Genomic DNA, 57,671 nt, shown 5'->3' on the forward strand with positions numbered 1-57,671 from the left:
GAATCGGCGCTGTATCCGGGCACTGCAGTGGCGATCCTGCACGCCAGTGCCGATGGCCAGTGGCTGTTCGTGCTGGCGAACAACTACGCTGCCTGGATCGCCCGCGACCGCGTGGCCGAGAGCGACCGCGCCAGCGTGCTGGCGTACGCGCAGCGCACGCCGCGGCTACTGGTCACCGGTGCGCGCGTGGCCACCGTGTTCACCCCGGACCTGCCGGCCGCCTCGCAGGTGGCCCTGGACATGGGCAGCGCGCTGCCGTTGCTGCGCGACTGGCCGCCGCAGAACGTGGTCAACGGCCAGTCGCCGCTGGCCGCCTACGTGGTGCAGCTGCCGCTGCGCGACCGTGACGGACGCCTGCAACTGGCGCCCGCCCTGGTGCCGCGCAGCGCCGACGTCGCCGAGGCGCCGCTGCCGCCCACGCCGCAGATGCTGCTGCAGCAGGCGTTCAAGTTTCTCGGCGAGCGCTACGGCTGGGGCAACAGTTACGACGCGCGCGATTGCAGCGGCTTCGTGGTCGACCTGCACCGCAGCCTCGGCATCGAGCTGCCGCGCAACACCGGCGACCAGGCGCGCAGCCCGGGGCTTGCGTCCGTACCCTACACCGCCAGCGACCCGCTGCCGCAGCGGCGGCAGGCATTGGCGCAACTGCGCGTCGGCGACCTGGTCTATATCCCCGGCCACGTGATGCTGGTGATCGGCCACGAAGACGGCCAGACCTGGGTAATCCACGACGTGGCCGGCGCCAGCTACCGCAACGCCGCCGGCCAGCTGCAGCGCGTGCGCCTCAACGGCGTGTCGGTGACGCCGCTGGAACCGCTGCTGCTCGGCGACGGCACGCCGTTCATCGACCGCATCACCCGCATCCAGCGCCTGCACGCGCCGACCGCCGAATGAAGATCACCGAGATCCGCCTGGGCATGCTGCGCGTGCCGCTGAAGACCCCGTTCAAGACCGCGCTGCGCACCGTGCAGGCGATCGAGGACGTGGTGGTCATGGTCCACACCGACGATGGCCGGATCGGGCATGGCAGCGCCCCGGCCACGCCGCCGATCACCGGCGACACCCATGGAGCGATCATCGCGGCGATCGAGAGCTGCCTGGCACCGCGCCTGATCGGCGAGGACATCGCCGACCTGCAGCGCCTGCGCGGCCTGATCCAGGGCGCGCTGGAACACAACAGCAGCGCCAAGGCGGCGCTGGAGATCGCCGTGCACGACCTGTGGGCGCAGCAGCACGGCGCACCGCTGTACCGCCTGCTCGGCGGCGGCACGCCGCACCTGACCACCGACCTGACCATCAGCGTGAATGCCGTGGACACGATGGTGGCCGACGCGCTGTCGGCGCTGGCGCGCGGCTTCGTGGCGCTGAAGATCAAGATCGGCACCGATCTGGCCGAGGACATCGCACGGGTCAAGGCGATCCATGCCGCGGTCGGTGATCGCGCGCAACTGCGGCTGGACGCCAACCAGGGCTGGACGCCGAAGCAGGCGGTGCAGGCGATGCACGCGCTGGAGCGCGCCGGGGTGACGCTGGAACTGCTGGAGCAGCCGGTCAAGGCCGGCGACGTGGACGGCCTGCAGTACGTGACCGAGCGCGTGCAGACTCCGGTGATGGCTGATGAGAGCGTGTTCTCGCCGGCGCAGGCGATCGCGCTGCTGCAGCGGCGCGCGGCGGACATCGTCAACATCAAGCTGGTCAAGGCCGGCGGCCTGTCCAACGCGCTGCGCATCGCCGACATTGCCGCGGTGTATGGGGTGCCATGCATGATCGGCTGCATGCTCGAATCGAGCATCGGTGTGGCCGCGGCGGCGCACCTGGCGGTGGCGCGCGCGGACGTCATCACCAAGGTGGATTTGGATGGACCGTCGCTGGGGGCGTTCGAGCCGGTGGTGGGCGGGGTGCAGTTCGACGAGGCGCAGATCCGCATCGGCGATGCGCCGGGACTGGGGATTCGCGAGATCCAGGGGTTGGAGCTGTTGCCGCGGTCGGTCTAATGGCGCCGCGCATGGCTGGCTATCGCAATTCTGGGAGGGACTTCATTCCCGACTGCTGTCGCAATCGGTCATTGGATGGCTTCACTCGTCGCGACTGAAGTCGCTCCCACAGGGGCTTGCGGGGAACCCATCGAGTGCACGGTGGGAGGGACTTCAGTCCCGACTGCTGTCGCAATCGGTTATTGGATGGCTTCACTGGTCGCGACTGAAGGGCACCTCTAAAAACCCCGCCTTTGGCATCATTGGTTTGGAGAACACGCCGAGGACGCCACGATGATCAGCCTGTTTGCCGGCCACGAACGCGAAGCCAAGCGGCAGCAGATCGGCGATCCTCTGGCTCTGCTGTCACGGCATATCGACTTTGCCGGGATTGCTCACGCCGTAGACGCGAAGCTGTGCTTGGGTACTGGCAAGCGCGGTGGCCGTCCGGCTTGGCCGACGCAGGTGATGATCAAGCTGCTGCTGTTGCAGCAGTTGTACAATCTCTCCGACGATGCGCTGGAGTACCAGGTGCTGGATCGGCGCAGCTTCCAGCAATTCCTCGGACTGGAACACAGCGGCAAGGTGCCCGACGCCAAGACGATCTGGGTGTGGCGCGAACGGCTCAAGACCAAGGATCTGATGGGCGACATCAGCGCGGCGATCGGTGAGCAATTGCAACGTGCCGGGTTCATTGCCCGCGGCGGTCAGATCATCGACGCCAGCATCGTCAGCGCTCCGATCCAGCGCAACACGCGCGAAGAGAACGCGCAGATCAAGCAGGGCGATGACGTCGGCCAGGACTGGAGCGATGCCAAACGTGCGCAGAAGGATATGCAGGCACGTTGGACCAGGAAGCATGGGGTGGCGTTCTACGGCTACAAGCTGCACGCCAGCACGGACCGTCGCTGGGGCTTCATCCGCCGCTACGACGTGAGCGCGGCCAACGTGCACGACAGCCGTCACTTCGAGCAGGTGCTGGACCCGGGCCGCACGGTATGGGCCGATAGCGGGTATGCCGATGCAGCGCGGGAAGCAGACCTGAAAAGGCGTGGTTACCGCCCCGCGATCCAACATCAAGGGCATGCGCGCAAGCCCTTGAGCGAGGCAGCAAAGCGCCGGAACCGTCGAATTGCCAAGGATCGGGTGTTCGGCGAGCACCCGTTTGCACGCTTGGCCCAACAAGGCGGCAAGTTCGTACGCTGCATCGGCTTGGCGCGGGCAAAGGTGGTGATCGGGCTGAAGGTCGCCAGCCATAACGTGATGCGGCTGGCACGGCTACAGGAGCGGGCCATGGTGCCAGCGTGATCGGCTGAGGTAGCCCAGCGGCCACCTCAGCCTCCCAACCACCACGATCAGGCGCCGCTCTGGTGCCGTTGCGACAGATGCTACCCCTGGCTCCAGGTCCTGGCAGGTTGTTCGAGGTGCCCTGAAGTCGCTCCCACAGGGGCTTCCGGGGAGCGTGCCGGGTGCACGGTGGGAGGGACTTCAGTCCCGACTGCTGTTGCAATCGGTGATTGGATGGCTTCACTCGTCGCGACCGAAGTCGCTCCCACAGGGGCTCGCGGGGAACCCATCGAGTGCACGGTGGGAGGGACTTCAGTCCCGACGCATTGCGCCATCGGAACGCATAGCACTTCGCTCGCCTTGGCTGCATGGCAGCCGACGCCTAGAGGAGGCCAATGCGCCGCCCGCCAACTCCGCAGGCGGCGCAGTGTCACTAGACCACGGCCTTTCAGCCACCATAGGGATCGACCGTGCGAATGCTCCCGTCCGGCTCGACGTGCAGCGGCGTGCACTTGGCCGAGCGCAGGTGGGTCACGCCGCCGGACAACAGGGCGTCGTGGTAGAACAGGTACCAGCGCCCCTGAAACGCGCAGATGGAGTGGTGCGTGGTCCAGCCCACTACCGGCTTCAACAGCACGCCGCGATAGGTGAACGGGCCATACGGACTGTCGCCGATGGCATAGCACAGCAGGTGCGTATCGCCGGTGGAATACGACAGGTAATACCGGCCCTGATCCTTGTGCAGCCACGGTCCCTCGAAGAAGCGGCGCGCGTGGTCGTCGGCACGCAGCGGCCGGCCGTGTTCGTCGAGGATGACGATTTCGCGTGTGGGCTCCGCCAGCTGCGTCATGCCGGGGTCGAGCCTGGCGATCCGCGGCCCCAGCGCCGGTTCGTCGCCGACAGGCTCGACGTGCGCCGCATCGAAGCGATCGTCGCGATATTTCTGCAACTGCCCGCCCCAGATGCCGCCGAAGCACAGGTAGTGCGCGCCGTCGTCGTCCTCGAACACGGCCGGGTCGATCGAATAGGTGCCGGCGATCGGCTCGGGTTCGGCGGCGAACGGGCCTTCCGGACGATCGGCCACCGCCGCGCCGATGCGGAACAGGCCGTGCGCGTCCTTGGCGGGGAAGTACAGGTAATAGCGACCGTCGCGGCTGGCCGCGTCCGGCGCCCACATCTGCCGGCTGGCCCAAGGCACGTCGCGCACATGCAGGGCGACGCCGCAGTCGGTGGCCGCTCCGTCGGGCGTGTCCATACGCAGCACGTGGTAGTCCTCCATGCCGAAGTGACCGCCGTCGTCGTCAAACGGCGCACCGCTGTCGATGTCGTGCGACGGATAGATGTACAGGCGTCCCTCGAACACATGGGCCGACGGATCGGCCGTGTAGATGTGGGTGACCAGCGGTTGCGAGACGGCGTGCGCCGCGAGATGGTCGAGGTCGCTGCCCTGGCGCCGCGCCTGCAGGTCGTGTTCGATGCGACGTTCCATGCGCTTGTCGATCCGGTAGAAGCACAGCAGCGCCACCGCGACCAGGAACGGAATGGCGCTGTAGACGCTCACGGTCAGGCGGATGCCGTCCACCACGGCCTGCGGCTGCTGCGGCGCGCCCGCCTGGTAGCCGTGGTGCGCGAGGATGCCGGCGACCAGCGCGCCGCCGATGCTGAGCCCGATCTTCAACCCGCACAGCATCGCCGAGAAGATGATCGCGGTGGCGCGGCGATGGTTCTTCCATTCGGAATAGTCGGCGACGTCGGCGATCATTGCCCACAGCAAGGGAATGGTGATGCCGTAGCAGAAGCCGTGCAGCATGAAGGCGCCGAAGGCCACGCCGATCGCAGTGGGCGGCAGGACGTAGAACACCAGCAGGAACAGAGTGGAGACCAGCAGCGCGCCGCCGAAGGCATCGCGCTTGCCGAAGCGGTCGGCCAGGCGCCGCGAGAAGCCGATGCCCAGGATCATGCACAGGATGCCGCAGGCGTTGAACAGGCTGAACGCCGAGGTCGCCGGATCGTGCGGCCAGGTGAAGCCGGACAGGCCCCATCCGCCGAGCACCGCGTTCACCCCGCCGATGAAACCGTTGAAGCCGGAGGCGTCGAGAAAGCCCGCCAGCGCGGCCTCGCTCAGGTAATACTGGAAGTAGTAGATGTAGGTGCCGCCCTTCAGCGCCAGGTTGACGAAGACCAGCACCGTCAGCGCCAGCATCACCTTCCACGGCCGGTTGTGCAGCAGGTCGATCAGGTCCTGCAGCACGCCGGCAGACTGTTCCTTGGCCGGGACGATGCGCTCGCGGGTGGTGGCGAAGGTGATCAGGAAGAACAGCGTGCCCACCACCGCGAACACCGTCATCAGGCGCTCGAAACCACGCACGTTGTCGCCGTCACCCAGGATCAGCACCAGCGGCAACAGCAGCACCTGGATGATGAACTGCGCGATCATCACCGCCACGAAGCGGTAGGCCGACAGGCTGTTGCGCTGAGCCATGTTGCCGGTGAGCACGCCGCTGAGCGCCGAGTACGGCAGGTTGTTGGCCGCGTACACCAGCATCAGCAGGCCATAGGTGGTCAACGCATAGACGACCTTGCCGCGCGCGCCCAGCTCCGGCGTGCTGAAGGCCAGCAGCGACAGCACGCCGAACGGGATCGCCGTCCACAGGATCCAGGGCCTGAACTTGCCCCAGCGGGTCGCCGTGCGGTCGGCGGCAATGCCGATCAGCGGGGTGAACACGAACGCGCCGAGCAGGCCGATCACGAAGATGATCGTCGCCGCCGTGGCGGCCGGCAATCGGTACACGTCGGTGTAGAAGAACGCCAGGTAGGTGATCAGCGTCTGGAAGATCAGGTTTGCCGCCAGGTCGCCCAGGCTGTAGCCCAGCTTCTCGCGCACCGACAGCGTGTGCGCGGCGGTCTCCGCACTGCGGGGCTCAGTCACGGCGCGCCTCCACGGTGAAGCCGGCGCGCACGCGGGCATCGGCGCTGGAGCCGCCGATCCGCACTTCGTAGCGTCCCGCCGGCACGACATACGCGCCGCGCGCCTCGTCGTACTGGCGCAGTGCCTGTTGCGCATCCAGCTCGAACGTCAGGGTCCGGCGTTCGCCCGGGGCGAGGTGCACGCGCTGGAAGCCGCGCAGCGTTTGCTGCGCATCGCCCGGCGCGGCCGCCAGCCGCCGCACGTACAGCTGCGCGACTTCGTCGCCGGCGTGCTTGCCGGTGTTGGCCATCTCCACCTGCACCTTGAGGCGTCCATCGTCGGCGATGCGCGGCGCATCCACGCGCAGCTTGCCGTAGTCGAAGCGCGTGTACGACAGGCCGTGGCCGAACGGATACAGCGGCGTGCCGCGGAAATAGCGGTAGGTGCGGCCTTCCATCGCGTAGTCGTCGAAGGCGGGCAGCGCCTGGTCCGCCCGGTAAAACGTCACCGGCAGGCGGCCGGCGGGGTTGACCTCGCCGAACAGCGCCTGGCCCACCGCGGTGCCGCCGCGCTGCCCCGGATACCAGCTCATCAGGATCGCTGGCAGATGCGCCTGCGCCCAGTCCACCGCCAGCGCCGAGCCGCCGGTCAGCACCATCACCACCGGCTTGCCGGTGGCGTGCAGCGCTTCCAGCAGAGCGCGCTGCGGTGCCGGCAGGCGCAGGTCGGTACGGTCGCCGCCGGCGAAGCCCGGGTAGTCCACCTTCATCTCTTCGCCCTCGACATCGCCGGTCAGCCCGCCGACGAACACCACCACGTCCGCGTTGCGCGCGGCATCGAGCGCCTCGTCGAACGGCGGCTTCGCCCCGGGCATGCGCCAGCCCAGGCGCACGCTCGCGTCGCGCTCGGCGTCGTAGTACTCCAGCTTCACCGCGTAGGCGCGGCCCGCCTGCAGGTCCAGGTCCACGCCGTCGGCGCGCATGCGCTCGCTGTCGGTCCAGTGATCCAGCACCAGCTTGCCGTCGACATAGAGGCGGAAGCCGTCGTCGGCGGCCGCCTCGATCCGGTAGCGGCCCGAGACCGGCGGCAGCAACTGACCGCTCCAGCGGATGCTGAAATGATCGTTGGGAATGCCCTGCCCCGGCCCCGCTTCGCCGCGGGCCAGCAGATTGTCGGTCGGCGAACCGCGGTCCCAGCGGAAGCCGATCTGCGCGTCGGTGCGCACCAGCGCCGGCGTCCCCGACAGATCGGGCGTGCGGAAGTATTCGCCGCGCAGGCCGCGTTCCGGCGAGTCCGCCGAGGGCCGAAGATAGGCTGCTTCGATCAGTGGCGTGGCGCTCGGATCGTCGCGCCCTTCGACCAGATCCACGCCGCGCGCATAGCGCACGTCGATGCCCTTGGCCGCGTCGCGGATGCCCTGCAGGATCGTCACCGGCGCCGCCGGCGTGCCGAAGTAGTTGCCGAGCAAGGCCATGGTGTCGTCGGCGGTCGGGCCGACCACGGCGATGCGCTTGAGCGTGCGCGACAGCGGCAGCACGCCATCGTTCTTCAACAGCACCAGCGATTCCTGCGCGGCCTGCAAGGCCAGCGCATCGTGCGCGGGTGCCTGGTTCACCGAGGCGGGGATCCGCGCCCAGCGCACGCGCTCGGGCGGGTCGAACATGCCCAGTCGCATCCGCGCGGCGAACAGGCGCGTCACCGCGTCGTCGATCTCCGCTTCGCCGATCAGCCCCTGGCGTACCGCCGCCGGCAGCGTGGCGTACTCCTGGCCGCACTCCAGTTCGGTGCCGTTCCTGACCGCGAGCGCCGCGGCGGCCTCGCGGCTGGGCGCGAGGTGGTGATGCTTCCAGATATCGACGATGGCCCAGCAATCCGACACCACGTAGCCGGTGAAGCCCCAGTCGCGGCGCAACACGTCGCGCAGCAGGAACTGGCTGGCGCTGGCGGACTCGCCGTACACGCGATTGTAGGCGCCCATCACCGCGTCCACCTGACCCTCCTTCACCAGCGCCTCGAATGCCGGCAGGTAGGTATCGTAGAGGTCGCGCTTGCTGGGGCGGGCGTCGAAGTGGTGGCGGTCGGCCTCCGGGCCGCTGTGCACGGCGAAATGCTTGGCGGTGGCATCGAGCTTGCGGTACACCGGGTCGTCGCCCTGCAGCCCCTGCACGAAGGCCACGCCCATGCGCGCGGTGAGGTAGGGATCCTCGCCGTAGGTTTCCTGGCCGCGGCCCCAGCGCGGGTCGCGGAAGATGTTGATGTTCGGCGACCAGAAGGTCAGCCCCTGGTAACGGCCATGCGCGCCTTCGCGCAGGAACTGGTGGTGCTTGGCGCGCGCCTCGTCGCTGATGGTGCTGGCCACCTGCCCCATCAACGGCACGTCGAAGGTGGCGGCCAGCCCGATGGCCTGCGGAAACACGGTGGCCCGCCCCGCTCGCGCCACACCGTGCAGCGCCTCGTTCCACCAGTCGTAGGCCGGCACGCCCAGGCGCTCGATCGCCGGCGCGGCGTTCTGCATCTGCGCCGCTTTTTCCTCCAGGGTCATCTGCGCGACCAGCGCCGCCGCGCGGGCTTCGAAGCTGGCCGAGGTGTCCTGCCACGGCTTGGCGTCTTCGGCGTGGCCGGCGCAAGCCAGTGTGGCAGCGACGCACAGCGCCAGCGTACGGAACAGGCGGCCGCGAACACCGCTGCGAAAGGAAGACCTGCGCGTCATCATCGTTTGCTCCTGGAGGCGCGCTCGTCGCGCGCGAAAGGACCGAGCAGGGCGCCCACGAAGCCGCCTGCACGATCCGTACTCAACACGGTTCCGTCGACGTCGTCGGCGAGGGTCTGCCAACCCTGCCCCGTGCCGGCGTCGAACGCGAACGCGTACGCTCCTTCGTCACCCGAGATCTTCAGGCGCAGCGACGTGGACGCGTCCAGTTCGCGGCCGGCCAGCGTTTTGGTCGCGCCTTTGCCCGCGCGCGCTTCGAGGAACACCGCCACGCGATCGCGGCCGAGACTGCGCACGCCGAGGAAATACCACCAGTCCTCGTTCTGGAACGCCGCCAGCCCCGCCGCCACGCCCGCTTCGGGGCGCGTCATTGCGGTGCTGGCCTCGAACCGTAAATGCTGTTGGCGACGCCCCAGGAACGCGGGGTTGCGCAAGGTGTCCAGGTTCTCCGGCAACGGATGCACGGCCAGGCTGCCCGGACGCGTGCGCAGGTCCGCCCAGTCCTGCCTGGGCACACGCACGCGCAACCAGCCGCGGCCAAGCGTCGGCGCATCGAACTCATCGCGCTCGACGAAGTTGCCGGTGGACGGCGCCTGCGACGCCTCGCCCTGCATCCACGACGGCACCTTGACCGCATACGGGATGGCCTGCCCGGCCGGCAGGATTACCGGCCAGCCGTCGCGCCACTGCACCGGCAGCAGGTAGGTCTCGCGCCCGGTGTTGTAGTGGCGCACGTCGTAGGTGCGGCTGGCCAGGAACACCGCCCACCAGGAACCGTCCGGCCCTTCCACAATATCCGCATGCCCGGCGTTGGCGATCGGCAGCGATCGGTCGTCGGGCAGGTCGCGCTGGGTGAGGATCGGATTGCCCGCATACGGCTGGTAAGGCCCCCACACGTCGCGGCTGCGCAGCACCACCTGCGAATGCTGCGGTCCGGTGCCGCCCTCGGCATCGGAGAGGTAGTACCAGCCGTCGCGTCGATACAGATGCGGCCCCTCGATCCAGATCGGATTCTTTGCCGGCTCGACGCCGCCGTCGATCAGCACCTTGCGCGGCCCCACCGGGGTGAAGGTCGCCAGGTCGAGTTGCTGCATCCAGATCGCGCGGTGGCCGTCGTAGCGCGGCGCGCCGGGCGGCACGTCGTTGTTGAGCAGGTAGACGCGGCCGTCGGCGTCGAAGAACAGCGACGGATCGATGCCGCCGATGCCCGGCAGCCAGTGCGGATCCGACCAGGGGCCAGCGGGATCGCGCGCGGTGGCGATGAAGTTGCCGCCGCTGTCCACGGCAGTGGTGACCACGTAGAACACCCCGTCGTGATAGGAGATGGCCGGCGCGAAGATGCCGCGCGACACGCTCAGGCCGTCGAAATCCAGTTGCGTCGGCCGCTCGATCACGTTGCCGATCTGTTTCCAGTGCACCAGGTCGACACTTTCGAATACCGGAATGCCCGGGAAGTAGGTGAAGCTGGAATTGACCAGATAGAACCGCCCGTTCGCGCGGACGATGCTCGGGTCGGCGTGGAAGCCGGCCAGGATCGGGTTGCGGTAATGCCCGGCCGGCAACGGCGCCTCGAGGGCTGCGTCGCTCCCGGCGTAGTCGAACCAGTCGAAATAGACCGGCGGCGCTGGCGCGGCCCACAGCGGTTGCAGCGCCGCGGACAACAGCAGGACGGCCGTGGCGAGCAACGGGCGCATCAGGGAACTCCTTCGGACAGTGCGAGTTCGAACGGTCCTGCCGGCGCACCGGAACGGTCGCGCAGCGTGCAGATCGGGCCATCGGCCCAGCAGTAGCGCACGCGCGCGGCGGCGACGGCCTGGGGACTGCGCAGGACGACGGCGCGCCCGTCCAGCGCGGCTTCGGCATAGGTACAGCGCTGCGCCTGGGCATCGCAGAGTTCGAAGCCGACGGGGCCGCTTGCCCCGGTCGTGACCAGGCTGCCGTCGACGTCGTCGAACACGATGCGCACTCCGCCCTGCGTGCGCGTTGCCGTGCGGGGGATCGGGCCGGACGGCGCCAGCGCGCGTTCGCCGTAGACCACGTGGCGCGCCGCCCGCGCCAGGCGCCGTCCCAGTTCCTGCTTGTTCGGCGGATGGATGTCGTAGGCATCGCCGATGTCGATGGCCACCGCGAGGCCGCTGTACGCGTCTTCCGCGGCCACGCGGCGCTGCGCCTCGCGCACCTGCGCCCAGCCGCTCTCCACCGGGGCCTGCGGCGGCAGGCCGTAGCCGGCGAGCTGCACCACCAGCAGCGGCATCTTTGCGCCGAACTGCCGGCGCCAGTCGTCGCGCAAGCCGCGCAACCGCATCGCATAGGCCGCGCCGTCGCCGGTGTTGGATTCGCCCTGGTACCACAGCATGCCGCGCAGCCCGTAACGCCCCAGCGGCGCGATCATGCCGTTGTACAGCGTCGACATGCCGGAGGCCGCATGCCATGGCGCCAGCGGCGGGGACTGCGGATCGGGCGCGACCCGATACTGCCAATGCCGATCCAGGACGATGCGCGTGCCATCGGCCAATTCGACGGCATGCGCACTGGCGGGGCCTGCCAGTCCGCCCTCGCCGTAGGTATCCAGCACGTTGACGACCACCGTGTTGGTGCCGGCCTTCAACAGGCCGGGCGCAAGCGCATACCGGCGTGAATCGCTCGGCGCGTTCTGGCTGCCCACGGCCACGCCGTTGACCCAGGTCATGTCGGTTTCGTCGACCGGCCCCAGTACCAGCCGTGCGCCCTGCGCCGCTTGCGCGGCGCTCAGGGTGACCTGGGTGCGGTACCAGACCATGCCGTTGTAGTCGGCGAGCGCAGGCACGCCCCAGCGCTCCCATGCGCCGAGCGCCTCTGGCGCGTCCTGCCATCCGGTGCCGCCAGTGCCGGGCTGCCACGGCGTATCGGCCGGCTTGGCACCGGCGCGCGTGGTCCACCACTGCTGCCAGTGCCGACCCCAGCGTGCGCTCGCCGCGATGGGATCGGTGGCAGACAGCGCCAGCACGTCCAGCGCCTCGTCCATGCCGCCCTGCGCACGCAGCGCCTCGGCGCTGGTCCAGGCCTCGATCCGCGCACCGCCCCAGGCCGACTGGATCAGCCCCATCGGCACCTTGACCGTCTTCTGCAACTCCCGCGCGAAGTAGAAGCACGCGGCCGAAAACTCCCGCACCGTGTCCGGCGCCACGGGTCGCCACGCGACCGCAGCAGGGAACGCATCCTGCGGCGCGACCGCCGCGGCCTTGGGCACGGTGAACAGACGGATGCTGGGCTCGGCGGCCGCGGCCAGTTCGCGGCTCGCATCCAGCGCGCGCCACACCGGCAGCTCCATGTTCGACTGCCCGGAACACAGCCACACATCGCCCACCAGCACATCGCGCACGACCTGGCGCGCCTGTCCCGCGCGCACCGTCATGTCGTAAGGACCGCCCGCGGCGACCGGCTTGAACGTGGCATGCCAGCGGCCGCCGGCATCGGCACGTGCGCTGACCGACTGGCGGGCGAAGGTCACCGACACCGTGGCACCCGGCGCGGCGTTCCCCCACACCGGCATCGGCCGGTCGCGCTGCAGCACGGCGTGATCCTGAAACAGCGCATGCAACAGCGGCGGCGCCGCGTCCTGCGCCATGCCGGGCGTGGCGCTGCACCCCAAGGCCGCCGCCAGCAGCCAGCCCGTCCACATGGTCGGCTTCATCGTCCATCTCCGGGTGCGGAAGGGAACTGCAGTGCCTGGTACCAGGCCAACGGGTGCGGCGGCGGCGCTTCGCCTGCAGGCAACGGCCGTCCGCTGACCGACTGGAAGTACGCCACGCTGGCATCGCGCCACCACTGCGCCTCGCGCAGCTGGATGCGCAGGAACGCCGCCACCTGCGCGTGCCGCTCGGCATCCACCTTGCCGCGCAGGCCGTCCCAGGTGGCCTGCATGGTCTGCACCTGGCGCACGCCCAGCGCATAGCGGCCGACCAGTTCGTCCCACAACGGTCGTCCGGAGGCCATGCGGTGGTCCCACGGCACGTGGTGGAACCACAGCAGCAGCGACTCGGGCACCCGCGTCGTGTCGCCATACACGGCCGCCACGTCCGGCGCGTACTGGCTCACCGCATTGCTGCCATGCGTAGTGCGGTCGAAGCCGATGCCATTGCGGTCGGCGCGGTGGTAGTACACCGCGGTCCAGTCCGCGCGCGGGCCGCCGTCCACCCAGGGGCCGGGGCCGTAGTGGTGGCCGCGCGCCATCAGGTGGTGCAGGCCCAATGGGGTCATGTAGTTCACCGCGGCCTCGCGCGAGCTCATCATCATCCCGACGATCGGCTGCACCACCTGCGGTGCCGGCGAAAACGTCATCGCCGTCCACTCCTCGGCGATGGCGCGGGCGGATTGGTGCGGATTCCAGGCCAGGCGACCGAAGGCGTACCAGTTGGCCTGGTCGAAGTGCGAGCCGCTCCAGGTGCGGTCGTTGCCGATGTTGGCGACGCCGGCGATGCCGGTCAGGGCGTGGCCTTCCAATGTGCCATCCACCACGTCCGCCACCGTGGATCCCGCGCCGCGGGCATGGGTGTCGGATTGCAGCACGTCCTCGTACAGCGGCCCCAGGTACACCAGGTGCGTGGCGAAGCCCAGATACTCCTTGGTGATCTGCACCTCCAGCATCAGCGGCGTGCGCGGCATGGCGCCGAACAGCGGATGGAAGGGCTCGCGCGGCTGGAAATCGATGGGCCCGTTCTTGACCTGCACGATCACGTTCGGGCGGAAGGCGCCGTCGAGGCCGACGAACTCGGTGTAGGCCTGCATGGCACGATCCACCGGCACGTCGTGGGCGTAGACGAAGGCCCGCCACATCACCACGCCGCCGTGCGGCGCCAGCGCATCGGCCAGCAGGTTGGCGCCGTCGGCATGCGAGCGGCCATAGTCCTGCGGGCCGGGCTGACCTTCCGAATTGGCCTTGACCAGGAAGCCGCCGAAATCCGGAATGCGCGCATAGATCTCGTCGGCCTTGTCGCGCCACCAGCGCTGCACGGCCGGGTCGCGCGGATCGGCGGTGTTCAATCCCCCCAGTTCGATGGGGGCGCTGAAGCGTGCGCTCAGGTAGACGCGGATGCCGTAGGGCCGGAACACGTCCGCCAGCGCCGCCGCCTTGTCGAGATAGACCGGCGCCAGGCTCTGCGCGTTGGCGTTGACGTTGTTGAGCACGGTGCCGTTGATGCCGATCGAGGCGTTGGCGCGCGCGTAGTCGGTGTAACGCGGGTCGCGCCATTCCGGCAGGCTTTGCCAGTCCCACAGCGAGCGGCCTGCATAGCCGCGCTCGACATGGCCGTCCAGGTCGTCCCAATGGTCGAGCACGCGCCGTTGGATCCGTGGCGACTCATGCACCGTGAGCGCCTCCAGCGACGAGCCGGTCTGCAGCAATCGCAGCAGATGGAAGACCCCGTACAACACGCCGATGTCCCGGCGTCCCGCCACCAGCACCACCGCGTGCCCATCGATACGGGCACGCTTGAGCAGGTAACCCTCCTCGCCCAGCGACGCGATCTCCTCGCGGAACGGCGCGAGCGCTGGCGACGACTGCGGCGTGCCCAGCATCACCGCATGATCGCCGCTTGCGGCCGCACGCGCCGCCGGGGCGCGCCCCAGCAGGCCGGTGAGTCCACGCACCAGCTCGTCTCGCGCCACGCGCTGCGTCGGCGTCCGCGCCGGCGCCACCACCTCGTCCAGGCGCGTGTCGCCATCCGCACGTGCGGCGCCTTGCAAGGGCAGGTAACGCAGCCACAGCGCTGCGCCGTCCTCCGCGCGCAGGCTGCCCGCGCAGGCCATCAGCACCATGGCAGCGCATGCCATCCACTGACACCGCATGACATGCGGACGGCACCCAAGCGCCGCCAGCAAACCTTGTAAGCTGACGGCGTACCCGCGGCGCGGCAGCGTCAGGAACAACAAAGGGAACGCGTTTTGGACAAGCCGAAGAAAGCGGTCCGCCGCAAGACCAGCGGGGTGACGATCGACGAGGTGGCGGCCTTGGCCGGGGTTTCGCCGATGACGGTGTCGCGCGCGATCAACCAGGGCAAGGTGCGCGATGCCACCCGCGAGCGCGTGATGCGCGCGGTGCGCGAGCTGGGCTACACGCCCAACCTGGCTGCCAGTTCGCTGGCCGCCGCGCAGCACACCCGCATCGCCCTGATCTACACCAATCCCAGCGGCGCCTACCTGCGCGAGCTGCTGGTCGGCCTGCTGCGCGTCGCCTCCAACGCCGCCATCCAGTTGGTCATCCACTACTGGGAAGACCTGGACCCCGATGCCGAGCGCAAGGCCGCGCGTGCCCTGGGCGGGCGCGTGGATGGCGTGATCCTGCCGCCGCCGTTGTGCGAATCGCAGGCGGCGGTGAGCGAATTGGTGAAGGCCGGGATCCCGGTGATCGCGATCGCCGCCGGGCGCCTCAGCGACGCGATCTCCTGCGTGCGCATCGACGACTTCCATGCCGGCAAGGAGATGGCCGAACACCTGATCCAGCACGGCCACCGGCGCATCGGCTTCATCCGCGGGCGCCAGGACCTCAGCGCCAGTGCGCGGCGCTACGAGGGCTTCGTGACCGCGCTGCAGGAGGCCGGGCTGAAGGTCGAACCCGGCCTGGTCCAGCAGGGCGACTACACCTACCGCTCGGGGTTGGCCGCCGCCGAGAAGCTGCTGTCGCAGCGGCGGCCGCCGACCGCGATCTTCGCCAGCAACGACGACATGGGCGCGGCGGCGATCTCCGTGGCGCACCGGCGCGGCCTGGAAGTGCCGCGCGATCTGTCGGTGGTCGGCTTCGACGACACCTCGGCCGCCACCACCGTGTGGCCGGAACTCACCACCATCCACCAACCGATCGCCTCGATGGCCGATGCCGCCATCGACATCCTGCTGCGCAGCATCCGCCGCAAGCGCGACGACACACGCATGTCCAGCGACCACGTGGTCCCGCACCGGCTGGTGCTGCGCGGTTCGGTCGCCGGCCCACCCAAGGGGCGCTGACGCAGGACGCAGGCTCACGCGCTCGGGCATGCGACAGTGCTCTCCGCTTCGTTCAATGCGCCGAGCGCGACCCGCGACACCGACAGCGTCATCGCGCCCGCCGTGGTCAATGCCCACGGACGATCCAGCTTGCTCAGATCCGCGCCGGCCGCCGCCAGGCACTTGAGCGGCACGCCCACGCGCTTCCACTGGCCGACCGGCAGGGCGGTCAGCGTCGGCCCGATCGCCACCCGCGCGGCGCAGCCGCTGCCGCAGCCGACCGCCAGCCACGCCTCGCCCTGCGGGGCGGCGTCCACGCGCAGCGTGGTCACCAGCATCAGGTCGCCATTGCTCTCGCGCTGCAGGTCCAGCGGGGTATGCGACTGCAGTGCGACCACCGCCTCGCGTCCGCCCGACCAGGCGAGGCGGCGGCCATCCTCCTGCGCTAGGTGGTCCACGCCGGTGACCTTGAGCAGCGCGCCCTCAAGCGATTCCGGCACGCGGGTGACGGTGACGCCCTGCCCGGTGATGCCTTCCAGGCGCAGCGCAATGCCCGGGCCGGCCGCGCCGCGGGCGAAGAACACGCCGGCCGCAGCTTCGTTGCCGGTGAGGCCGGAGACTTCCGGCAACCTGGCCAGGTTGCCGTTGTCGGCATAGCGCAGGCCGTAGCCGAAGGCGAACAGTGGGTCGTAGCCCTTCTGCCCCACGTTGTTGGCGTATTGCGTGGCCGTGCGCGGCCAACTGAAACTCAACTTGCCCTTGAAGTCGTGCTGCACGCCGCCCTGCGCGGTGCGCAGCAACACGTCGGCGATACCCGCGCCTTCCGAGCCGGGCAGCCACGCCGCCACGAAGGCATCGGCCGCGTTGAGTTCGCGGTTGACCCACAGCGGTCGCCCGCTGAGAAACACCGCGACCACAGGAATGCCGTCGGCCTTGAGCCGCTTGATCAGCGCCAGGTCGGTGTCGTCGCCCGGCCTGTAGGCCAGGGTCGGCCGATCGCCCTGGAACTCCGCGTAGGGATTCTCGCCGAACACCACCACTGCCACGTCCGGCTTGGTCGTGTACTTGCCGTCGACCGCCAGCACGGCCTCGCCGCCCGCGGCCTTGGCCTGCTGCGCGAAACCCTCGTAGATGGTGTCCGCATTCGGGAAATCCTTGCGGGTGGTGCCGGTGCCCTGCCAGTTCAGCGTCCAGCCGCCGGCCTGCTTGCCGACGTCGTTGGCGCCGTCGCCGGCCACCAGGATGCGTTGCGTCGGCGACAGCGGCAGCACGCCGCCCTGGTTCTTCAGCAGCACCAGCGACTCGCGCACCGCCTGCCGTGCCACCGCGCGATGCGCCGGCGCACCGATCAGCGCGAACTGGCCACCGACCGCGCGCGCCGACGGCTTGCCCGCCTCGAACAGGCCCAGCCGCATCTTGACCCGCAGGATCCGGCGCACCGCATCGTCCAGGCGCTGTTGCGAGATGGTGCCGTTCTTCGCCGCCGCCAGCGTGGTGGTGTAGAAGCCCTTCCAACTGTCCGAGGCCATGGCCATGTCCAGGCCGGCGTTGATGGTGGCAGGGCAGTCGGTCGGCGTGCAGCCCTTGACCTGTCCGTGGCCGTTCCAGTCGCCGACCACGAAGCCGCCGAAGTGCATGCGCCCCTTCAGCGCGTCGGTCAGGTAGGTCTTGTGGCCGTGCATCTTTTCGCCGTTGACGCTGTTGAACGAGGCCATCGCGGTCTGCGCACCGGCGGCGATGGCCGGGGGATAGCCCGCGGCGTGGATGCGCACCAGCTCGGCTTCGCCGATTTTGGTGTCGCCCTGGTCGCGTCCGTCGGTGGTGCCGCCATCGCCCAGGAAATGCTTGACCGAGGCGATCACATGGCGACCATCGAGGAAGGCGGGCGTACCCACCTTGCCCTGCAGCCCCTCGACCATCGCACCGGCGTAGCTAGCCACCACGTCCGGCGACTCGGAATAGCCCTCGTAGGTACGCCCCCAGCGGTCGTCCTGCGGCACCGCCACGGTCGGCGCGAAGGTCCACTCCATGCCGGTGGCGCGCGTTTCCAGCGCGGTGATTTCGCCGATCCGGCGCAGCAGCGCCGGATTGCGAGTCGCGCCCAGGCCAATGTTGTGGGGAAACAGGGTCGCGCCGACGATGTTGCTCTGCCCGTGCACCGCATCGATGCCGAACAGCACCGGAATCGCCTTGCCGCCCTGCGACGTGTCCATCGACGCCGCATAGAACGCATCGGCCAGCGCCAGCCACTCGGCCGGCGCGGCGTCGTAGCGGCCGCCGGGATCGGAATTGCCGCCGGCCAGGATCGACCCCAACCGATAGGTGCGCACATCCTCCGGGGTGAGGCTGCCGATATCACCCTGCACCAGCTGGCCGACCTTCTCCTCCACCGTCATGGTGGCGATCAGCGCGGTGATGCGCTGTTCCAGCGCGGGATCCTCGGGCAGCGGCCAGGTCACGCTGGGCCAGGGGCTGGCCTCCGCGCGGGCGGGCGCCGCGGCCTGGACGTCGCCCTTGCACACGGCAAGCGCGAGCAGCAGTGCGGCCAGCAACGCGCCGGTGTGGCGGATGGAATCGGTGTCGGTCACGGCGCTGCTCCTTGCCGCCGCGCTCAGCGCAGCAGGTACTGGTTGATCAGGTTTTCGTAGCGCTCCTGGCGGCCGCTGATCTGCCGCGGCTCGCCGCCCTTCGCGCCCAATGCCGCCAGCTCGGCGAGGCCGAGCGCGCCACGTGCGAACTGCTCGCCGGCACCACTGTCGAAGCTGGCATAGCGCTCCTGGCGCCACTGTTCCCACGGCGAGTCGGTGAGCAGCGCGTGGGCCACTTCCAGCCCGCGGGCGAAGGCATCCATGCCGCCGATGTGGGCAATGAACAGATCCTCCAGTTCGGTGGACTCGCGACGCACCTTGGCGTCGAAGTTCAGGCCGCCTTCCAGGCCGCCCTGGCGCAGCACCACCAGCATGGCGCCGACGGTGTCGTACAGGTCGGTGGGGAACTGGTCGGTATCCCAGCCGTTCTGCGCGTTGCCGCGGTTGGCGTCGATGCTGCCCAGCAGGCCGTGGTCGGAGGCCACCTGCAGGTCGTGTTCGAAGGTGTGGCCGGACAGCGTGGCGTGGTTGGCCTCGATGTTGAGCTTGAAGTCCTTGTCCAGGCCGTGCGCCTTCAGAAAGCCCGCCACCGTCGCGCTGTCGAAGTCGTACTGGTGCTTCATCGGCTCCATCGGCTTGGGCTCGATCAGGAAGTTGCCTTTCAGGCCGATGCTGCGGCCGTAGTCGCGCGCCATGGTGAGGAAGCGCGCGAAGTGCTCGAGTTCGCGCTTCATCTGCGTGTTGACCAGCGAGGCATAGCCTTCGCGGCCGCCCCAGAACACGTAATGCTCGCCGCCCAGTTCCACCGTCGCCTCCAGCGCCGCCTTGACCTGCACCGCGGCGCGCGCCACCACGGCAAAATCGGGATTGGTCGCGGCACCGTTCATATAGCGCGGATGCGAGAACAGATTGGCCGTGCCCCAGAGCAGCTTCATGCCGGTCGCGTCCTGGCGCGCCTTGGCCAGGCCGACCATGTGCTTGAGGTTCTTCTCGTACTGCGCGGCATCGTCGGCGTCCGGCGCCAGGTCGATGTCGTGGAAGCACCAGTACGGCACGCCGAGCTTGGTGAAGAACTCGAACGCCGCATCCACTTTCGCCTCGGCGCTGGCCATCGGCGCACCGACCTCCCAGGGGAAGTGGCGCGTGCCCGGGCCGAACGGATCCTGCCCTGCGTTGCAGAAGGTATGCCAGTAGCAGACCGCGAAGCGCAGGTGATCCTGCATGGTCTTGCCGCCGATGACCTTGTTCGCGTCGTAGACCTTGAAGGCCAGCGGGTTGTCCGAGCCGCGGCCTTCGAAGGGGATGCGGCCGATGCCGGGGAAGTATTCCTTGGCGCCGATGAAGGGCTGGGTGTGCATGGTGCGGGTTCCTGTCGTGGTGGGAGGGCGTGCGAAACGGGCAATCAGCCGCGGAACAGCGGCAGGCAGGCGTCGAGATGACGCAGGAAGCGCGCATAGGCCGTGGCATAGGCCTGGTTGCGCGCCGGATCCGGACGGGCGGACAGCTGCGGATCGACCGCCACATGCTGTTGCGCGATGTCGGCGATGGAAGCGGCATCGCCGCGTGCCAGGCCCACGGCCCACAGCGCCTGCAAGGCGGCGCCGAATGCCGCGCCTTCCGGCTGCGTGGGCACGTCCACCGGCAGGCCGAACACATCGGCCACCAGTTGCCGCCACGCGCCGCTGTTGCTGCCGCCGCCGGTCAGCACGATGCGCTCGAACTGCATGCCGGCACGCACGAACGCGTCGAAACCGTACTTCAGGCTGTAGGTCGCCCCTTCCATCGCCGCGCGATAGAGGTGGGCCGGGGTCATGTTGGCCGTGTCCAGGCCCGCCAGCAGGCCCTTGCCCAACGGCAGGTCCGGCGTGCGCTCGCCATTGAGGAACGGCAGCATCACCAGGCCGTCGGCACCGGGCGCGGTGGCGTGCAGATGCGCATCGCCGTCGCGTGTGCTGAAGCCGAACGCGGCGGCGACCTGTTCGGTCGCCACGGTACAGTTCATCGTGCAGATCAGCGGCAGCCAGCCGCCGGTCGACGAGCAGAACGCGGCCCACGCGCCGTCCGGGTCGACCACCGGCGTGTCGGAGTAGGCGAACAGGGTGCCGGAGGTGCCCAGGCTCATCGCCAGGCGGCCGGGGACGACGCAGCCGGTGCCGATGGCCGCCATCATGTTGTCGCCGCCGCCGACGGCGACCTTCAACGTCGCCGGTACGCCGAGCAAGTTGGCCGCGGCCGGGTCGATGTCGAACAGGGCATCGGGTGCGGCCAGGCGCGGCAGGCAGTCCGCCAGGTCGCGCTGCGGATCGGTGGCGCGCAACAGCTCGGTCGACCAGGTGCGGGTGCGCACGTCCAGCCAGCCCGTGCCCGACGCGTCGCCGTATTCGCAGAAACGCTGGCCGGTCAGCACGAAGTTGAGGTAGTCGTGCGGCAGCAGGATCGTGGCGAGCCGCGCATAGGCCTCGGGCCGGTGCGTCTTGGTCCACGGCAGCTTGGAGGCTGTGTAACCGGCCAGGATCGGGTTGCCCGCCAGCGCGATGGTGCGCGCCGCGCCGCCGAGCGCGTCCATGATCTGCACGCACTCGGCCGAGGTGCTGGTGTCGCACCACAGCTTGGCCGGTGCCAGCACCTCGCCTGCCGCATCGACCGGCACGAAGCCATGCTGCTGGCCCGAGACTGCCAGCGCGGCGAGGCGCGAGCGCAGCGCAGGATCGATGGCCTGGAAGCAGGCCTGCAGGGCCGCGACCCAGTCGGCCGGATGTTGTTCACGGCTGCCATCGGCGGCGGAATGCAACTCCAGCGGCGCACTGCTGCTGGCCACGACGCTGCGCCCGACCGGGTCGTAGACCACGACCTTCAGGCTCTGCGTTCCCGCATCGATTCCGGCTACCAGTTCCCTTTCTTCCACGTCGTACCGCCTTTTCGTTAGCGCTATCATTTTTGGACGACAGCGTGTGTGCCGTTACGCCAGGGATACGCTCCGCTGCCAGACGTCCGGGGTCGCCTTGCAGTAGCGTTCGATGAACTCCGCCTGCGACGGCATCGCCGCGCTGGCCTGCTGCAGCGGCTGCCGGATCCGCGTCAGCAGCGTGCGCAGGTCGGCATCGCCGATGGCGGCGGCCAGCGGATGCGGCGGTCCCGGCTGGATGCCCTGCCCCAGCAACACGCTGGTCCAGGAGTCCACGCGGAACAGTTCGCCCGGGTCCTGCCAGGCGTGCGCCCGCTCGCGCCAGGCGCGCAGCCGAATAGCCAGCGACTCGGGCAGCGCCATCTCGCGGCAGGCTTTCCACATCGGCTCGTCGCGCTGGGTGGCGTGGTAATGCAGGATGATGAAATCGCGTACGTGTTCCATCTCCTGGCGGCTGACCGTGTTGTACAGCTCCACAAGCGCCGGGCTGATGCCGTCGTGAGGAAACAACTGGATCAAGCGCACCACCGCGCTGATGGTCAGGTGGATGCTGGTCGATTCCAGCGGCTCGATGAAGCCGCTGGCCAGGCCCAGCGCCACCACGTTCCTGTTCCACGCCTGCAACCTGCGCCCGCTGCGGAACGGCACCAGCCACGGGTCGCGCAGCGGCGGGCCGTCGACGTCGCGCAGCAGCTTGGCGTGCGCCTCGTCGTCGGACATGTGCCGACTGGAGAACACCAGCCCGCAGCCGACCCGGTGCTGCAGGGCGATATGCCAACGCCACCCAGCCTCGTGCGCAATGGCACGGGTATACGGCACCGGCGGCGCGACCGCCTCGGTCTGCACCGCGACGGCGCGATCGCTGGGCAACCACTCGCGCCAGTCCTCGTAGCCGGTGTGCAGGGTCTGCTCGGTCAGCAGGCCACGGAAGCCGGTGCAGTCGATGAACAGATCGCCCTCGATCACCTGCCCGTCTTCCAGCAGCAGCGACGCGACCGAACCGTCGTGCGCATGTTGCCGCACCTCGCGGATCTGCCCTTCCACCCGGCGCAGGCCGTAGCCTTCGGCCTTCTTGCGCAGGAACTTCGCGTAGAGCGCGGCATCGAAGTGATAGGCGTAGTTGACCTGCGGCTGCGTCTCCAGCGAGAACCGGTCCGCACGCGAGGCCACGCTCTCCAGGCAGAAATCGCCCAGGTCCGACGGCATGCCGCGGCGCAGGCTGTCCAGCCAGAAATGATGGAACGGCGTGGCCCAGGTGCCCTGCCCGATCGTGCCGAACGGATGGATGAAACGATCGCCCGGACGGCGCCAATGTTCGAACGAGATCGACAGCTTGAACGTGCCGGCCACGGCGCGCAGGAACTCCTGCTCGTCGATCTGCAGGAAGCGGTGGAAGGTGCGGATCGGCGGCACGGTCGACTCGCCGACGCCCACGGTGCCGATCTGCTCGGACTCCACCAGGGTGATGTCCAGGCGATCGCGGAACTGGTGCGCCAGCGCGCAGCCGGCCAGCCAGCCCGCGGTGCCGCCGCCGGCGATGACGAGCTTGCGGATGCGTCCGTCCGTTGTGGTGGCAAGGTTCAAGGTGATGCTCCCATCAGCGATTCAGCCGCGCCAGCAACTGCGCGCGCGTGCGGCGCGCCCGTGCCTCGTCGAACGGGGCCAGTTCGCCCCGCGCGGCCTCGGGCAGATGCTGTCCTGCACATTCGCCGGGGCCGAACACGTAGTAGTCGAAGAGCTTGGCCCAGGCCTGCTTCTCGCGCGCCGGCAGATCGCGCAACGCCCACATCGCGTGCTGCAACGCCGTCAGCGGCGAGGGGAGGAAGGCCGGCGCACTGCGCCACCAGTAGTTCACCAGCACGTTGAACGGCGCGAGGCTGCGTACGTGGTGCCACCACATGCTGGGGATGAACAGCGCATCGCCCGGCTCCAGCTCGACGTGCCGCGCGCTGGCCAGCGCATCGCGGAAACGCGGATAACGCGCGAAGTCGGGGCGGTCGACATCCACCACGCTGACCACCTGGCCGCCTGGTGTCGGCTCCAGCGGCCCCGGATACAGGTTGTCGATCTGCTCCGGCGGAAACAGGGTGACGCGGCGCCGGCCCACGGCACAGCAGGCCAGGTTGTCCGGCGTGTCGAAATGGCAGGACGCGGTCACCCGGTTGCCGATCCAGATGCTCGGCGGCGCATCGATGCCCTGCCCGGCCAGGCCGGCGTCGTTGGCCTGCGCGAAGCCGGGCAGCGCCAGCGCGATCGGCAGCGACGCGACATAGTACGTGGGCGGCCGCGGATCCTCGAAGGTGGCGGCGATCGCCTCCAGCACCTGCGTGAGCGTTCCGCGGCGGACCTCGAAATTCAACGCGGTGAACTCGGCGTTGTAGAACGGGCGTCCCTCGATCCCGGGTTCGCCGAAGGAATACGGCACCGGCACGCCCGCATCGAACCCGCGCAGGTAGGCCATTGCGTCCTGCGTGGAACGCAGCCCGGCCTGCACCAGTCCCCAGTCGCGCGCGATGCCGCGTAACACCACCGGCTCCCCGGCCGCCACCAGCGCCTGCAGTGGCAATGCAGTGGGTTGCACGCCTTCCAGTGTCCGCATGGCTGCGCCGTCCGGCACGCTCAGTTCCTGCCTGCCGCGCCGGCGGCATCCTGCAGGCGCAGGCGTCGCTGCTTCTCGGCGATCAGGCGGCGCATGTTGTGCAGCGAGGCCAGCATCAGATACGCGCCTTCCAGATAGCCGGCGCGGTTGAGCGCGGCCAGCGCGACGCCATCCAGTTGGGCCAGGCGCTCACGGTCGATCGCATGCAGGCCGTTGACGCCCACCCGATGCTGCGCATCGAGCTGCACGTCGAGCGCCACCGGCTGGATCAAGCCGTGTGCATCGAGCGCGGCGAACATGTCCGCACCGAAGGCACTGCCCTCGTGGATGCCGCGCAGCACCGTGGCGATGTGGTCGAGATAGGGCGTGTTGCCGCCCTGCGGCAGGAACACCGGCTCGCCCTGCATCGCCGTCACCCGCGGATGCTCTATGTCCACGTGCAGCACCGCGTCCTGGGTCAGCACGCCATCGATGCGCTGCTCCTGGAAGCCGATCAGGAACGGCCCCTTGGCCGCCGCTCCAGGGAGATAGGAGGCCATCCAGCGCCGGTCCTGCAGGAACAGGTTCTCATGCTGCTCGAACCCCAGCAGCGCCACCGACTGCCAGGTGCCGTCAGCTGGATCCTTGCGCAGGAAGATCGGATATTCCCGCTGCAGCTCGGCGTACTCGCTGGGGTAGGCCGGCAGCATGCCCACCGCGTCGCCGAACTCCGGACCGAAGTCGGTGGCCACGCGCAGGTCGCAATGGGCGATGTTGTTGAGCATCTCGTAACGCGGCATGGTGGTGCGCACTCCCCTCTGGAGTCCGGCACGGGGCGCCGCCGCAATCGCAGCGGCGCCCGTGGCGACATGCGAAGAGAACCTCTCCGCCTTGTTCAGAACTTATAGCGAACGCCCAGCATATAACGCGGACTCTGGTCGGCCAGCTTCACGATCATCTGCGAGGTGCGCGAGCGCCAGCGCACGTCCTCGCCGGTCAGGTTGATCGCTTCCAGGCCGAACGACCAGTTGTCGTTCAACGTGTAGTTCACGCTGAGATCCCACTGTTCGTAGGGTTCCACATAGTACGGGTTGCGGCTGGTGCCCTGGTTGGCCAGGATCAGGTACTGGTCGCGCCAGTTCCAGGCCAGGCGCACCGACCAGCCGTACTTCTCGTACATCAGCACCGCGTTGGCGGTGTCGCTCAGGCCGGTGAGCGCGAACTGGTCGATGCCCGGGTCGCCACCGTTGTCGTAGCCGACGTCGCCCTTGACGATGGTGTAGTTGGCAAGGATGCCGAACCCGGTGTCGCCGAGGAAGTACTGCCCGCCGAGCTCCCAGCCGTGCAGCTTGGCCTGGTTCTGGTTGATCGGACGGTTGACGTTGAACTCGTACAGCGGATCGTCGGCCTCGCCGTAGAGATCGTAGGCCGCTTCGGTCGCCAGCACCTGCGCGCCGGTGCCGTTGTAGGCGGCCAGGCCGGCCGGGTTGTTGCGCAGCAGGGCCAGCGCGGTGAACAGCGAGGTGTCGTTGGCCGAGCAGGCCGCCGCATTGGCCGGGCCGACCTGGGCGAGGCAGGCACCGCTGGTGAGGAACGCCAGCGCCGACTTCGCGTCCGGACCCGAGGTGGGATCGCGCAGGCCGTACAGATTCTCCTGCACGACGGTGTTGCCGATGAAGTTGTTGACCGACTTGTTCCAGTACGTCACCGACAGGTAGCTCGCATCGGCGAAGTACCACTCCAGCGCCAGGTCGAGGTTGTCGGACTCCAGCGGCTTCAGCGACGGATTCTGCGCCGTGCCGCTGGCCCGCGAGGACGGATCGATCAGCACCGAGCCGAACGGTTGCTGTGCCCCGGGGCCGGCATACAGATTGCCGATCGGCGCGCGCGCGATGCTCTTGCCGAAGGAGACGCGGCCTTTCAGCGTATCGGTGAGGTCGATGCTGAAATCCAGGTTGGGCAGGATGTAGCTGTACGTGGTCTTCTCGCTGAACGGCTGCTGCTCGTTGGACAGCACCACGCGGAAGTCGTTGTTGGACTGCCACTCGATCGCCTCGGGCGTGGCGATGATCGAGGTCGACACCACGTCGGTGGTTTCGTAGCGCACGCCAAGCCGTGTATTGGTGCGCCGACCGGCCAGCTCGCCATCCAGTTCCACCTGGAAGTACGCCGAGCGGGTCTTCTCCTCCACGAAGTTGTCGGCGGCGCGCTGCGGGCTCACGCCCAGGCCGACGCCGTACTGGCTGGCCGCCCATTCCGCCAGCCGGCCCGCATCGCCGCGCCACGCCGGCCAACTCGTCCCGCTGTAGTCATGGAACAGGCCGATGATGTTGACCGGCTGCATCAGGTTCATCAGGCCGCCGGCGGTATCGCGGTCGACGTTGGCCACGCCCCAGTCGCCCAGCGTGGAGTACGCCTCGGCGGCCTGGATGCGGTGCGTGGTCGACTTGTTGGTGTCCACGCCGAACTGGAAGCGGCCCTGGTCGAAGCTCCATTCGCCGTCGACGCGCGCCTGCTTGATCTGGCTGATCTGGCTCTGCGAGTTGACCCGCAGCACCTGCGAACCGATCTCGCCGGGCACGAAGCCCGGATTGACCACGCCATTGGCCTTGGCCGCGGCAGCGGCGTCGCTCGGATACCAGACCTGGGTGCCGATCGGCAGGCCATTGTTGAAGTTCAGCTCCTGCACCCAGGAGCCGCCGCAGTGCGGCCCGGTGGTGCAGTTGTTGGTGCCGGCGATGCTCATAAACAGCGAGCCGCCACCGGTCAACGGATCGTTGGGACGGCTTTCGTTCTTCGAGTCGTGCGCGTCGAAGCTGAGCTTGAGCCGGTCGGTCACGTTCCACACCGCATTCAGGCCGAGCGAGCCCAGCTTGTACTTCTGCATGCTGCGCTGCTGCTCAAGGCCGAAATCCTTGGTGCCGGCGATCTCGCGGATGTAGGTCGGCACCGCCACCGCGCCGCTGGTATCGAACGTCACATCGGTGTAGTTGCTGTTCTGCAGCCACATGCCCTGCTCGCCACGATTCTCGGTGATCTCGTTGGTCGAGTAGGTGTAGTCCAGGGTCAGCGTCAGGCTGTCGGTGGGTGCGAACTGCAGCACCGCCTGGCCGTTGACGCGCTCGCGTTCGAACTCGGAGAACGCATAGCGCAGGTCGTTCGGGCGGGCGTACAGCGCGCCGATCTGCGGCGCATTGACCACGGTCGGATTGCCGGGCATCGAGCCCGTCCACGGCTGCACGTTCCAATAGTTCTCGGTGGCCTGCACCGAGCCGCCCTTGCGCTTCTGGTAGCTCGCGCTCACGCCGACGCCGAAGGTCTTGTCCGGATTGCTGTAGCTGAAGATGCCCGACAGTTCCGGGGTGATGTCGTTGTCGAACGGCTGGCTGCGGTCGGAGACGGCCTTGGCGCCGGCACTGGCGACGATGCCCTGGTGGTCGAACGGGCGCGCGGTCAGGATGTTGATGGTGGCGCCGATGCCGCCGCTGGGCATGTTGGCCTGGCTGGTCTTGTAGACCTCGATGCCATTGATCGCCTCGGCGGCGAGCTGGGCGAAGTTGAAGGCGCGGGTACCGCCATCGACGCCGCCGATGGCGACCTGGCCGGCAGCGCCGAACGCATCGGCGCCCGGCATCTGCCGCCCGTTGAGCGTCACCATGTTGAACTGCGGGCCGAAGCCGCGCGCGGTGACCTGCGCGCCTTCGCCATCGCGCCGTTCGATGGAGATGCCGGTGATGCGCTGCAGCGACTCGGCCAGGTTGGTATCGGGGAACTTGCCGATGTCTTCGGCACTGATGGCATCCACCACGCCCGCGGCGTCGCGCTTGATGTCCATCGCCTGGCTGAGGCTGTTGCGCAGGCCGGTGACCTGGACCGTGTCCAGCTGCGTCGGGCTGCTCTGCGCCTGTTGCTCTGCCGCCGGCGGCGTCTGCGTCGACGCGTCCTGTGCGAATGCGGGATTGATGACCAGGACGCCACCGACGAAGGTGAACATGGCCCTGGATTTGAACTTCGCCAGCGTGCGGCTCATGGACGAGCCCCCAGGTCTGGGCTACGACGAAACATAGAAGCGCTCATGACTCTCCCCTCTGACATGCGATCGATGGATGTACCGCCCCTCCCCTAAGAGGCACGCACGGGCGATGCCCGTCTTCCACGCCGAACATCGCAGCGCGCTCTGCGGTCGCTGCGACTCAAAACTCCGTTTCAGGATTGCCAGACGACGCGCGATAAAGGCTCCCCCGAGCCCGACTGCCGCTGATTGATAGCGCTATCATCGCGTCACGGCGCAGACTACGCATCCGGGACATCGCTTGTCATCATGCGTCGCAACAAAGGACGGCATTCCTTGAAGAACACCCCCAAAACGACGCGTCGAAGAGGGAACGCCATCACCATCGACGACGTCGCGGCGCATGCGGGCGTCTCGCCGATGACCGTCTCGCGCGTCACCCACGGTCACGCCGGCGTGCGCGAGAGCACGCGCGAACGGGTGATGCGCAGCGTGCGCGCACTGGACTATCGGCCCAACCCGGCCGCCAGCGCGCTCGCCGCCGCGCAGCACACCTGCATCGCGTTGATCTACACCAACCCCAGCTCCAGCTATCTGCGCGAACTGCTGGTCGGCGCGCTGCGTGGTTCGACCCGCGTGGCGGCGCAACTGGTGATCGCGACCTGGGACGGACTGGGTCCGCGGGCACGCCGCGAGGCCGCACGCACGCTCTGCAGCAGCGTGGCAGGGGTGATTCTCCCCGCGCCCTTGTGCGAATCGAAAGCCATCGTCGCCGTGTTCGTCGACGCCGGGATTCCCGTCGTCTCCATTGCGTCGAGCCGTTTCAGCGACAGGCTGTCCTGCGTGCACATCGACGACCGCCGCGCCAGCCATGACATGGTGTCGCACCTGATCGCGCACGGGCATACCCGCATCGGCTACATCACCGGCGACCCGAACCAGACCGCGAGTGCGCACCGCTGGCAGGGTTATCGGGATGCCCTCGCCGATGCGGGCATCGACTACGACGCCGCGCTCGTGCAGCCGGGCGACTTCACCTATCGCGCCGGACTCGAGGCCGCCGAGCGGCTGTTGGCCCTGCAGCCGCGCCCCACTGCGATTTTCGCGAGCAACGACGACATGGCCTCGGCGGTGGTGTCGGTGGCACATCGTCGCCGCCTGAAGGTGCCGCAGGATCTGTCGGTGGTGGGGTTCGACGACACGTCGGCATCGACGATGGTGTGGCCGGAGCTGACCACCATCCATCAGCCGGTGGCGGACATGACCGATGCGGCCATCGATCTGTTGTTGCGGGAGATCCGGCAGGGGGTCGGTTCGGGGCGTACCTGCGTCAATCATGTGGTGCCGCATCGGCTGGTCGCACGCGATTCCGTCTCGGGGCCGCTGCTGGGTCGCTAGCTTCCTATCGTCGGGCGCGGACTGGGGGGAGAACGTCGAGGAACGTCCGTGCCTCATGCGCGTCGCACAACTGCACCGTCAGCGAGTACTGCTGTTGCTGTTGCTGTTGCTGTTGCAGTGGCTTTGGCTTTTGACTTGCCGGGTCCCCTTCCGAAGCGGCGGCCATCGCGGGGAAAAACCCCGAAGGGGCGGCGCACATGGACGTGCGCCGTCCGCGGCAGGGGCAGGATGCCCCTTCCGCGGATCCCCGTGATGGACGCGGACCCGGAGCGCGTTAGCGCGGAGGGCGCGAGGCAGGGTGTGCTTTCTTTTGGTTACTTTTCTTTGCACAAGCAAAGAAAAGTAACTCGCCGCCAGGCGAAAGCTTTGCTCTTGAAGATGCTGCCGCCGTAGCTGAATTACAGGAGCGGCTTCAGCCGCGACAGACACAACAGACACAACGGACTCTCGCTGTCGCGGCTGAAGCCGCTCTTACAGATCTTCTCGTTCGACAGACAGACTTCAAGCAACGGCAGCAGCAACAGCAAAGGCTTTAAAGGCTTTCGCCCTTTCGGGCGAGTTACTTTTCTTTGCTCGCGCAAAGAAAAGGTAACCAAAAGAAAGCGCGCCCTGCCTACGCGCCCTCCGCGCTGCGCGCTCCGGGTCCGCGAACCAGACGGGATCCGCGGAAGGGGCATCCTGCCCCTGCCGCGGACGGCGCACGTCCATGTGCGCCGCCCTTCGGGTTTTTCCCGCCTGGTTCGCCGCTTCGGAAGGGAACCCGGCAAGTCAAAAGCCAGAACAACAGCAACAACAGAAGCAAGAGCAGGAGCAACAGCGACAGCAACGGCAACGGCAACGGCAACGGCAACGGCAACGGCAACGAGCATCTTGCTCGGTGCGGAAACAGGCAATCGAAAAAACCAGACCGACGGCGACGCGTTGCCAACGCCTAGTTCCCCGCCACCCACCGCATCGGCCAAGTCGTCGACAGGATCGCCGCACCAGCGCGCGCCATCCGCCTCGCAACTGCGCTACCTTGCACCCAAAGCGCCCTCGCGCCCAAGCCGCCCCCGGAGATCACATGCCCCTGCTCCATCGGTCCCCTGCCGCGCCACAACACACCAGCCGCCACCGCGCCTGGCGCATCGGCCTGGCCCTGCTGTGCGCCCTCATCGCCGCGCCCGGCATGGCCGCCGACAACGCCGCCGTGCCTGCGCTGCAGCGCGCGCAGCAACTGATTCTGGTGCTGGCGCCGGACTGGGACAGCCCGCAGGGGCAGCTGCAGGCGTTCGAGCGCGACGCGCAGGGGTGGCGCGCGCATGGCAAGGCCTTCGACGTGAGCCTCGGCCGCCACGGCAGCGCCTGGGGCCTGGGCCTGCATCCGGCACAAGACGACGGCCCGCAGAAACGCGAAGGCGATGGCCGCAGCCCGGCCGGCGTGTTCACCATCGGCGAAGCCTTCGGCTATGCGCCGCGCATCGACAGCGCCATGCCCTACCAGGCGATGCAGCAGAGCAACTACTGCATCGATGTGCCCGGATCGCCGCTGTACAACCAGATCGTCGATGCCGACAAGGTCGGCAAGGACGCGGTCGCCGGGTCCACCGAACCGATGCGCCTGGACCTGCAACACGCCGGCGATCAGCGCTACCGCGAAGGCTTCGTGATCCAGCACAACGCGCAGGCCGCGCCGGGCGCCGGCAGCTGCATCTTCGCCCACCTGTGGCGCGCGCCCGGCGCGCCCACCGCCGGCTGCACCGCGATGCAGCCGGCCGACATGCAGCGGTTGCTGGCGTGGTTGCGGCCGTCCGCCGCGCCGCTGTTCGTGCTGCTGCCGCGTGATGCCTACCGGCGCCTGCAGGCCGACTGGGCGCTGCCGGCCGTGGAGCCGGCGTCGTGAGCCAGGCGCCCGCACCCGGGCTGGTCCGCGCGGTCAGCCGCTGGCAGATCGTCGGGTTGTCGATCAACGACGTGATCGGCAGCGGCATCTACCTGCTGCCGGCCGCCACCGCCGCCCTGCTCGGGCCGTTGAGCCTGTGGGCGGTGTTGCTGGCCGGTGTGGCGGTGGCGCTGCTGGTGCTGTGTTACGCGCAGGCGGCCAGTTACTTCGACGAACCCGGCGGCAGCTATCTGTATGCGCGCGAGGCGTTCGGCCGTTTCGCCGGCTTCGAGATCGGCTGGATGATCTGGCTGACCCGGATCAGTTCGGCAGCGGCGCTGAGCAACGGGCTGGCCGATGCGGTGGTGCGCTTCTGGCCGGCCGCGGCCGGGGGCGGCGCGCGCCTGGCCATCGTGATCGGCTCGCTCGGCCTGCTCACCGCGATCAACGTGATCGGGGTGAAGTCGGCCGCGCGCACCGGCGTGGCGCTGGTGATCGGCAAGCTGGTGCCGCTGCTGCTGTTCGTGGCGATCGGCGTGTTCTACGTGGACTGGTCGTGGGCGTTCTCGGGCAAGACCCCGGACCCGCACGATGTCGGCAACCTCGGCGAGGCGGCGTTGCTGCTGCTGTTCGCGTACGCCGGCTTCGAGAACATCCCGGCCGCCGCGGGCGAGTACCGCAATCCGCGCCGCGACGTGCCGTTCGCGCTAATCACCATGATCGTCACCGTCACTCTGATCTACGCCGCGGTGCAGGTGGTGGCGCAGGGCACGCTGCCCAACGTGGCGCAATCGGCGACGCCGCTGGCCGACGCGGCCAGCGGCTTCGGCGGCGAGGCGCTGGCGCTGATCCTCACCGTCGGCGCCACCATCTCCATCCTCGGCACCACCAGCAACACGGTGATGCTGGGGCCGCGCTTCCTGTTCGCGCTGGCCAAGGACGGCTACGGCCCGGCGTTCCTGGCGCGGGTGCATCCGCGCTTCCGCACGCCGGCCGCGGCGATCCTGCTGCAAGGCGTGCTGTCGCTGGCGCTGGCGCTGTCCGGCTCGTTCGTGCAACTGGCGCTGCTGTCGATGGTCACCCGCCTGTTCGCCTACATCGGCACCGCCGCGGCGGTGCTGGTGCTGGCACGGCGCTATCGCGACCGGCCCGGCGCGCTGCGGCTGCCGGGCGGGCCGCTGATTCCGCTGGCGGCGCTGTTGCTGGCGCTGGCATTGTTGCTCAGCGCCAGCTGGCAGAACCTGGCCGCCGCGGGCGTGGCGTTGCTGGTGGGCGCGCTGTTCTATCGGTTCCCGCGCAAGGACGCGGCATGAACGCCTTCACGCCGCCTTGCGCGCAGGTCACGCGCGGATAACCGCGGCGCCCGGACGCTGGACGCCCACCAGCGAGAGCCGCCCGCCATGAAACGACGCCGCGTCTACAGCGCTCCGGATCTGCCCACCGCCACCCGCGCACTGCAGGCCGCGCGCGGTGCCGGTGTCGACAACGACGACCTGTCGCTGGTCGCACGCGGCGACATCGAGCTGGACGCCATCCCCGACGACCGCAAGGAAGGCAAGACCGACACCGTGCCGGCCGCGGCGCGCGGCGCCCTGGGCGGCGGTGCGGCCGGACTGCTGGCCGGGCTGGCGGCGATCGCGGTGCCGCCACTGGGCATCACCCTGGCCGGTGCCGGGGTCATGGCCATCGCCGGCGCCCTGGTCGGCAGTTGGTCCTCGGCCCTGGTCGGGTCCACCGTGCCCGACCCGGTGCGGCGCAACTTCGAAGAGGAAATCGAGGCCGGACGCATCCTGGTGGTGATCGAAGGCGAGCCGGAGCTACTGGACGCCGCCGACGCGCCGCTGCGCGCGGCCGGCACCACGGCCTTGCCTTACGAAGCGGCGGCTGCCGCGCACTGACATCACGCCAGCTAGGCCAGGCCTGGCGCGAGACGCTCTCCGTTGCGCAGTTCCGTACTGACGCGGTTGCACGGCCCGAAGGCCCGCCGCCATGGCGTCGTCATCGGCAGGCGCGTTTCGTCAAGCGGCTGGCGTCAGCGACCGCATGCGCACCAACAGACCCGCGGCGTACACCAGCCCGTAGGCGATCAGCGCCGCGGCGATGCTCATGGTCAGCGGACTGGCGTTCTGCAGGGTTTCCGCGCTGCCGCCGGCGAACGCCCCGCTGGCCCAGCGCCAGGCCAGGCGCCCGAGCAACAGCACGCTCAGCGCGGCGCCGATCCACGGATTGGGCGTATACCAGCGCGCGCCGTCCTGCAGTTCGATGCGCGTGTGGTGCAGGGCGAAGCCGCCCAGCGCGGCCCCGCCCACCGCCCCCAACCCCATGCCCAGGCGCACGGTGGGCAGGTGCACGGCCAGCCACGCCAGCAAGGCCGCAACCAGCAATAGGAATACCAACCGCACGCCCGTGCGCCGCGGCTGCCAGGGCTGGCGGCCGAAGTAGCGGCGGATGCGTCGGTAATACAGCCAGCCGACGCCGGCCGTGGCCAGGTACGGGGTCAACAAGGCGATGCCGTTGGCGGCCATGGGATTTGCCGGAAGAGAGGGGCGTAGCGGCGGATCGTAAGCCACCCTGAGCGTCGGCGCAGCCTGCCAGAAGGCATGAATGTTTCATATCGCGATCACGCCGCGCAGGGGCGGGTTTAACGCCGGCGTGGCTAGCGTGAAGCACATTCATCGCCCACGGAGAACCATCATGAGCGTTCCGTATCAGATCCCCGGCCGTGCGCCCAACGACGAGGACCGCAACAGCGTCTCGCAGTACTGGCGCGATCGTTTCGCCGACGAGCCCTATTACAGCGAAGGCGAGCGCTTCGAGGACTACGAGCCCGCCTACCACGCCGGCCACGAGGCGCGCATCCGCGACTTCAACCGCGCCTACGAGCAGGTGGAAGCGGAGTTGCACCGCGACTGGGACAACAACAAGGGCTCGCAGACGCTGAGCTGGAGCAAGGCCCGCCACGCCGTGCGCCGCGCCTGGGAGCGTGCCGGCAATCACCAGGAGTGAATCAGACAACGTCGCTTGGCGGCATATTGCCGCCGAGGACGCCGCGAGTCACGCCGCGCCTTGCGGTCTACGCGACGATCCTGCGTCATCCTCCCCTGAACAAGCCTGCATTGACCCCCAAGTAAAACGCGATGTTCGCGCACATCAAGCCAACGGAAGCTACAGAACTCCAGTAGCCAATCCGCCACTCTTCCTTGGCAGCGGACTTTCGCAGAATATAAAGAGAAGCAAAGGTGAGTCCGACAATTGCCGACAGAAACGCGATCTGCCGATCTGGCGCGATGCGGATTGGCAATGGGCGGCAGCAGACAACCTCAGCGATATCCCTGAATGCAAAAAACGTCACCCAGCTAAACATGGCTAGAAGCAAAGCGGAGCAAACGAGAATCGTCAGTGCAACGCAGTTGATCAAGACGGCGTTCCTGGATGCAGCCATCTAAACCTCAGTTTCTGAGCGCGCGGGGTCGAGGCGCTCTCCCACAAATCGTGTTGTCAGGCGGCAGCAATATACTTTCCGCCACGCATTCTTCAGCCTTCGCAAGAGCATGGAACTTTACTGCTTCCAGGCATGAACGAGTGCCAGGCAGCGACGCAACCGTCGCTGCCTGGCGAGTGCGTCAACTCTCCAGCGGCTGCAACTTCAGCAACCGCCCACCGGCGCCATCCTCCAGCAGCCACAGCGCGCCATCCGGCCCCTGCTCCACCTCGCGGATGCGCTTGCCCATGTCGTAGCGCGCCGCCTCGCGTGCGGTCTCGCCGTTGAACTCGATCCGCACCAGCGACTGCGAGGACAGGCCGCCGATGAAGCCGTTGCCGCGCCACTGCGGGAAGCGGCTGCCGTTGTAGATGACGAAGCCGGCCGGCGAGATCACCGGCGTCCAGCTCACCTTGGGCGCGGCGAATTCCGGGCGCGTGCTGTGATCGGGAATCGGGCGTCCATCGTAGTGGTCGCCATTGGACACGATCGGGTAGCCGTAATTGGCGCCGCGCTGGATCAGGTTCAGCTCGTCGCCGCCGGCCGGGCCCATTTCGTGTTCCCACAACCGGCCGTTGGCGTCGAAGGCCAGGCCGAGCACGTTGCGGTGGCCCAGCGACCACACCTGCGCTGCGACGCCACCGCGGTTGGCGAACGGATTGTCGGCCGGCACGCTGCCGTCGTCGTTGAGGCGCACGATCTTGCCCAGGTTGCCGCTCATGTCCTGCGCCGGATCGAACTTCTGCCGCTCGCTGGAACTGATCCACAGCTTGCCGTCCGGGCCGAACGCCAGCCGATGGCCGAAGTGGCCGTTGCCGGACACCTTGGGCTGCTGCCGCCAGATCACCTGCTGTTGGGACAGGCTGCCGCCGCCGTTGTTGTCGAGCGTCAGCTTGGCGCGCATCACCGCTGCGCCGCGGGTATCGCCGCTGCCGGGTTCGGCGTAGCTCAGGTAGACCCAGCCGTTCTTGGCGAAGCCCGGATGCGGCAACACGTCGCCGAGACCGCCCTGGCCGCCGTACGCCACGGTGGGGACGCCGCTGACCGTGCTGGTATGGCCGCTGACCGGATCGATGCGCTTGAGCGTGCCGCCTTTCTCGCTGACCAAGGCGGTGCCGTCGGGCAGGAAGCTCATCGCCCACGGTTCGTTGAAGGTGGCGACCGGGGTCGCCGAGAACGGCCAGTCGCCGCGCCGCTCGGCCGCCGTGTGGGCAGGGGCGGCGTGCGCCGCAGAGATCGCCAGGCCCATGGCCAGCGCGCAAGCCAAACCCAGAGGAGTTCGCATGACGTGCACCTATCGGTTGGGGTCGAATCCCGAACCTAGCAGAGCCCGCGTGCACGGCAAGCATGCCGCGGCCAAGCCGTGGTCGCGGTCACGACGGCAGCGGTCTGCGCGCCCGGGGCAGCGCGCCAGACCGGATCATTCCAGCGGAGGCGGCAGCGTCTGCCCGACGTGGCGCTTGCCGCCTTGACCGGCCCCCACCGCATCGCGGGTGTTCTTCTGCACCGCCACTGCACCGAACAGGCTAAGCGCGAAGGCCATGGCATAGAAGCCTTTCTCGCTCAGCAACAAGGTTGCATTGAACAGACCGACTGCCAACAGCACCAGCGCCGCGATCACCGAGAACCAGCAGATCGAGTAATACAACGCGCTCACCGGAATGTCCTCGACGCGGTCGCGCACGCTCTTTTGCAGCGAGACCGCGGAAAACAGGCCGAACAGCAGGACCGTGAAGTAATACCCCTTCTCGTTCAACATCATTTCGGCATTCCACAAGCCGATCAGGAACCCGCCCGTGCCCAGCAGCAACGCCCCCCAGGAGGCAGCGATAAAGGCGGCGGAGGTCTTGGGCGCAGCTTGCATGAGAAATTCCTTGTGATGAGGGAAGACCAGGATCGGCGCATGAGCGAGGCGCAGCGCGCATCCCGACAACGCAACCTGAATGCATAAGGTAGAGGAAAGCGGCGAGTTACGCACCCGATCACAGTGGATGCTGCGCCGCCCCGCCGTAGACGCCTGCAGCAGGCCGCATCGGAACGCTTCCGCAGATGCAGGCGGCGTCACGCCGCGTCCTGCATGGAAGGCCGGGAACGCAGGCCGCAGGCAGGAAGCCGACGCGACAAGTACACGCGCCCGCACCCACAACAGGCGTCCGTTGCGGCCCCACAGAGGCACGCCAGACCATGAAAGTGGCTGCAAGAGCAGCCAGCGCGCGTCCTCCGGGCGGCATGGCGCTGCCTCCGGATCGGGGCACTCCGCGCGGCCGAATCACCATCGGCGTCACGCCCACGTCGGCGACGGCTGGCGCTGCGCCCGGCTCAGCCGGGCAGCAGCTCGAAGGCCACCGGCTCGCCGCTGGCCGAGGACGCGCACACCCACAGGTCGAACAGGCCCGGCTCGGCCGCGCACTGTCCGTCGCGGCCGGTGAAGGCCAGCGCGTGGCGGTCGAGGGTGAAGCGGACCTCCATGCCCTCGCCCGCGGCCAGCCGCACCTTGCGGAACGCCTTCAACTCGCGCACCGGGCGCACCCGGCTGGCGACGCGGTCGTGGATGTACAGCTGCACCACTTCCTCGCCTTCGCGCTCGCCGACGTTGTCGATGCGCGTGGTCACGGTCAGGGTGTCGTCCCAGCCGACCTGGGTGCGGTCGAGCTGCGGCGCGCCGTAGGCGAACTGCGTGTAGCCGAGGCCGTGGCCGAACGGATACAGCGGCGCGTTCGGTACCTCGCGCCAGCGCGACTTGAACTCGCTCATCGTCGGCAGCTCCGGCCGGCCGGTGCGCGGGTGGTTGTAGAAGTACGGCTGCTGCCCGGCGTCGAGCGGGAAGCTCACCGGCAGGCGCGCGGACGGGTTGTAGTCGCCGAACAGCACGTCGGCCACCGCCGGGCCGGTCTGCGTGCCCAGGTACCAGGTCACCGCGATCGCCGCGGCGTCGCGCACCGCGCCCTGCAGCGCCAGCGCGCGGCCGTTGCGCAGCAGCACCACCAGCGGCGTGCCGGTGGCGGCGACCGCCTCGGCCAACGCCTGCTGCGCCGGCGGCAGCACGATCTGCGTGCGCGACTGCGCCTCGCCGCTGTAGCGCTGCGGCTCGCCCAGCGCCAACACCACCACGTCGGCGCCGCGCGCGGCGGCCACCGCCGCCTCGATGCCGCCGTCCAGCGGCGCTTCCAGGCCGCAGCCGGGCACCACGGTCAGCGCCTGCGCGTCGGCCAGCGCGGCGCGCACGCCGGCTTCCAGGGTCACGTAGCGGCTCTTGTCGCCGAACAGGGTCCAGCAGCCCTCGATGTTGTCGCGATCCTGCGCGAACGGGCCGATCAGCGCGATCTTCTGGCCCTGCTTGCGCAGCGGCAACACCGGGCCGTCGTTCTTCAGCAGCACGATCGAACGCCGCGCCGCGTCGCGCGCCAGCGCATCGTGCGCGGCGATGTGCGACGGGTCCGCCTCGCGCGCCGGGTCCAGCGAGCGGTACGGATCGTCGAGCAGGCCGATCGCTTCCTTCAGTTCCAGCACGCGGCGCACCGAGGCATCCAGCAGCGCCATCGGCACCTCGCCGTCCTCCACCAGCGACGGCAGGTGCGCGGCGTAGAAGCCGCTCTGCATGCTCATGTCCATGCCGGCCAGGAACGCCTTCTTGGTCGCGTCGCGCTCGTCGGCGGCATAGCCGTGCGCGATCAGCTCCATGTCGGCGGTGTAGTCGGAGATCACCACGCCGGGGAATTTCCACTCGCCGCGCAGGATCTCGGTCAGCAGTTCGTGGTTGGCGCTGGCCGGCACGCCGTTGATGTCGTTGAAGGAGGTCATCACGCTCAGCGCGCCGGCCTCGAAGGCGGCCTGGAACGGCGGCAGATGCACGTCGCGCAGGGTCTGCGGGGCGATGTCGACGCTGGCGTACTCCATGCCGGCGGCGACCGCGCCATAGGCGGCGAAATGCTTGGGCGTGGCCAGCAGCGCGTCGTCGGCGCGCAGGTCCGGCCCGTGGAAACCGCGCACGCGCGCGGCGGCGAAGGCGCAGCCCAGCACCACGTCCTCGCCGGCGCCCTCGGCGCCGCGGCCCCAGCGCTGGTCGCGGGCGATGTCCACCGCCGGCGCGTAGGTCCAGTGGATGCCGGCGGCGGTGGCCTCGACCGCGGTGGCGCGCGCGGTGCGCTCGGCCAGTTCCGGCTCGAAGCTGGCGGCCTCGCCCAGCGGGATCGGGAACACCGTGCGCATGCCGTGGATCACGTCAGCAGCCAGGATCACCGGGATCCCCAGCCGGCTCTCCTCCAGCGCCACCTGCTGGATGCGCCGCCCCAGTTCCGCGCCGACGCCGTTGAACAGCGAGCCGACCCGGCCGGCGCGCACCTGCTGCAGCACCTCGTCGGCATTGCGGACGTTGGCTTCCGGATTCACGTCGGGGGCGAACGGGCGCACCATGTCGGCGAAGACGCCGAGCTGGCCGACCTTCTCCTCGACGGTCATGCGGGCGATGAGCGATTCGATACGATCCGAAGCCATGGGGTCCTTTGAGAAAACGTTTACATAGCCGCCAATTCTAGCTCTGCGGCCAGTCGATGGGGCAAGTTCCGGCGCCGGAATCGCCTATTCATAAAACTGTCTACCGACCGGGGCCGAGCCTGCCGCCGCGCACCATACGCCGGCGAAGGGGCGCCGCCTAGGGGGGGACTGGAGGGAAAGCCGGGCCCGGCCCGGCGTGGATCCGGGATCGCCGCGGCCGGCCGCTGGCGCAGCGCACAGGCCGCCCGCCTCAGCTCAGGAACTGAAGTAGGCCTCGGCGATCGCGTTGTGCAGGTGGCCGAGGTGGGTCTGGATCTCGTCCATGAACCCGGCCGGGTTGTGCGCGGCCAGGTAGGCCGGATCGGCATTGCGCACCAGCCCGCTGATGCGCATCAGCGCGCGCTCCACCGGCGGCCGCGGCGGCATGGTCGGCAGGATGTGCTGGGCGCGGACCAGGCAGAACTGCACGCTGCGCGGGAAATCGTTGTTCTGCAGCAGGAAGCGCAGCGCCTGCTCGCCGGTGACGCGCTGGCGCACGTGGCGGCGGTACATCTGGTAGGCGGCCTGCGCGCGCAGCACGCTCATCCACTGCATGGCCTGGTAGGCCTCGCGGTCGTCGGCCTTGCGCGGGGTGATCAGGCCCGAGGCACCGGCATCGATGATGCGCGTGGTCATGTCGGCCTGTTCGATCGCCGTGCCCAGGCGCAGAAACTGGAAGCCGATGTCGCGGCTGACGTTGGCGGTCAGCAGCCCGGACACCTTCAGGCAGGCATCGGTCACGTGGCCCAGGAACTCCATGCGGTAACGGCGACCGACGCTGCGCTCGCCGTTGGCGTCGATGTACAGGTGCAGGTCGTTGACCGCTTCCCAGATCTCCTGCGGCAGGGTGTCGCGGATGCTGCGCAGCAGTTCGCGCGCGTACTGCACCGAACTGCGCAGCGAGGACGGATTGCGCTCGTCCAGCAGCAGGAAGCGCACCACGTCGGCGTCGCCGACGTCGTCGCCGGCGTTGGGGAACCACAGCGCGAAGATCTCGCCGGCGCCGACCGTGTCGATCATCGGCCGCCAGGCAAAGCGCACCGAGCGCGGCAGGTCCAACTGCAGCAGACTGCCCACTCCCACCAGCCGCGCGGTGGTCTCGGCGCGGCGCACGTAGCGGCTGAACCAGTAGAGGTTGTCGGCGACGCGCGAGAGCATCAGTCCAGCTCCTCGTCCAGGTCCACCACCCAGGTGTCCTTGGCGCCGCCGCCCTGCGAGGAATTGACCACCAGCGAGCCCTCCTCCATCGCCACCCGGGTCAAGCCGCCGGTGGTCACGTAGACGTCCTCGCGGGACAGGATGAACGGGCGCAGGTCCAGGTGCCGCGGCGCCGGCCCGGCCTCGGTCACGATCGGCGCGGTGGACAGGCCCAGGGTCGGCTGCGCCATGTAGTTGCGCGGGTCGGCCAGGATCAGCTTGCGGAACTGCTCGCGCTGGCGCGTGGTCGAGCGCGGGCCGATCAGCATGCCGTAGCCGCCGGACTCGTTGGCCGGCTTCACCACCAGTTCGTCCAGGTGTTCGAGCACGTACTGGCGGTCCTTGTCGTCGTGGCACAGGTAGCTGGGCACGTTGGGCAGGATCGGCTCCTCGTCCAGGTAGTAACGGATCATCTTCGGCACGTAGGCGAACACCACCTTGTCGTCGGCCACGCCAGCGCCCGGCGCATTGGCCAGCGCCACCTTGCCGGCGCGCCAGCTGCGGATCAGCCCGGCCACGCCCAGCACCGAATCGGCACGGAACGCCTCCGGGTCCAGGAACAGGTCGTCGACCCGGCGGTAGATCACGTCGACCCGGCGCGGTCCGTACACGGTGCGCATGTAGGTGCAGTCGTCGTCGGCCACGAACAGGTCGTCGCCCTCGACCAGCTCGATGCCCATCGCCTGCGCCAGATAGGCATGCTCGAAGTAGGCGCTGTTGAAGATGCCCGGGGTCAGCAGCGCGATCACCGGCTGGTCGCCCGGGCGCGGCGACAGCGCCGCCAGGGTGTCGTAGAGCTGCGCCGGGTAATCGTCCACCGGCAGGATCGCGCTGGTCTCGAACAGTTCCGGGAACACCCGCTTGGCGACCATGCGGTTCTCGAGCATGTACGACACGCCGCTGGGGATGCGCAGATTGTCCTCCAGCGCGTACAGCGTGCCGTCGGCGTCGCGCACCAGGTCCGAGCCGCACACGTGCGCCCACACCCCCAGCGCCGGGGTGATGCCCACGCACTGCGGGCGGAAGTTCACCGAGTGCTCCAGCAGCATCGCCGGGAACACCTTGTCCTTGACGATGCGCTGGGCGCCGTAGATGTCGCCGATGAACAGGTTGAGCGCACGCATGCGCTGCTTCAGCCCGGCCTCGGTGCGCTGCCATTCGTGCAGCGGGATCACCCGCGGGATCAGGTCGAACGGCAGCGTGCGGTCGACGTTGCGGCCGTCGGAGTAGACGGTGAAGGTGATGCCCATGACCCGCGCGGCGACGTCGGCGGCGAGCTGGCGTTCGGACAATTCGCGTCCACTGAGGCTGGACAGGTACTCGATGACCCGGCGTGCGGCCGGACGTGGCTGCCCGTCGGACTGGATCAGCTCGTCGAAGGTGGCCGTGCGGTACTTGCTCCAGTCCATCGCGCCCCTTGTTGCTGCGGGCCGGCGGCGAGAGGCGCCGGCATGTTGTCCCGCAACATGCCCGCAGACGTGACAGCCGTCAAGCCGCCGGCGGCGGCACGGCGTCCGGGGCGCGGCGGATCCGTGCGCTGTCCATGAACATCGCGTCGCTGGAGGCCTGGAACACGCGCAGGTCGAAATTGGGCAGGATCGCCAGCAGGTGATCGAACAGGTCCGCCTGGATCTGCTCGTACATCGCCCAGCGGGTGTCGTTGGCGAAGCAGTACAGCTCCAGCGGCAGGCCGTTGGCGCCGGGTTCCAGTTGCCGCACCAGCAGGGTCATGTCCTGGCGCACGTGCGGGCTGGCGCGCAGATAGTGCTCGACGTAGACGCGGAAGGTGCCGAGGTTGGTGATCCGGCGGCCGTTGATCGGCGCTACCCCACGTTCGGCCAGCGCCCCGTTCCAGGCGCCGAGTTCGTCGCGCTTGCGGTCGATGTACTCGCGCAGCACGGTCAACTGCCGCATCTGCTCGATCTCGGCAGCGTCGAGGAAGCGCACGCTGTGCTGGTCCAGGTACAGCGCGCGCTTGATCCGGCGCCCGCCGGCCTCGCTCATCCCGCGCCAGTTCTTGAACGAGTCGCTGATCAGCTTCTTGGTCGGGATGGTGGTGATGGTCTTGTCCCAGTTCTGGACCTTGACCGTATGCAGCGCGATGTCGATCACGTCGCCGTCGGCGTTCTGCTGCGGCATCTCGATCCAGTCGCCGACGCGGACCATGTCGTTGGAACTGATGGTGACGCTGGCCACCAGCGACAGCAGGGTGTCCTGGAACACCAGGATCAGCACCGCCATCATCGCGCCCACGCCCGACAGCAGGATCACCGGCGACTTGTCGACCAGCACCGACACCATCAGCACCGCCGCGACCACGCCGAGCACGATCTTGAGCAACTGCATGTAGCCCTTGATCGGCTTGTTGTGCGCGTCCGGGCGCCGCTCGTAGACGTGGTTGAGCAGATCCAGCACCCGCGACAGGGCCAGCGCCACGGTCAGCACGATGAAGGCGGCGCAGACGTTGCGCACCACGCTGACCATCGCCGCCGGCAGGTGCGGCACCGCGCCGATGCCCAGCGACAGCACCAGCGCCGGGATGACGTTGGCCAGGCGCGGGATCACGCTCAGCTTCACTTCCTTGTCGCTGAGCACGGTGGCGCGCAGCGCCCGCCGCAGCCCGCGCAGCAGGATGCGCTTGGTCACCCAGTTGGCCAGCCACGCCGCCAGCAGCAGCGCCACAATCACCATCACGTCGTAGGCCCAGGGATACGGTGCCAGGGTGTGCTGCAGGTCGGCGAAGAAACGTGCGCCGGGCAGCGCCGCCGGCGCGGCGCTGGCGAACGGCAGCGAAGCCTGCGTGCTCATGCGCGGCTGCGCTCGATGATGACCCCCACTGCCTGCGCTCCGCGCACCGCGCCCGGCTTGCTCAGCTTCAGCCGCAGCCAATGCACGTCGAATTCTTGCAGCACCGCTTCCGCGCAGCGCTCGGCCAGCGTCTCGACCAGCCCGTAGCCGGACTGCTCGACCAGTTCCACCAGGCGCTTGCTCACCGCCTTGTAGTTGAGCGTGTCGGCGATGTCGTCGCTGGCCGCGGGCTTGCGGTTGTCGAAGCCCATTTCCAGATCGAAGCGCAGCGTCTGCCGGATCCGCCGCTCCCAATCGTAGATGCCGATCAGCGCGTCGATTTCCAGACCTTCGATGAAGACTTTATCCATGGGGAGCGGGGAATGGGGAATAGGGAGTGGGGAATGGTAAGAGAAGAGGCAAAAGCGGCGCGTGAGCCGCTCACGATTCCCGATTCTCCATTCCCGATTCCCGACTTGCCGCCAATGGCGGCAAGTCCGCCATGTCCCAGCGCGGCGTCACCTGCACCGCGGACGCGGTGTCGTGCAGGCCGGCCTGCAGGCGCAGGGCGCCAGCGAAGGCGATCATCGCGCCGTTGTCGGTGCACAGCGCCGGGCGCGGGAAGCAGGCACGGCCGCCGCGGGCCTGCGCCATCGCCTGCAGCTTGGCGCGCAGGCGCAGATTGGCGCCGACGCCGCCGGCGACCACGATGGTGTCGCTGCCGGCCGCCTCCAGCGCGCGCTCGCACTTGATCGCCAGCGTGTCCACCACCGCGTCCTCGAAGCCGCGGGCGATGTCGGCGCGCACCGCGTCGGACTGGTCGCTGTCGCGCCAGGCCAGCAGCACCTGGGTCTTGAGCCCGGAAAAACTGAAATCCAGGCCGGGCCGGTCGGTCATCGGCCGCGCGAAGCGAAACCGGCCCGAGGTGCCCTGCGTGGCCAGCGCCGCCAGTTGCGGGCCGCCCGGATACGGCAGCCCCATCAGCTTGGCGGTCTTGTCGAACGCCTCGCCGGCGGCGTCGTCCAGGGTCTCGCCGAGCAGGCGGTAGCGGCCGATGGCCTCCACCGCGATCAACTGGGTGTGGCCGCCGGAGACCAGCAGCGCCACGAATGGCGGCGCCGGCGCGCCGTGCACCGGGTCCGGATCCTCCATCAACGGCGCCAGCAGGTGGCCTTCCATGTGGTGCACGCCGATCGCCGGCACCTCCAGCGCCCAGGCCAGGGCCCGGGCCACGCCCGCACCGACCAGCAGCGCGCCGACCAGGCCCGGGCCGGCGGTGTAGGCCACCCCGTCCAGGTCGCGCACCCGCAGGCCGGCCTCGGCCAGGGTCTGGCGGATCAGCGGCAGCAGCTTGCGCACGTGGTCGCGGCTGGCCAGCTCCGGCACCACCCCGCCGTACTCGGCGTGCAGGGCGATCTGGCTGTACAGCGCATGCGCACGCAGCGCGGCCGCCCCGGAGCGGGTGGTGTCGTAGACGGCGACGCCGGTTTCGTCGCAACTGGATTCGATGCCGAGCACGTTCATGGGGTGCATTGTGCGGCCGAATCGGCGGCAGGCCAAACGGGGTGCTTGCAGCCGCGAAATCTGTCGCTATAATGTGCGGCTCGCCGGGCCTGACCCGGTCACCATTGTGTCCCGGAGATTCCATGCCCAGCGTTAAAGTCCGCGAGAACGAGCCCTTCGAGTTTGCGCTCCGTCGCTTCAAGCGCACCTGCGAAAAGGCCGGCGTGCTGGCCGAAACCCGCAAGCGCGAGTTCTACGAAAAGCCGACCCAGGAACGCAAGCGCAAGGCCGCTGCCGCGGTGAAGCGCCAGCTGCGTCGCACCTCGCGCGACGTCACCAAGCGCCAGCGTCTGTACTGAGGATCGCAGCCTGCGGTAGCGGGATGTGCCGGTTTCGGCATCCGCTACGGTAAGCCCACGAAGCCGGCACGCGCAAGCGTCGCCGGCTTTTTGTGCATCTTCCGCCTTGGCCAGGCGCTCCGCCCCGCGCGGGCATCGGTCCCATCCCTGTCCCTCGGCACCCGCGTGCCGCCTCGGCCACGGCCTGCGCCAGCGCGCTTGCCTAGAATGCCCTTCCCCTTTTCTCTTCCCTGTGGAGCCCCTCATGACCCTCAAGCAGCAGCTCACCGACGACATGAAGGCCGCGATGAAGTCCGGCGACAAGCACAGCCTGGGCGTGATCCGGCTGATCAACGCCGCCATCAAGCAGAAGGAAGTGGACGAGCGCGTGGAGATGGACGACGCCGCAGTGATCGCGGTGATGGACAAGATGGTCAAGCAGCGCAAGGACTCGGTGAGCCAGTACGAGGCCGCCGGCCGCGACGACCTGGCCCAGGTGGAGCGCGAGGAGATCGTGGTGATCGAGCGCTACCTGCCGAGCAAGATGGGCGAGGCCGAGATCGTCGCCGCGATCCAGGCGGCGAAGGCGCAGACCGGCGCCGCCAGCCCGGCCGACATGGGCAAGCTGATGGCCGTGCTCAAGCCGATGCTCGCGGGCAAGGCCGACATGGGCCAGGTCTCGGTGCTGGTCAAGCAGCAGTTGGCCGGCTGACCGCACCGATGCGTTAGCGCGCGCGGCGGGCTTCACCCGCCTTTCGGCGACGGGCTGCTACAACGCCGGCAAGCCCGCGCCCCCTTCTGCGCGCAGTGCGGGACCGGCGTTGCGACGCCGCGCGCCGAAGGTCCCGCGCCCATGTCCATGCCCCTGTCGTCCGATCGCCTGCACAAACATCTCGACCGCCTGCAGCAGAGCCTGCCGGCCGCGCTGGTGCGGCGCTTCGTCGAGATCGACGTGATGACCCAGGCGGCGTCGCTGTCGTTCTACGCGCTGCTGTCGCTGGCGCCGCTGCTGGTGCTGCTGCTGTGGCTCACCGCCTCGCTGTATCCGCAGGCGCAGGAGGCGTTGATCGCGCAGATCGGGCAACTGGCCGGGCACGGCGCGCGCGAGGTCGCGCAGACGGTGATCGACAACGCCAAGAACCAGCCCAGCGTGGGCTCGCTGGCGGGGCTGTGGAGCACCCTGTTGCTGTTCGTCGGCGCCACCGCGGTGTTCGCGCAGTTGCAGAACGCGCTGAACCTGATCTTCCGCACCGACAAGCAGCGCCTGGACGGCCTCATGGCCTGGCTGAAGAAGCGCGTGTTCTCCTTCGGCGTGGTATTCGCGCTGGGCTTCCTGCTGCTGATCTCGATGATCCTGACCACCGTGCTGCAGGTGGTGTTCGCGCGGATGCCGTCGGTGCTGCCGGCGGTCGGCTACGTCTCGACCCTGGCGATCTACGTGCTGGCCTTCGCCGTGCTCTACCACTACCTGCCCGACCGCCGCGTGGAATGGCGCCAGGCGATCATCGGCGGCGCGATCACCGCCTGCCTGTTCGTGGCCGGGCGCTACGCGATCGGCCTGTACATCGCCACCGCCGCGCCCGGCAGCGCCTACGGCTCGATGGGCGCGCTGGTGATCCTGCTGGTGTGGATCTACTACGCCACGGTGGTGTTCTTCGTCGGCGCGCTGATCACCGCGGTGATCGACGAGCGCCTGCGCTCGCACAGCAAGCTCGTCGCGGCCGGGATCGACCCGCGCAGCGCTGCGCAGGCACCGCCGGCGCCCTGACCGCACGGCGCTGAACCACGCGCAGGCCGCGCGGCCAGCGTGACGGCGCATGCGCATGGCATCCTATGCGGATGGCCCGCATCCCCGACGCATTCATCGACGACCTGCTCGCACGCACCGACATCGTCGAGGTGATCGGCACGCGCGTGCCGCTGAAGCGTCAGGGCAAGGAGTACGCGGCGCGCTGCCCGTTCCACGACGAACGCTCGGCCTCGTTCACGGTGTCGCCAACCAAGCAGTTCTACCACTGCTTCGGCTGCGGCGCGCACGGCACCGCGATCAGCTTCCTGATGAATTACGACCGCCTCGAATTCCTCGACGCGGTCGACGAGCTGGCCAAGCGCGCCGGCATGGAGATCCCGCGCGACGCCCAGCAGCGTGGCGCGGCGCAGGCCGCCGGCGACGACCACCGCGACCTGTACTCTGCGCTGGAAGCGGCGGCCAAGTTCTTCCAGCGCCAGTTCGACGGCAGCGAGAAGGCGCGCGCCTACCTGGACGGCCGCGGCGTGGACGCGGAGAACCGCGCGCGCTTCCAGATCGGCTACGCCCCGGACGGCTACAGCGCGCTCAAGGACGCGCTGGGCACCGACGAACGCCGGCTCAAGCTGCTCGACCGCGCCGGGCTGTTCTCCAAGAACGACCGCGGCCACGTCTACGACAAGTTCCGCGACCGGGTGATGTTCCCGATCTTCGACCGCCGCGGCCGGGTCATCGCCTTCGGCGGCCGCGTGCTCGACAAGGACGACGGCCCCAAGTACCTGAACTCGCCGGAGACCGCGCTGTTCCACAAGGGCCGCGAACTGTACGGCCTGTGGCAGGTGCGCCAGGCCAACCAGAAGATCGAGCGGCTGATCGTGGTCGAGGGCTACATGGACGTGGTCTCGCTGTTCCAGTTCGGCGTCACCCAGGCGGTGGCGACGCTGGGCACCGCGACCACGCCGGACCATGCCGAGCTGCTGTTCCGCAACGCGCCGGACGTGTTCTTCTGCTTCGACGGCGACGCCGCCGGCCGCCGCGCCGGCTGGAAGGCGCTGGAATCGGTGCTGCCGCGGATGAAGGACGGGCGTCAGGCGTTCTTCCTGTTCCTGCCCGATGGCGAGGATCCGGACACCATCGTGCGCAAGGAAGGCGCCGCGGCCTTCGACGCGCGACTGGTCCAGGCCACGCCGCTGTCGCAGTTCTTCTTCGACGAACTCTCGCGCGAGATCAACCTCGGCACGCTCGACGGCAAGGCCCGCCTGGCCGAACGCGCGCGGCCGATGCTGGCGCAGATTCCCGACGGCGCCTTCGGCGACCTGATGCGCCAGCGCCTGGCCGAACTCACCGGCATCGGCGCCGCCGCACCGGCAGTCGCCACGGCCGCGGCGAGCCGGCCGCCGCCGCGCGCGCCGCGCCCGGCGCACAAGCGCAGCCTGGTCCGCGAGGCGATCGTGCGCCTGCTGCAGGCGCCCTCGCTGGCGCTGGACCTGCCGCCGCCCTACCCGTTCGCCGGCCTGCGCCTGCCCGGCATCGAGCTGATGATCGAACTGCTGCAGATCGTGCATGCGCGCCCGGAGATCACCACCGGCGCCCTGCTCGAACACTTCCACGAACGCGAGGAACTGGCCGCGCTGCAGAAGCTGGCGGTGCAGGAGATCGCCGGCGAGACCGCCAGCTGGCGCCAGGAACTGCACGACGTGGTCGTGCAGCTGGAAAAGCAGACCCTGCAGCAGCGCCTGGACGAACTGCAGGCCAAGCAGCGCGCGCAAGGGTTGGACGAGACCGACAAGTACGAACTGCGGGAACTGTTGAAGGCGCGTGCGGGGCTGCATTGACCCAATGCGCACGGACGTCCGAAATGGCGGCGATCCGTATGCCGGACCGCCAGCTCTGACCCCACCCCGTCAGAACTATGCCGACGTTTCTGCGCGCGCCAACGCCGCTATCGCGTCCGCCTCCAGCGTCTCCCACTCCGCCCCCTTGGCTTCGATACGCGCGACCAGCGCATCCAGCAGCGCATCTGCATCCAGCGGCAGCGTCTGCGGCGTGGCACCGGGCGGAAATACCGGCTGCAGCCAGTTCGCGATCAGCGCCTCGTAAGCCTTGGTGTGCTGGAACGCCACCTGCTGCAGGAACGTCTTCAGGTCGGTCGGAGGACTACCGCTCGGCGTTCCGGCCAGCGGCTGATTGGCAATCTGCGTGTAGGCCACACCCGACGCCCATGCTTGCACGATGGCTGCATTCACCGCCAGATCGACATCCGAGATGGGCTTGTTGTCGTAGAGCGTCTTGATCTGCCGAAGCATGGCAATGACCCACGCGTGCGGCACCGCGTCCAGGGTATTCCACATATCGCGGTTCCATGCCTGGTAACCGTTGGCCGGCGTGGGCGGTAACAGCTGCGCGTAGAGACTGGCGAACGCAGCGTTACCTGGCGTAGCTCCTGCGGTGGGATAGCAGTACACCGCGTTGTATCCATCGAGCTTGCCCGCCTGCTTGAGCCAGGCCGCGGTGGTCGGCGACAACGCGCCACCGAGGCTGTGCCCGACGAAGATCACCGTGGCATCGTTGCTCGCGTTGCTCTGCAGGAAGCTGCACAAGGTCGTCTTTGGCGCCATGGCAGTGTCTGGACTCACCATAGTGAGCAGATGCCATACGCCCAGTGCCGTGCCCATCGAGATGACCGCGGCATCCTGCGGGATCGGCTTGGATGCCCTTGTCGGCGCAGCGCTTGCCAAAGGATCGTAGGTGGCGAAGTCGACCACCGAAGCGACATCGAAATCCTCGACCAACCAATCGTAGGGAGACTTCGGGTTGGTGGCGCAGATCGCCACCACATAGACGGCGGTCGAAAAGCCAGGCATGTCCGCGCACTTGGCGACGAACATTGCATTGTCAGAAAGATCGGAGTGTTGCCCCTGCCACACCTGCGGCCCCCAGACCAGTTCCCAGGTCCCGATCTTCTGCTGCGCTGGCGCCGACTTCAGGGTGTCCAGCAACATGCGCTGATAATCGGACTGCAGTGCTGGGGCGATTCCGGTCCGCGTCCCCACCCAATTGGCCAAGCTCGAAAGCGCAAACACGGTCTGGTACTGATCGTATTGCATGTGCGTGCTCCTGATCCCTGGAGAAGCGGGAGGCGATGGCGCACGCGTGGCGCGCCATCGTGCCCGACGCGCTCCCCCACTCGGACGGGCAAAGGCAATCTAGCAAGCCACCGATGCGCGCATCCGCCGGAAACGACCGACACCGCAACATGTCTGCGAGTTGTCTACGCCGTGCGTCCGGATTCGCGTGCGGGCGCCATGCTTTCTAAAATGCACGACTCCCCCCCGCTCGACCTTCCCCGATGATCAAGTCCTGGCTTGCGCGCCTGCGCATCGAACCCTTCACCCTGGCGCTGCTGTGCACGGTGCTGCTGGCCTCGCTGCTGCCGGTGCAGGGGCGCGCGGCGTCGGTGATGGACGTGGTCACCGATCTGGCGATCGCCGCGCTGTTCTTCCTGCATGGCGCGCGGCTGTCGCGCGCGGCCATCGTCGCCGGCGCATTGCACTGGCGCCTGCACCTGACCATCTTCGCCGCCACCTTCATCCTGTTCCCGCTGCTGGGCCTGCTGTTCAAGCCGCTGTCGCACTGGCTGCTGACCCCGGACCTGTACATCGGTGTGCTGTTCCTGTGCACGCTGCCGTCCACGGTGCAGTCGTCGATCGCCTTCACCTCGATGGCCGGCGGCAACGTGCCGGCGGCGGTGTGCAGCGCCTCGCTGTCGAGCCTGCTCGGGGTGTTCCTGACGCCGCTGCTGATGGGCGTGCTGACCGACGCGCAGAACGCCATGTCCAATCCGCTGGAGGCGATGGGCAAGATCATGCTGCAGCTGCTGGTGCCGTTCGTCGCCGGCCATCTGCTGCAGCGCTGGATCGGCGGCTGGGTCGAGCGCCGCCGCGCGGTGCTGCGCTACACCGACCAGAGCACCATCCTGCTGGTGGTGTACACCGCGTTCAGCGCCGCGGTGGTCGAAGGCCTGTGGCGCAAGACGCCGCTGCCGGCGCTGCTCGGCGTCGCCGTGGTCGGCGCGGTGCTGCTGGCGCTGGCGATGGCGTTGATCACCTTCGGCGCACGGCGCCTGGGTTTTTCCCGCGAGGACGAGATTCCGATCGTGTTCTGCGGCTCGAAGAAGAGCCTGGCCACCGGCGTGCCGATGGCCAAGGTCCTGTTCGCCAGCGGCAGCCTCGGCGCGATCGTGTTGCCGGTGATGATCTACCACCAGATCCAGCTGATCGTCTGCGCGGTGATCGCGCAACGCTACGCGCGCGCGGCGAAGGCAGAAGCGACCGGCTAGCGGCGAACGGCAAGGGGCGGCCGCGGGCGCCGGCCGGCACGCCGCGCCGACGCGGGCCGCAAGTGCGTGTCATGCGCCGCGCAGCACCTGCACGGGCGGCATATGCAGATGCGCAGCCGGCATGAGCGATGACGGCAACGGCTGCGTACAGTAGACGGCCGGCACGGCCGGCGCCGTGTCTCCCTCCCCTCCCGGTGCCCCCATGAGCCGCATGTTCCGCCGTTCCGCGACGATCTCCGCCAGCCTGGCCGCGCTGCTGGCGCTGAGTGCCTGCCAGCAACCGCCCGCGCCGGCCGCGCCCAAGGCCGCCCCAGCGGCGCCTGCCGCCGACAGCGCCGGCATCGCCTGGCGCGAGGGCGACGTCGACGACGCCTTCGCCGAAGCGCGCGAACACGACAAGCCGGTGCTGCTGTACTGGGGCGCGGCCCGGTGCCCGCCCTGCAATCGGCTCAAGGCCACGCTGTTCAAGGACCCGGCGTTCATCGCCCGCACCCGCGCCTTCGTCGCGGTGCACCTGGACGGCGATTCGGAAGGCGCGCAGGCCTGGGGCGAGCGCTTCGGCGTCAAGGGCTATCCGACCATCATCGTGCTGCGCCCGGACCGCAGCGAGATCACCCGCCTGGCCGGGGACAGCGATACCGTGCGCCTGGCCGAGGCCCTGCGCGTGGCCGCGACCCGCACCACCACCTCGGCGCAGTTGCTGCAACAAGCGCTGAAGGCGCCGGCCACGCTCAGCGCCGACGACTGGACCCTGCTCGGCGAATACGGCTGGGCGGTGGATGCGGCGCAACTGGTCAAGCCGGGTCAGGCGGCCGACGTGCTCACGCGCCTTGCCGCGGCCGCGCCGCAGCCGGCCTTGCAGCGCCGTTTCGCGTTGCTGGCGCTGGCCGCGCAGGATCCGGCCAAGGCTGCCAAGGTGGATGCCAAGCAACGCGCCGCCGACCGCGAGCTGCTGCAGGCGGTGCTGGCCGACCCGGCCGAGGTGCGCGCCAACCGCAGCACGCTGACCTATGCGGCGCGCGAGCTGGTGCAGGCCGCGGCCAGCGACGCCGCCGAGCGCAGCACGCTGTCGGCCGCGCTGACCCATGCGCTGGACCAGGTCTACGCCGACAGCAGCCTGCCGATCAGCGATCGCCTGGACACCGCCGCCGCGGACATCGCCCTGGCACGCTTGGCGCAAGGCCAGCCGGCCGAGGCCGGCGACGGTCCGCATCCGCCGCTGCCGCCGGCGGTGGTCGCCAAGGTGCAGCAGCGCGTGCACTGGGCCGAGCAGGCCGCCAGGACCGACTACGAACGCCAGTCCACGATCAGCAGCGCCGCCGGCCTGCTGGACGCCGCCGGCGACAGCGCCGGCGCCGAGCAACTGCTGCTCGCCGAACTCCAGCGCAGCAAGACGCCGTATTACTACATGCCGGAACTGGCCAGTCTGGCCGAGGCGCGCGGCGACAAGCAGACGGCGCTGTTCTGGCTGAAGAAGGCCTACGAGAGCGCGCAGGGCCCGGCCACCCGCGTGCAGTGGGGCGTGCTCTATGTCGATGGGCTGGTCCGGCTGCAGCCGGACAATCCGGCCGCGATCGAGGCGGCCGCCGGCCAGGTGATCGGAGAATTGGCCGGCCAGCCCGACGGCTATCACCAGCGGACCCGGCAGCGTTTCGACACCCTGGCCAAGACCCTGCAGGCCTGGAGCAAGGGCCACGACGGCAGCGCGGTGCTCGCGCGGCTGCAGCACAAGATGCAGCAAAGCTGCGGCAGCCAGGAGGGCGACGGCTGCCAGCATTGGCTGGGGTGAGCGCGAGAGGCGCGTCACGCACCACGGCAGGGCACTGCGCCGGCGGCGACCGCCGGTGCCTGCACAGCTACCTGCTCCCGACCCGGCGGATCTGCCGCGTCGCAGGACACGACAGCCCCCCACACGCCCACGACGCGGCAGACGCGCCGTGGGCTGGGCCGCTCCCGATCAGGCCGCCACGCGCACCGGCGCCGCCTGGTTGGCCGCGCGCTGCTGCTCCTTGGCGGTATGCGCGTTCAGGCCGCTGGCCTGGTTTTCCAGCGCGCGCGCCGCTTCGGCCATCTTTTCGACCAGCGCCGCGTTCTGCTGCGTGGCGGTGTCCATCTGCACCACGATCTGGTTGACCTGGCCGATGCCGGCACTCTGCTCGCGGCTGGCGCCGGCGATGTCGGTCATAATGCGCTGCACCTCGCGCACCGAGCCGAGCAGTTCTTCCATGGTGGCACCGGCGCGTGCGACCAGCGCCGAACCGCGATCGACCTGCTCGCTGGAGCTGGCGATCAGGCCGCGCACTTCCTTGGCCGCATCGGCGCAGCGCTGCGCCAGGCTGCGCACTTCGGTGGCGACCACGGCGAAACCACGGCCCTGCTCGCCCGCACGCGCCGCTTCCACCGCCGCGTTCAGCGCCAGGATGTTGGTCTGGAAGGCGATGCCGTCGATCACGCTGATGATGTCGGCGATCTTGCGTGAGGCGCTCTCGATGCCGGCCATGGTCTGCACCACGTCGCGCACCACCTCGCCACCGCGCTGGGCGACGTCGCTGGCACCATCCACCAGGCGGTTGGCGTGACCGACGTGCTCGACGTTGCGCTGCACGGTGCCGGTGATCTCCTCCATCGAGCTGGCCGCCTCTTCCAGCGCCGCGGCCTGCTGCTCGGTACGCCGGGCCAGATCGTTGTTGTCCTCGACCATCTCCGCGGCCGCGGTCTGCAGCGTGTGCGCCGCCTCGCCGAGCTGACGCGTGGCATGGATGTCCAGCAACGCGCCGACCGCACGCAGCGGGGTGCCGTCGGCGGCGCGCTTGGTCAGGCCGCGCGCGTGGACCCAGCGGTACTCACCGCTCTTCAGCTTGATCCGATACTGAATGTCGAAGCCGGTCCGGCCGGTGCGGTCGTTGATATGCGACGCGAAGGCATTGAGCGCGAATTCCGCGTCCTCCGGATGCAGGCGCGAGGACCAACTGTCGAGCACGTTGGGGAACTCGGCCTCGGAGGCGAAGCCCAGCAACGCGCGGAACTGCGGCGACCACCAGAACTCGTTGGCCGGATTGATCGGATCGCCGGCGGTCACGCTCATGTCCCACAGGCCGTCGTTGAGCATCTGCTGGCCCAGCTCGAAGCGCGTCAGCACGATGTCCAGGAACGCCTCGCGCTCGCGCCGCTCGGTGATGTCGGTGAGCGCGCCGGCCACCCGCAGCGGTAAGCCCTGGGCGTCGCGCTGGGTGGTACCGATCGCGCGGAACCAGCGGTACTGGCCGTTCTTCAGCTGCAGGCGGTAGTCCACGTCGTACGGGGTCTGGCCGCTGCGGTCGCCCAGGTGCTTGGCGAACGCGTCCAGCGTGGCCTGCTTGTCGTCCGGATGCAAGCGCGAGGCCCAACTGTCGAGCACGTTGGGGAAGTCGAGCTCGGAGGAGAAGCCCAGCATCGCGCGGAACTGCGAGGACCACCAGAATTCGTTGGCGGGGTTGATCGGATCGCCGGCGATCACACGCATTTCCCACAGGCCGTCGGTGGTCGCCTTGGTGACCAGGTCGAAACGGACGCGCATGTCGTCCAGATTGGCGAGGGCACTGTCGGCCTGCGCACGGGCGCGGTCACGCTCGGCCTCGGCCTCGCGCAGGCGCTCAGTCAGTGCCTGCAGCTTCGCCGCGTCTTGCTTGCTCTTGCTCTTGCCCCACATGGATGTCTCCGCGGCTTTGCCGATTTTGGTCGTTTGCCCGGTAACGACCGCGACCGGCAACACTTGAGCGGAAAACTGAACGACCCGTTCAGGCGATCCAGTGATCGATCAGGAGGAACGCGAACAGCGCCATCAGGTACACGATGGAGTAGCCGAACATGCGCATCGAGAACATCTCGTCCGGCGGGTCGAGCATGCGCCAGGCGTACCAGAGGAACACCGCGTCCAGCACCAGGGTGCCGCCGAGGTAGAACACCCCGCTCATGCCCACCGCCACCGGCAGCAGCGTCACCACCACCAGCAGCACCGTGTACACCAGGATCTGCCGGCGGGTATGCGCCACGCCATGGGTGACCGGCAGCATCGGGATCGAGGCCTTGGCGTAGTCGGCGCGGCGGAAGATCGCCAATGCCCAGAAGTGCGGCGGCGTCCACACGAAGATGATCAGCACCAACAGCGAGGCATAGGCCCAGTCCCACTGGCCCTGCATGCCGGTGATCGCGGCCCAGCCCAGCAGCGGCGGCGCCGCGCCGGCCAGGCCGCCGATGACGATGTTCTGCGGCGTGGTGCGCTTGAGGAACACCGTGTAGATCACCGCATAGCCGATCAGCGAGGCGAAGGTCAGCACCGCGGTTATCCCGTTGACCCACACCACCAGCACGGTCATCGACAGCGCCGTCAGCAGGGTGGCGAACAGCAGCACCTGCCACGGCAGCACCTTGCCCACCACCAGCGGGCGCCAGGAGGTGCGTGCCATCTGCGCGTCGATGCGCGCGTCCAGCAACTGGTTGATCGCCGCCGCCGCCGAGGCCGCCAGCCAGATGCCGAAGAAGCCGAGCAGGCCGGTGCGCACCTGCGCCCAGGTCGGCAGCCCCGGGATCGCCAGGCACATGCCGACCAGGGCGGTGAACACGATCAGCGCCACCACCTTGGGCTTGGTCAGGTCCCAGTAGTCGCGCCAGTGGACGCGGTGCGCGCTCATTGCGGCGCCCGCAAGCGCGCCAGCAACGACACCAGCACGAACAGCAGCGCCACCGCGCCGGCGTTGTGCAGCACCGCCACCGGCAACGGCAGCGCCAGCTTGACGTTGAGGATGCCCAGGCACACCTGCGCGACCAGCAGCAGCGCCAGCGCTGCCGCCCAGCCGCGCATGCCCGGCGTGCGGCTCAGGCGCCAGCTCAGCCACAGCAGGTAGGCCGCCACTACCATCGCCATCATCCGGTGCGCCATCTGGATGGCGATGCGCGCCGCGCCGTCGAGCACGCCGCCTTCGTAGTCCACGCCGATGCCGCGCCACAGGGTGAAGCCCTCGCGGAAATCGTGCGGCGGCCACCACTGGCTGACGCAGCGCGGGAAGTTGTCGGCCGACCAGCTGCCGCCGCCGCAGGCCAACGCCGCGTAGTTGGCGCTGACCCAGCCGCCCAGGGCGATCTGCAGCACCAGCACCGCCACGCCCAGGCGCAGCAGCCACTTCAGGCGCGGCGCATCGGCCAGGGTGATCGGCAGATGGGTGGCGCGCCAGGCCATCCACACCAGCAGCGAGAACATCAGCAGGCCGCCCAGCAGATGCCCCATCACCACGATCGGCTTGAGCAGCAGGGTCACCGTCCACATGCCCAGCAGGGCCTGGAAGATCACCACCGACAGGGTCAGCACCGCGGCACGGGCCAGGTCGTCGTTGGACCAGCGCAGCGCCGCCAGCAGCAGGATCGCCTCGCCGCCGACCGCCACCAGCATCGCCAGCCCCGGCCAGCCGGACATGTACAGCGGGATCGACAGCGCCACCAGCGCCGCCGCCGTGACGATCTGGGCGATGCCGAGCCGGCGCCGCCGCGCCGCCAGCAGCGACAGCACCAGCACTTCCACGCCCAGCGCACCGGCCAGGAAGCGGTGGATCTGCTCGCGCCACGCCTTGTGCGTCTCCAGCGGCCGGATCTTGCTGGCGGCGTGGGTATCGGCTTCGGCACTGGTCTGCGGCCAGGTGATGCGCCCGTAGCAGGTCGGCCAGTCCGGGCAGCTCATGCCCGCATCGGACAGGCGCACGAACGAGCCGAACATGATGGTGCTGGCGGTGAACAGCGCCGCCAGCCAGGCCATGCGGTGGAAATGCCGGAACAGCGCCGGGCGCGCGAACAAGGTCATAGGAAGCGGCTCACAGGAGTTTCAGCAGTTTCGCCAGGTCCGCGCGCAACCCGGCCGGGTCGAACCCGGGGGCATAGCGCAGCACCACGAAACCGTTCGGATCGATGACGTAGACCGGCACCCCGGCCGCATCGCGCACCCGCGGCAGCGCCGCCAGCAGCGCCGGATCCGCGCGCAGCGCCTGCACCTGCGGCAGGGCCTGGGCGGCGGCCGGCGGGGTGCCGATCCACAGGATCTGCACGTGGTCGGCATCGTGGCCGAACAGCTGCCAGACCTTGTCCAGATCGCGCGCCAGCGCCTCGCAGGCGCTGCCGCAGTCCGCCGGCGGCGCCAGCGCGATGCGCCACAGCCGCCGCTGCGGCTCCCAGGCGTAGACGCGGCCGTCGGCCAGCCGCGGCTGCAGCGCGCGCAGGTCGGCCGGCGGCTGCAGCAGTTCGCCGTGGTTACGGCTGGCGGCCGGCTGCCAGCCGGAAAAGCGCAACGCGCCGGCGACCAGCATCGAGCCGAAGAACAGGACGAACAACACGATCAGCGGCCAGCGGCCGCGTGCGGCCGCCGGGCGCGGGGCCGGGGTGGGAGCATTCATGCCGGGGATTTTCTCATGCGCGCGCGCTCAGCGCCCGCCCCGTCCCCTGCGCGCACGCCAGCTGAGCAGCGCCGCGGTGACCAGCACCGCCAGCGCCAGGCCGAACCATTGCACCGCGTAACCCAAGTGGCGCTCGGGCGGCAGCGTGTT

General features: G+C 69.0%; 43 protein-coding genes and 1 pseudogene (2 of these 44 running past the window's edge). 15 read left to right on the top strand and 29 right to left on the bottom strand.

The features are described from left to right. The 3 genes from CEK65_RS01615 to CEK65_RS01625 all read left to right on the top strand — a co-directional run. On the top strand, positions 1-894 hold the 3' portion of the coding sequence (locus CEK65_RS01615; RefSeq protein ID WP_152180554.1) for an SH3 domain-containing protein. The gene continues 501 nt to the left of window position 1, outside the view; 894 of the gene's 1,395 nt are visible here — the last part of the coding sequence; the start codon falls outside the window, past its left edge; its stop codon occupies positions 892-894. After that, the gene (locus CEK65_RS01620; RefSeq protein ID WP_152180555.1) at positions 891-1,994 is read left to right on the top strand and encodes a dipeptide epimerase; all 1,104 of its coding nucleotides are present in this window, start codon (positions 891-893) and stop codon (positions 1,992-1,994) included. The genes CEK65_RS01615 and CEK65_RS01620 overlap by 4 nt, the downstream gene beginning before the upstream one ends. 273 nt (positions 1,995-2,267) lie before the next feature. After that, positions 2,268-3,281 carry an IS5 family transposase gene (locus tag CEK65_RS01625; protein ID WP_152180556.1) on the top strand — a complete coding sequence of 338 codons (1,014 nt, stop codon included), beginning with the start codon at positions 2,268-2,270 and terminating at the stop codon, positions 3,279-3,281. A gap of 427 nt (positions 3,282-3,708) precedes the next feature. Here the strand turns inward: CEK65_RS01625 and CEK65_RS21100 are convergent, their stop codons facing one another. The 6 genes and pseudogenes from CEK65_RS21100 to CEK65_RS01650 all read right to left on the bottom strand — a co-directional run bounded on the left by CEK65_RS21100 (position 3,709) and on the right by CEK65_RS01650 (position 14,689). Next, on the bottom strand, positions 3,709-4,725 hold the full coding sequence (locus CEK65_RS21100; RefSeq protein WP_319019775.1) for a glycoside hydrolase family 43 protein: 1,017 nt from the start codon (positions 4,723-4,725) through the stop codon (positions 3,709-3,711). After that, positions 4,699-6,189 (bottom strand): annotated as a pseudogene (locus CEK65_RS21105) (MFS transporter); the annotation flags it as partial. The pseudogene CEK65_RS21105 and the gene CEK65_RS21100, both read right to left, overlap by 27 nt. Continuing rightward, positions 6,182-8,800 (bottom strand): glycoside hydrolase family 3 protein, encoded by a 2,619-nt coding sequence (locus CEK65_RS01635; protein WP_193314663.1) that lies wholly within the window; start codon positions 8,798-8,800, stop codon positions 6,182-6,184. The gene CEK65_RS01635 and the pseudogene CEK65_RS21105, both read right to left, overlap by 8 nt. 77 nt (positions 8,801-8,877) lie before the next feature. Next, complete coding sequence (locus tag CEK65_RS01640; protein WP_152180558.1) at positions 8,878-10,572, bottom strand: glycoside hydrolase family 43 protein; 1,695 nt, start codon at positions 10,570-10,572, stop codon at positions 8,878-8,880. Next, entirely contained in the window at positions 10,572-12,551 is a 1,980-nt protein-coding gene (locus tag CEK65_RS01645) for a sialate O-acetylesterase (RefSeq protein WP_152180559.1), read from the bottom strand. Before CEK65_RS01645 ends, CEK65_RS01640 begins: the two co-directional genes overlap by 1 nt. After that, the gene (locus CEK65_RS01650) at positions 12,548-14,689 is read right to left on the bottom strand and encodes an alpha-glucuronidase family glycosyl hydrolase (protein ID WP_152180560.1); all 2,142 of its coding nucleotides are present in this window, start codon (positions 14,687-14,689) and stop codon (positions 12,548-12,550) included. The genes CEK65_RS01645 and CEK65_RS01650 overlap by 4 nt, the downstream gene beginning before the upstream one ends. Positions 14,690-14,800: 111 nt before the next feature. Here CEK65_RS01650 and CEK65_RS01655 point away from each other — a divergent pair, with 111 nt between their 5' ends. Then, on the top strand, positions 14,801-15,859 hold the full coding sequence (locus tag CEK65_RS01655; protein ID WP_017913380.1) for a LacI family DNA-binding transcriptional regulator: 1,059 nt from the start codon (positions 14,801-14,803) through the stop codon (positions 15,857-15,859). A 14-nt stretch (positions 15,860-15,873) separates the two neighbouring features. Here the strand turns inward: CEK65_RS01655 and CEK65_RS01660 are convergent, their stop codons facing one another. From CEK65_RS01660 to CEK65_RS01690, 7 genes are all read right to left on the bottom strand, one after another. Continuing rightward, positions 15,874-18,360 carry an exo 1,3/1,4-beta-D-glucan glucohydrolase gene (locus tag CEK65_RS01660; RefSeq protein WP_226980441.1) on the bottom strand — a complete coding sequence of 829 codons (2,487 nt, stop codon included), beginning with the start codon at positions 18,358-18,360 and terminating at the stop codon, positions 15,874-15,876. Between the two features lie 89 nt (positions 18,361-18,449). After that, a complete protein-coding gene (gene xylA / locus CEK65_RS01665; protein WP_152180562.1) occupies positions 18,450-19,784 on the bottom strand; it encodes a xylose isomerase in 1,335 nt (444 codons plus the stop codon). A gap of 44 nt (positions 19,785-19,828) precedes the next feature. Further along, a complete protein-coding gene (gene xylB, locus CEK65_RS01670; RefSeq protein ID WP_152180563.1) occupies positions 19,829-21,331 on the bottom strand; it encodes a xylulokinase in 1,503 nt (500 codons plus the stop codon). A 54-nt stretch (positions 21,332-21,385) separates the two neighbouring features. Then, positions 21,386-22,915 (bottom strand): tryptophan halogenase family protein, encoded by a 1,530-nt coding sequence (locus CEK65_RS01675; protein WP_152180564.1) that lies wholly within the window; start codon positions 22,913-22,915, stop codon positions 21,386-21,388. Positions 22,916-22,928: 13 nt separating this feature from the next. Next, positions 22,929-23,930 carry a cupin-like domain-containing protein gene (locus CEK65_RS01680; protein WP_152180565.1) on the bottom strand — a complete coding sequence of 334 codons (1,002 nt, stop codon included), beginning with the start codon at positions 23,928-23,930 and terminating at the stop codon, positions 22,929-22,931. A 20-nt stretch (positions 23,931-23,950) separates the two neighbouring features. Further along, a complete protein-coding gene (locus CEK65_RS01685; protein WP_193314660.1) occupies positions 23,951-24,709 on the bottom strand; it encodes a SapC family protein in 759 nt (252 codons plus the stop codon). A 95-nt stretch (positions 24,710-24,804) separates the two neighbouring features. Then, positions 24,805-27,939: a TonB-dependent receptor gene (locus CEK65_RS01690; RefSeq protein ID WP_152180567.1), complete on the bottom strand. Its 3,135-nt coding sequence runs from the start codon at positions 27,937-27,939 to the stop codon at positions 24,805-24,807. A gap of 402 nt (positions 27,940-28,341) precedes the next feature. Between CEK65_RS01690 and CEK65_RS01695 the strand changes: the two genes are divergently transcribed. The 4 genes from CEK65_RS01695 to CEK65_RS01725 all read left to right on the top strand — a co-directional run bounded on the left by CEK65_RS01695 (position 28,342) and on the right by CEK65_RS01725 (position 33,078). After that, positions 28,342-29,319 (top strand): LacI family DNA-binding transcriptional regulator, encoded by a 978-nt coding sequence (locus CEK65_RS01695; protein ID WP_255424473.1) that lies wholly within the window; start codon positions 28,342-28,344, stop codon positions 29,317-29,319. A 1,063-nt stretch (positions 29,320-30,382) separates the two neighbouring features. Continuing rightward, a complete protein-coding gene (locus tag CEK65_RS01715; RefSeq protein WP_152180571.1) occupies positions 30,383-31,201 on the top strand; it encodes a L,D-transpeptidase family protein in 819 nt (272 codons plus the stop codon). After that, entirely contained in the window at positions 31,198-32,493 is a 1,296-nt protein-coding gene (locus CEK65_RS01720; RefSeq protein WP_017908671.1) for an APC family permease, read from the top strand. Before CEK65_RS01715 ends, CEK65_RS01720 begins: the two co-directional genes overlap by 4 nt. Positions 32,494-32,580: 87 nt before the next feature. After that, on the top strand, positions 32,581-33,078 hold the full coding sequence (locus CEK65_RS01725; protein WP_017916322.1) for a hypothetical protein: 498 nt from the start codon (positions 32,581-32,583) through the stop codon (positions 33,076-33,078). A 120-nt stretch (positions 33,079-33,198) separates the two neighbouring features. Here the strand turns inward: CEK65_RS01725 and CEK65_RS01730 are convergent, their stop codons facing one another. Continuing rightward, positions 33,199-33,705: a hypothetical protein gene (locus tag CEK65_RS01730; protein ID WP_017912909.1), complete on the bottom strand. Its 507-nt coding sequence runs from the start codon at positions 33,703-33,705 to the stop codon at positions 33,199-33,201. Positions 33,706-33,874: 169 nt separating this feature from the next. On the opposite strand from CEK65_RS01730, the gene CEK65_RS01735 reads away from it, so the two are divergent. Next, a complete protein-coding gene (locus CEK65_RS01735; protein ID WP_017908674.1) occupies positions 33,875-34,186 on the top strand; it encodes a hypothetical protein in 312 nt (103 codons plus the stop codon). A gap of 85 nt (positions 34,187-34,271) precedes the next feature. Here CEK65_RS01735 and CEK65_RS01740 read toward each other — a convergent pair whose 3' ends face one another. The 9 genes from CEK65_RS01740 to tsaD form a co-directional block, all read right to left on the bottom strand. Next, entirely contained in the window at positions 34,272-34,598 is a 327-nt protein-coding gene (locus CEK65_RS01740) for a hypothetical protein (RefSeq protein ID WP_152180572.1), read from the bottom strand. Between the two features lie 205 nt (positions 34,599-34,803). Continuing rightward, a complete protein-coding gene (locus tag CEK65_RS01745) occupies positions 34,804-35,946 on the bottom strand; it encodes a PQQ-dependent sugar dehydrogenase (protein ID WP_193314661.1) in 1,143 nt (380 codons plus the stop codon). A gap of 135 nt (positions 35,947-36,081) precedes the next feature. Further along, the gene (yiaA, locus tag CEK65_RS01750; RefSeq protein ID WP_043094380.1) at positions 36,082-36,525 is read right to left on the bottom strand and encodes an inner membrane protein YiaA; all 444 of its coding nucleotides are present in this window, start codon (positions 36,523-36,525) and stop codon (positions 36,082-36,084) included. A gap of 455 nt (positions 36,526-36,980) precedes the next feature. Next, positions 36,981-39,155, bottom strand: a complete 2,175-nt coding sequence (locus CEK65_RS01755) for a glycoside hydrolase family 3 N-terminal domain-containing protein (protein ID WP_152180573.1) — start codon at positions 39,153-39,155, stop codon at positions 36,981-36,983. 255 nt (positions 39,156-39,410) lie between these two features. Continuing rightward, positions 39,411-40,352 (bottom strand): alpha-E domain-containing protein, encoded by a 942-nt coding sequence (locus CEK65_RS01760; RefSeq protein ID WP_017912040.1) that lies wholly within the window; start codon positions 40,350-40,352, stop codon positions 39,411-39,413. Continuing rightward, the gene (locus CEK65_RS01765) at positions 40,352-41,800 is read right to left on the bottom strand and encodes a circularly permuted type 2 ATP-grasp protein (protein WP_010341631.1); all 1,449 of its coding nucleotides are present in this window, start codon (positions 41,798-41,800) and stop codon (positions 40,352-40,354) included. The genes CEK65_RS01760 and CEK65_RS01765 overlap by 1 nt, the downstream gene beginning before the upstream one ends. 79 nt (positions 41,801-41,879) lie before the next feature. After that, positions 41,880-43,199 carry a mechanosensitive ion channel family protein gene (locus CEK65_RS01770; RefSeq protein ID WP_152180574.1) on the bottom strand — a complete coding sequence of 440 codons (1,320 nt, stop codon included), beginning with the start codon at positions 43,197-43,199 and terminating at the stop codon, positions 41,880-41,882. Further along, the gene (folB, locus tag CEK65_RS01775) at positions 43,196-43,549 is read right to left on the bottom strand and encodes a dihydroneopterin aldolase (protein ID WP_152180575.1); all 354 of its coding nucleotides are present in this window, start codon (positions 43,547-43,549) and stop codon (positions 43,196-43,198) included. The genes CEK65_RS01770 and folB overlap by 4 nt, the downstream gene beginning before the upstream one ends. A 70-nt stretch (positions 43,550-43,619) precedes the next feature. Beyond that, the gene (tsaD, locus tag CEK65_RS01780; protein WP_152180576.1) at positions 43,620-44,702 is read right to left on the bottom strand and encodes a tRNA (adenosine(37)-N6)-threonylcarbamoyltransferase complex transferase subunit TsaD; all 1,083 of its coding nucleotides are present in this window, start codon (positions 44,700-44,702) and stop codon (positions 43,620-43,622) included. Between the two features lie 122 nt (positions 44,703-44,824). Here tsaD and rpsU point away from each other — a divergent pair, with 122 nt between their 5' ends. The 4 genes from rpsU (at position 44,825) to dnaG (ending at position 48,601) form a co-directional block, all read left to right on the top strand. Further along, positions 44,825-45,040, top strand: a complete 216-nt coding sequence (rpsU, locus tag CEK65_RS01785) for a 30S ribosomal protein S21 (protein ID WP_003465342.1) — start codon at positions 44,825-44,827, stop codon at positions 45,038-45,040. Between the two features lie 244 nt (positions 45,041-45,284). Further along, entirely contained in the window at positions 45,285-45,731 is a 447-nt protein-coding gene (locus tag CEK65_RS01790) for a GatB/YqeY domain-containing protein (protein WP_017912044.1), read from the top strand. Positions 45,732-45,872: 141 nt separating this feature from the next. Then, positions 45,873-46,787 carry a YihY/virulence factor BrkB family protein gene (locus CEK65_RS01795; protein WP_026143465.1) on the top strand — a complete coding sequence of 305 codons (915 nt, stop codon included), beginning with the start codon at positions 45,873-45,875 and terminating at the stop codon, positions 46,785-46,787. Positions 46,788-46,858: 71 nt separating this feature from the next. Then, positions 46,859-48,601 (top strand): DNA primase, encoded by a 1,743-nt coding sequence (dnaG, locus tag CEK65_RS01800; protein ID WP_152180577.1) that lies wholly within the window; start codon positions 46,859-46,861, stop codon positions 48,599-48,601. Positions 48,602-48,676: 75 nt separating this feature from the next. Here dnaG and CEK65_RS01805 read toward each other — a convergent pair whose 3' ends face one another. After that, positions 48,677-49,873: a hypothetical protein gene (locus tag CEK65_RS01805; RefSeq protein ID WP_152180578.1), complete on the bottom strand. Its 1,197-nt coding sequence runs from the start codon at positions 49,871-49,873 to the stop codon at positions 48,677-48,679. A gap of 242 nt (positions 49,874-50,115) precedes the next feature. On the opposite strand from CEK65_RS01805, the gene CEK65_RS01810 reads away from it, so the two are divergent. Together CEK65_RS01810 and CEK65_RS01815 are read left to right on the top strand one after the other, a co-directional pair. Beyond that, complete coding sequence (locus CEK65_RS01810; protein WP_017914365.1) at positions 50,116-51,105, top strand: bile acid:sodium symporter family protein; 990 nt, start codon at positions 50,116-50,118, stop codon at positions 51,103-51,105. A gap of 202 nt (positions 51,106-51,307) precedes the next feature. After that, complete coding sequence (locus tag CEK65_RS01815) at positions 51,308-52,894, top strand: thioredoxin family protein (protein ID WP_152180579.1); 1,587 nt, start codon at positions 51,308-51,310, stop codon at positions 52,892-52,894. A 168-nt stretch (positions 52,895-53,062) separates the two neighbouring features. On the opposite strand, the gene CEK65_RS01820 is transcribed toward CEK65_RS01815, so the two are convergent. From CEK65_RS01820 to CEK65_RS01840, 5 genes are all read right to left on the bottom strand, one after another. Continuing rightward, positions 53,063-54,793, bottom strand: a complete 1,731-nt coding sequence (locus tag CEK65_RS01820; protein WP_152180580.1) for a PAS domain-containing methyl-accepting chemotaxis protein — start codon at positions 54,791-54,793, stop codon at positions 53,063-53,065. A gap of 88 nt (positions 54,794-54,881) precedes the next feature. Beyond that, positions 54,882-55,775 carry a heme o synthase gene (cyoE, locus tag CEK65_RS01825; protein ID WP_152180581.1) on the bottom strand — a complete coding sequence of 298 codons (894 nt, stop codon included), beginning with the start codon at positions 55,773-55,775 and terminating at the stop codon, positions 54,882-54,884. Next, positions 55,772-56,935, bottom strand: a complete 1,164-nt coding sequence (locus CEK65_RS01830) for a COX15/CtaA family protein (RefSeq protein ID WP_017914359.1) — start codon at positions 56,933-56,935, stop codon at positions 55,772-55,774. The genes cyoE and CEK65_RS01830 overlap by 4 nt, the downstream gene beginning before the upstream one ends. A gap of 10 nt (positions 56,936-56,945) precedes the next feature. Then, entirely contained in the window at positions 56,946-57,521 is a 576-nt protein-coding gene (locus tag CEK65_RS01835) for a hypothetical protein (RefSeq protein ID WP_148829646.1), read from the bottom strand. Positions 57,522-57,548: 27 nt separating this feature from the next. Beyond that, positions 57,549-57,671: the 3' portion of an SURF1 family protein gene (locus tag CEK65_RS01840; protein ID WP_152180582.1), read on the bottom strand. The gene runs 636 nt beyond the window's last position; 123 of the gene's 759 nt are visible here — the last part of the coding sequence; its start codon lies beyond the right edge, outside the window; its stop codon occupies positions 57,549-57,551.

The sequence above is a fragment of the Xanthomonas sp. LMG 12459 genome (assembly GCF_009192905.1).
Taxonomy (GTDB): Bacteria; Pseudomonadota; Gammaproteobacteria; order Xanthomonadales; family Xanthomonadaceae; genus Xanthomonas_A; species Xanthomonas_A sontii.

Coding starts and splice junctions, on each gene's coding strand:
- CEK65_RS01620 (WP_152180555.1), top strand. CDS start 891: ATGAAGATCACCGAGATCCGCCTGGGCATGCTGCGCGTGCCGCTGAAG.
- CEK65_RS01625 (WP_152180556.1), top strand. CDS start 2,268: ATGATCAGCCTGTTTGCCGGCCACGAACGCGAAGCCAAGCGGCAGCAG.
- CEK65_RS01640 (WP_152180558.1), bottom strand. CDS start 10,572: ATGCGCCCGTTGCTCGCCACGGCCGTCCTGCTGTTGTCCGCGGCGCTG.
- CEK65_RS01645 (WP_152180559.1), bottom strand. CDS start 12,551: ATGAAGCCGACCATGTGGACGGGCTGGCTGCTGGCGGCGGCCTTGGGG.
- CEK65_RS01650 (WP_152180560.1), bottom strand. CDS start 14,689: ATGGCATGCGCTGCCATGGTGCTGATGGCCTGCGCGGGCAGCCTGCGC.
- xylA (WP_152180562.1), bottom strand. CDS start 19,784: ATGCACACCCAGCCCTTCATCGGCGCCAAGGAATACTTCCCCGGCATC.
- CEK65_RS01680 (WP_152180565.1), bottom strand. CDS start 23,930: ATGCGGACACTGGAAGGCGTGCAACCCACTGCATTGCCACTGCAGGCG.
- CEK65_RS01685 (WP_193314660.1), bottom strand. CDS start 24,709: ATGCCGCGTTACGAGATGCTCAACAACATCGCCCATTGCGACCTGCGC.
- CEK65_RS01690 (WP_152180567.1), bottom strand. CDS start 27,939: ATGAGCCGCACGCTGGCGAAGTTCAAATCCAGGGCCATGTTCACCTTC.
- CEK65_RS01695 (WP_255424473.1), top strand. CDS start 28,342: ATGACCGTCTCGCGCGTCACCCACGGTCACGCCGGCGTGCGCGAGAGC.
- CEK65_RS01715 (WP_152180571.1), top strand. CDS start 30,383: ATGCCCCTGCTCCATCGGTCCCCTGCCGCGCCACAACACACCAGCCGC.
- CEK65_RS01725 (WP_017916322.1), top strand. CDS start 32,581: ATGAAACGACGCCGCGTCTACAGCGCTCCGGATCTGCCCACCGCCACC.
- CEK65_RS01730 (WP_017912909.1), bottom strand. CDS start 33,705: ATGGCCGCCAACGGCATCGCCTTGTTGACCCCGTACCTGGCCACGGCC.
- CEK65_RS01735 (WP_017908674.1), top strand. CDS start 33,875: ATGAGCGTTCCGTATCAGATCCCCGGCCGTGCGCCCAACGACGAGGAC.
- CEK65_RS01745 (WP_193314661.1), bottom strand. CDS start 35,946: ATGCGAACTCCTCTGGGTTTGGCTTGCGCGCTGGCCATGGGCCTGGCG.
- yiaA (WP_043094380.1), bottom strand. CDS start 36,525: ATGCAAGCTGCGCCCAAGACCTCCGCCGCCTTTATCGCTGCCTCCTGG.
- CEK65_RS01755 (WP_152180573.1), bottom strand. CDS start 39,155: ATGGCTTCGGATCGTATCGAATCGCTCATCGCCCGCATGACCGTCGAG.
- CEK65_RS01760 (WP_017912040.1), bottom strand. CDS start 40,352: ATGCTCTCGCGCGTCGCCGACAACCTCTACTGGTTCAGCCGCTACGTG.
- CEK65_RS01765 (WP_010341631.1), bottom strand. CDS start 41,800: ATGGACTGGAGCAAGTACCGCACGGCCACCTTCGACGAGCTGATCCAG.
- CEK65_RS01770 (WP_152180574.1), bottom strand. CDS start 43,199: ATGAGCACGCAGGCTTCGCTGCCGTTCGCCAGCGCCGCGCCGGCGGCG.
- folB (WP_152180575.1), bottom strand. CDS start 43,549: ATGGATAAAGTCTTCATCGAAGGTCTGGAAATCGACGCGCTGATCGGC.
- tsaD (WP_152180576.1), bottom strand. CDS start 44,702: ATGAACGTGCTCGGCATCGAATCCAGTTGCGACGAAACCGGCGTCGCC.
- rpsU (WP_003465342.1), top strand. CDS start 44,825: ATGCCCAGCGTTAAAGTCCGCGAGAACGAGCCCTTCGAGTTTGCGCTC.
- CEK65_RS01790 (WP_017912044.1), top strand. CDS start 45,285: ATGACCCTCAAGCAGCAGCTCACCGACGACATGAAGGCCGCGATGAAG.
- CEK65_RS01795 (WP_026143465.1), top strand. CDS start 45,873: ATGTCCATGCCCCTGTCGTCCGATCGCCTGCACAAACATCTCGACCGC.
- dnaG (WP_152180577.1), top strand. CDS start 46,859: ATGGCCCGCATCCCCGACGCATTCATCGACGACCTGCTCGCACGCACC.
- CEK65_RS01805 (WP_152180578.1), bottom strand. CDS start 49,873: ATGCAATACGATCAGTACCAGACCGTGTTTGCGCTTTCGAGCTTGGCC.
- CEK65_RS01810 (WP_017914365.1), top strand. CDS start 50,116: ATGATCAAGTCCTGGCTTGCGCGCCTGCGCATCGAACCCTTCACCCTG.
- CEK65_RS01815 (WP_152180579.1), top strand. CDS start 51,308: ATGAGCCGCATGTTCCGCCGTTCCGCGACGATCTCCGCCAGCCTGGCC.
- CEK65_RS01820 (WP_152180580.1), bottom strand. CDS start 54,793: ATGTGGGGCAAGAGCAAGAGCAAGCAAGACGCGGCGAAGCTGCAGGCA.
- cyoE (WP_152180581.1), bottom strand. CDS start 55,775: ATGAGCGCGCACCGCGTCCACTGGCGCGACTACTGGGACCTGACCAAG.
- CEK65_RS01830 (WP_017914359.1), bottom strand. CDS start 56,935: ATGACCTTGTTCGCGCGCCCGGCGCTGTTCCGGCATTTCCACCGCATG.
- CEK65_RS01835 (WP_148829646.1), bottom strand. CDS start 57,521: ATGAATGCTCCCACCCCGGCCCCGCGCCCGGCGGCCGCACGCGGCCGC.